The organism is Desulfosporosinus sp. BICA1-9 (assembly GCF_000802135.1).
Window position 1 is genome coordinate 1 of sequence record NZ_JUEE01000094.1, and the last position, 53,547, is coordinate 53,547.

The window sequence follows — 53,547 nt, forward strand, 5'->3', positions numbered from 1 at the left end:
CTTAATGATCTATTACTTAATGATCTATTACTTAATGATCTATTACTTAATGATCTATTACTTAATGATCTATTACTTAATGATCTATTACTTAATGATCTATTACTAAATCATTATTCATCTACTTGTGAACAAATTCACCATTAAGCCTCATTTATAAATACCGGTAAAAAACTTATCGATTATCCACCGCGACGATCATCAGTGAGGGATATTCTGCCAAATTATAATCAATGGGTAACGGCAGCGTTTTCTCATTTTCGTAAAAAACTCTCACAAAGGGACGATTCGGAAAAGCAGTATTTTGTTTTACAACATTCCCTCTTTGACCATTACTCAAGAGAATACCAGACCCAGAGGGATAAACGGAAATATGCTTTTTAAAGATTTCAATGATTCGCGGCTCAAAATGTGTATTCGCTTGAGAAACAATATATTCATAGGCCTCATTCGGCTCAATAGCCTTCCGATAAACTCGTTTGCTTGTTAGAGCTTCATACACATCTGCTACAGCCGCTAACCTGCCGTACTCATGGATTTTGCTTCCTTTGAGCCCCCTAGGATAACCATTCCCATCCCATTTTTCTTGGTGCTGAAAAGCAACATGAGCAGATAGTAAACTAAAGTCGTGGTTTTTACGAAGAATTTCAAATCCATTTGTCGTGTGCTTTTTGATTTCCTCAAATTCTTCTTCGGTTAGCGGCGTCTTCTTATTTAGAATTTGCGCTGGGATCATGATCTTGCCTATATCATGCATGAGAACACCCATACCCAGTTCTATCAACTTCTGTTCAGAATATCCAGAAGCAATTCCCAATACGAGTGAAATAATGGTAGTGTTGACTGAATGGTGAAACGTGTAATCGTCATATCCTTGAATCTCCGATAAGTTTCCCAGAATATCAGTGCTATACAATAGATCATTGATCATTTCTTGAACAGTCGAGCGAACGTTTGCCACAACGAAAGAACTTTGCAAACCACTTTCAATGTAATTGCTCACATTTTGAATTGTCTTATACGCTACCTCACGGGTTTGACCTGTAATTGCTAAATGAAATTCCACGTCATCCAGTCGATCGTCCTGAATAAATAAGACATCATAACCCATACTTATTAATCGGTCAATATATGAAGCAGTCACGCGTATTCCAGACTGTAATAAAATCCTACCAGAAGAGTTGATCACTGGTCGTGCAAGAATAGATCCTTCCTGAACATAACGAGTATTTACCAAACGCATTGATCTTTCACCCTACCCAAAATTCGTCTTATTTGCCTCTAAACGATTTAGTTCGGCAAAATTCCCTAAAAACCTTTAGGGATTAAGCTGTTTCAAAAATTTTTCCCTTTAGTCCTATAAGACACCTCGCAATCCTTGCATATGCACAGAAATCGACTTTTCTTAGCAATTGCTCTTAGTTTTTTTTAAAACAATTTAAAATTGAATAACTTTTAGACCCGCTAAAAGAACTAAAGTTATCCCGACTGGAACAATAAATCTGACTAAGAACAGAAATATCGAGGCTAATCCCATATTTTTAATTTGACCATTATTTGAGATTTCCTGATAAACTTTGTCCTGCCCCCACTGCCAGCCCACAAATAAGGCAATAAAGATGCCCCCTAGGGGAAGAAGTACATTAGACGTCGTGAAGTCATAGAAATCAAAGAAATTCATAGAAAAGACTGTGACATTAGCCAAGATGCTGTTAGAAAGAGTCGCCGTCGATCCTAGTAGACCTATGCCAAAAATAGTTAACAAAGTGGCATTTCGCCTTGACCAATGGTACTGCTCTGTTAGATAGGCAACCGGAACTTCCAGTAAAGATAACATGGCTCCGGTAGCAGCTATTGCCGTTAAGACAAAAAACAAGACCATAAAGACACTGCCAAAGGGCATGGAACTAAAGACCGTGGGAATGGTGATAAACAGCAACGGTGGTCCCGCATTCGGTTCAAACCCAAAAGCAAAGACAGCCGGGAAAATGGCAATACCCGCCATTAGAGAAACTAACGTATCCGCAAGAGCCACCTTAAGGGCCATCTTGGGAAGGTTTTCATTCTCACCCACATAACTACCGTAGGTGATCATGGCACCCATTCCAACACTCAGCTTGAAAAAAGCTAAGCCCAAGGCAGCTAAAACCACACTAACGGTTATCTTTGAAAAATCAGGTTTAAATAAGAAGGAGAGTCCCTCTGCCGCGCCTGGGAGGGTCAAAGATCGGATATCTATAACTATAAGCAGGATAAAGAGTAGTGGCATCAGAATTTTTGTTACCCGTTCAATTCCCTTGGTCACCCCAGCCATGATGATGGCTCCAGTCACAAGTAAGACAAACACTTGCCAAAACAAGGGTTCCCCTACTCCAGACACAAGTGTGTTAAAGACAAGAGATGTTTCTTCTGGCTTGGTGGAAAGGAGTGTCCCACCAGCCGCTTTAAAGATATAAGCATAAACCCATCCAGCAACACATGTGTAGAAGGCCATAATTAAGAAGGCGCTTAGCACTCCTGCACTTCCCACTAAGTACCAAGGTTTTCTTGGTTGCAAAGCTTTGAAAGCCCCAACTGCATTCGCTTTCGTGTGACGACCAATCAAATGTTCAGATAACATCACCGGCAAACCCATCACAGCGAGACACAATAAATAGACCAATATGAAAGCAGCGCCGCCATTTGCCCCTGTGACATAAGGGAATTTCCATATGTTACCCAATCCAACCGCGGAACCGAGTACAGCCGCGATGACACCAATACTACTTGAAAAACCTTCACGTTTTTTTGGAGTTTCTTGTTTCAAAAATAGCACCTTCATTTCTTATCAATTTCTCTAATTTCCTTAAGTATTTCTCCTTGTTGTTGATCTTCTTACTTGCATTTCTTAGTCACTTTTCTAGTTTACTTATATCCGACTACATTCGTTATTATATTACCTTCTTTTCAACTAAACTACACGTTTCGACGCGTCAACAACTTTTAAATCATACCTAAAAAGCCTTCTCCCGTCAAATTATTCTTTACCGAAGAAGGCTTTTCTATCATTATTTATAATCTTTAAACATGTTCTTCAGTAATCGATTTTACGATCGTAGCCGAAAGCCCCTGACTTCAGTCACGGGGATGATGGCGGCCTCATCGTTCAATAAAAAATCATTAAACAGAACACATCCAACAGTGCCTTGAAACCTACTCGAGATTCAAGACACTTCACGATAGAGAGATTGAACGACTAAAAACCTCAACGAACCGTAAACTAGTCAGCATGGGAATTTAACTAACCCCAAAAAAGCGTCATGATACGGGCGTCATACTACCGCTAATATGGTCAATGGACTGTTTGGTAGTAAAATCTTAGGGAAATCTCTGGATCACCCCGCGTGGTGACAGACCAGTCCTTATATGTTGTACCTTGCCGATGAAATACCATGCCAGTAAGCGAGAGTAGATCGGAAGTCTATGTACCTAAGAACCCGCCGACTTTAGTCGCGCGGAGTATCAGAAAACTGTCTCCGTCAGTCGAAATTGATCCACATCGACCAGACCTAAATCTGTTATCTTCAATTCTGGAATCACAGGCAGTGAGAGAAAGGCTAAAGTCATAAAAGGATCCACGTTCTTACTGATTCCTAGAGTTAGTGCTTGCTCGTGTAACTCATCTAGGATTTGGGCAACTACTTCGGCATCCTGGTCCGTCATGAGACCCGCAATCGGCAAGGAGATCTTCCCGATTACCTGATTCCCATGAACCAGACAAAGCCCTCCACCCATTTCTACGCAAGTCTGGATGGCTAGATTCATTTCTTCATCGCTCATACCTACGACCACTAGATTGTGAGAATCATGGGCTACAGTAGAAGCAATAGCTCCTTTATCCAAGCCTAGTCCTTCCACAAATCCGACACCCACATTTCCTGTTCCATGATGACGTTCGAGCACCGCAATTTTCGCTATTTTCTGAGTAGCATCTGTTTGAACAAATCCGTCTTTGACTGGAAGTTTCCGTACCAAGGCTGAAGTAACTAGGGAATGACCTTGGACCCCAATAACCTGGACCTGGGCGAAACTTGGATCTTTAACTTGATCTGTACCTGGATTTATACCTGGATCGGAATCTGGATCTAACTCAAGATCTAGATTCCGTTTCTCTGATACTCTAAGTTTTGCAGGAGACCAATTCCCAAGATGTACACTTTCCGTGAGTTCTGAAACACTAAAGTGTGGAAACCGTGGACGCTCCCCTCTAGTACTTTGTTTTACTCCGCGCCAATACACTTCCTCAATTTCAAAGCGATCTAGGTCTTTTAAAATGACAAAATCCGCTTGATACCCAGGAGCAACTGCACCCAAGCCACTAAGCCCAGTTGCCCGAGCTGCATTAATGGTCGCCATTTGAATGACTTGGATTGGGTTCATCCCTGCTTTAATTGCTAAACGTACCAGATGGTCAATGCTTCCTTCATGGATTAGATCAGTGGGATGACGATCATCCGTTACCAAAAGGCATTGTCCAGAGTTTTTACTCGTCACTGCCGGTAAGAGGTCCAAGAGGTTTTTAGCGGCGCTGCCCTCTCGGAGCATAACATGGAACCCGCGGCGTAAACGGTCTCTCATCTCTTCAACCGTTGAGCATTCATGTTCAGTATGTATTCCAGCCCGATAATAGGCGTTGAGATCCTGCGCTGATATTCCGGGGGCATGACCATCCTTAAAGGAAAGAGGTAGTTCTAACTTTTCCACCATGTCAGGTAGTGCTTCGATTACCCCATGAAAATCCATAACTTCCCCAAGACCTATTACTCTAGGATGTTCTAAAAACTCGGATAAATCCTTTGCTCCAAGTCTAGACCCAGATGTTTCTAAGCTTGTCGCAGGAACGCAAGAAGGTAGAGCAACATAGGCATTAAAGGGTAAGGTATCGAGACTATCGAGTATGTAACGAATTCCTTTGGTCCCCATAACATTGGCGATTTCGTGAGGGTCAACGACAGCCGTTGTTACACCGTGAGAAAGAAGGAGTGAACAGAATTCTTCAGGACTGAGCAGCGAGCTTTCGATATGAACATGTCCATCGATCAAGCCAGGAACAACATAATTCCCGTTCAAATCCAATTCCATTTCCGCATCATTAAACGTTCCAATTCCGACGAAGTATCCTTGATGAATACCGATTTCCGTTTCATGAATTTCACCCGAAAAAACATTGACTAACCTAGCCCTTCTCAGAACCAAGTCAATCTTTACCAGCCCCCGGGCCTCATCCATTCGCTGCCTAAAACTCGACATGCTTATCTACACTCCTATCATACTGACTTCCAAATACAAGTCAGGGACGGTTCTTAAACTTGCATTTAAGAATCATCCCTGCTTCCTTAGACGTTGCACATGGAAATGGACTTTGTGTGCCATACAAGTCCCTTACGCAAGTCCTACACGCTTCATGACACGGTTTAGACTCCGTGTCGAGCTCTCTTTAAGCCGAGGAACGTCGATCGTTAGAAGCTGTCGGTCTTTCATCACAATTTGTCCATCCACCATCGTAAGGCGCACATCGGATGACGTTACCTGATAGACAAGTTGTGAATAAACATCGACATGTTCGTTAGGCCAAGTGTGTAACCCCTGTAAGCTCACCACTGCCAAATCCGCTTTTTTCCCAACTTCCAAACTTCCCAAATCATGTTCATGACCTATAGCCCGTGCCCCGCCTAGTGTGGCTAATTCAAATACTTGATGGGCTGGCATGACGGTCGGTCCGTGAAGGGGTTTTTGGATCAAGGCTGCGTGACGCATCTCTCGGAATCCATCGAGATTATTATTGCAGGGTGCCCCATCTGCAGCTAAGGATACCTCTGCTCCGCGTTTGATAAGTTCTGGAATCGGCGCAATTCCTGATGCCAATTTCAAATTTGAAGAAGGGCAGTGGGAAACTCTCGTTTTTGTCCGGGTCAAAATTTCTTTTTCTGCTTCATCCAGCCAGATACAGTGTGCTAAGATCAACTTTAGACCGGTCAGCCCAACTTTGTCCAAATAAATAATATTACGCATCCCCCGTGTACTCTCCACAATCTGAATTTCCGAACGGTTTTCAGAGGCGTGGGTGTGCACAAAGGCGTTTTTCTCACGAGCAATTCGTGATACTTCATTTAATAATGTATCGGTACAGGAAATAACAAATCGAGGTGTAAACGCCACTTCGAGGCGGCCATTCCCTTGCCCGTGATATTTCTCATATAAGTTGACGCTTTCTTGTAAGGAATCTTCTGTCGATTCTTGCAAGGAACTTGGTATATCACCATTGCAATCATCCATCATAACCTTTCCACTGAGAGCTCTCAAACCACTGGAGAGGATAGCCTCAAAGGCATGTTCCGTATGATGCACAGTTTCCATGTCTACAATTGTCGTCGTTCCTCCAAGGAACAATTCACCAATTCCAAGTAATGCCGAATCAAATAAAGATTCTGGGTCATGTCCACCTTCTAGCGGCCAAATTTTTAGTTTCAGCCAGTCTAATAATTCTAAATCATCGGCCTGTCCTCGAAATAATGTCTGACATAGATGAATGTGAGTTTGAATCAAACCGGGAATTAACAGGTCACCACGAATGTCAATCACCTGATCGGCTGGCTGTTCAATGACTCCTCCAACTGCCACGATCCTTGATCCGTCGACAAGCAGATCACCCTGAATAATCTCACGATGTGCATTCATAGTCACAATATTTGCATTTTTAAAGAGAATACGCATCCTATTCCATCCTTCCCCTTTATACGAAAGCGACCGAAAGGCGCCAAGCGTTAGGTTTACCTAAGACTATATAAAAGTCCGAGATTAATAATACGAGCTGGGTTAAAGTTTATTTAGTAAGCCGCACGTCAATATAGCTCCTAAATTAGATTAACTATACTTCATATAGACCAAAAATTATACCAAAATTTTCTATATGGAGAGATGTGTTCCTGCCACATCTCTCCAAACTACTTTGCAAGTTAGATTAATGACCACCGATAATAAAGTGGATGATAAAGAGCACCGTGAAGACATACATAACCATATTGTTTTCCTTATGCCTGCCGCTCACTAATTTGATGAGGGTGTAAGACATAAATCCAAACGCGATACCTTGGGCTATCGAGAAGGTTAGAGGCATCATGACGATGGTCATGAAGGCAGGCAAAGCTTCTGTAAAGTCTTCAAAATTAATCTGGACAACTTCAGCCATCATCAAGACACCCACCAAAATTAGAACAGGTGCAGTTGCTTGTCCAGGGATCAATCCAACTAGAGGAGCAAAAATAAGGGAGACAAAGAATAGACCTGCTACGGTAACTGCAGTCAGTCCGCTTTTGCCGCCCTCAGCAACACCGGAGGCACTTTCAATATAAGACGTTACTGTAGGAGTTCCCACGGCAGCTCCGAACATCGTTCCCACTGAATCTGCCATCAAAGCTTTTCCAGCACGGGGCAAATTCCCGTTCTTGTCTAATAGACCGGCTTTACGGGATACTCCAAGCAAGGTACCGATATTATCAAACAAGTCTACAAGAGTAAAGGCAAAGAGAATTGAAATGAAACCATAACTAATAGCTCCTAAAATATCCAGCTCAAAGGCCACTGGTGCAATGGCTGCCAAAGGATTGGTCATTGAGATAAAACTGGATATTCCAGTTGGATACGGAGAAACGCTCATTATCATACTCAACAATGTCGTAGCTACGATACCGATCAACAAACCGCCTTTAACTTTCCTAGCGATCAACGCGCCCGTAAAGATCAGACCGAAGACAGTAACGATAACGCCCGCTGACTTCATATCGCCTAATTTTACAAACGTGGCCTGGTCAGCTACAATAAGCCCACCGTTTTTAAGTCCAATAAATGCAATAAACAAGCCTATTCCTACCCCGATAGAAATCCGTAAGACGGGAGGGACACCCTCAATAATCCACTCTCGAACTTTCGTGACCGTCATGAGAAAGAAGACAACACCTGAAATGAAAACTGCACCAAGTGCTGTTTGCCAACTAAGCCCCATGCCAAGAACAACAGTGTACGTAAAGAAGGCGTTAAGACCCATTCCCGGTGCTAAGGCAATCGGATAGTTGGCATACAAGCCCATAATCAGGGTACCAAATGCTGCAGCGATGGCTGTGGCGGCAAAGGTGGCACTAATCGGCATCCCGGCGTCCTTTAAAATTATCGGGTTAACAAACAAAATGTAGGCCATGGTAACAAATGTGGTTACCCCCGCCAAAACTTCTGTTCGTACATTAGAGCCTAATTCGTTAAGGTGAAAGAACCTTTCTAAAAAGCCTTCTGGTTTGTCTGACGGCGGATTCTTCTTATTTGTAACGGTTGACATGAACAGCCCTCCCATTAAAATAGGATTTTTTATCATTTTCTTCATTTCTACTTGGGTAGTTTAAGCTAAACCTACTAGTTTTATTAAACTAAGTGTGGCGTCTTGCTGCGGATGGATTTTACGGTTCTCCCATACCCTCCTTCTTCTCTGCAAGTGCTAGCAGAATTTTTTCTGGCGTCGCTGGTAATGATGTGATCCTCACTCCCACAGCGTCATCAATAGCATTGATGACCGCCGCAACCGTCGGAAGCATTGCGGGTTCTCCAAGTCCCTTGGCGCCGAAGGGACCCGTGCATTCTGCTTCTTCTACAAAAAAGGCTTCTATATTAGGCACATCTAAGGCCGTGGGAATCAAATAACTCGATAAGGCTGGGTTCTTGATTTTCCCCTCCTGTAACTCCAGCTCCTCAAGCAATGCATAGCCAATTCCTTGAGCTATACCGCCAGCAATTTGTCCTTCGACTTGTGTAGGGTTGAGGGCTTTTCCTACATCATGAACAGCGACGACCTTAAGGACATGAACCATCCCTGTTTCAGTATCTACCTCCACCTCAGCTACCTGACAGCCAAACGCATAAGGCCAGTACGGTGCTCCCTGCCCGGTTTCAGGATCTACCGGAGTTGAACGCGCTGTCGAACTTTCTGCACTAATAAAGCGCTCACCTTGCAAACGCGCCTGAAAGACCATTTCCTCGAGAGGCATTCGACGGGATGGATCTCCTTTGACTCCTATAAAGCCCTCTTTCAGCTCGATCCCCTCAGCCGTTGGACAAGAAAACTTGTGAGCAGCATAATCCAGTAAACTAACTTTTGCTTGACGAACTGCTCTTAAAACAGCATTCCCCGTATTGTAGGTTTGTCGAGTCGCGGCGGTTGTCCCCGAATCCGGTGTAGCATCCGTGTCAGCAGAATAGACACAGATATCCTGAGCTTGAAGTCCAAGTTCTTCGGCAACGATTTGAGCATAAATCGAATTACTTCCCTGACCCACGTCGACCGCCCCTGTCAGGACCGTCGCTGAGCCATCATCATGAATTTCCACATAGGCACTCGAGACGTCTGGGAAGCCATTCCCATAACCTGTCCCATACCAGGCACAGCCTAGACCGATTCCCCGCTTTTTCATAACCTGTCCTCCCCCTTTTGGAGATAGGGTGCGATTTTTGCCAGACACTGATCAAGTGGGATGCTACCTGTTAAAACTTGCCCAGTGGCTGTTGTACTTCCCATTTTAAAATGATTGAGTAAGCGAATTTCGAGGGGAGTAATCCCCAACGCCTTGGCCAAGAGATCCATTTGACTCTCATAGGCTAGGACTGTTTGAGCCGCTCCAAAACCACGCATTGCTCCTGAATAGGGGTTGTTGGTGAAGACAGCATAACTATCAATGGACACGTTCGGAATGACATAGGGTCCGGTAGCATGTACGGCAGACTTACGCAAAACATTGATACTCCAGGATGCATAAGCACCAGAGTCTCCAATGATTTTTGCTTCCATGGCCACTAGTTTGCCTTCCTTAGTTGCCCCAGTCTTATAATGCATCCGCATCGGATGGCGTTTCGAATGAGAATAAAACGACTCGTGCCGAAGATTTTCCATTTTTACAGGTCGGAGCGTTGTCCAAGCTACTAAAGCGGCAATAATCTGGAGCGAAATGTCTTCACGTCCTCCAAAAGCCCCGCCAACTGCTAAGGTTTTGACTTGGACTTGGCTAAAGCGGAGTCCTAATGCATGGGCTATTTCGCCTCTGTCATAGTGGGCGTATTGGGTTGCAGTCTGTACTACCATGTGTCCTCGTTCATCTACATAGGCGAGCACTGCCTCAGGCTGCAAAAAGGCATGGTCGACATGTTGGGTATTATAGTCGTTCTCTATCACCACATCTGCCAAAGCCCAACCTTCTTCCATCGTTCCGCGGCGGATTGGCATATGGTAGAGGACATTAGTTGGCTTGATCTCGGGATGAAGAGGGAGCGCCTCTGGCAACATAGCCTGCTCTGGTTCGAAAACCGCAGGTAGCACTTCGTAATCAACTTCAACGAGTTTAGCAGCAGCTCTGGCAATTTCAAGAGTTTCAGCACCTACCACGGCGACTGGGTCTCCGACCATGCGTATATACTCCGCTAAGACCGGATGATCACGGAAAAGCACACCATGGGAATTATGCGGAACATCCTTTGCCGTTAAGACTGTGACCACACCCTCTAACTCCATCGCCTTATCGGTCAGGATTTTGCGAACCCGAGCGTGGGGATAGGGGCTTCGTAGGATGACTCCATAGAGTTGATCCGGCAAATTCACATCCGCTGGGAATCTGGTCTGTCCGAAAACTTTCCCCCACGCATCTTCTCGGATAACACGGGAACCCACTACGTTCGTGTTCATTGTTTTCCCTCCTGAGAAGCTATTTTAACGGCACGCAGGATTTTATCATACCCTGTACAACGACAAAGATTTCCCGACATGGCCACAGATATTTCATCATCACTAGGCTGCGAATTCTTATCGAGGAGGTTTTTAGCAGAAAGCACCATCCCCGGCGTACAAAAACCACATTGTACCGCACCAACTTCGACGAACGCTTTTTGAACCGTATGAGGCTTGTGCCGATTCCCTACTCCTTCAATCGTGGTAATTTCACTTCCATTCGCTTGAGCAGCGAGAACTAGGCAGGAGTTGACGGTTTTCCCATCGATGATAACGGTACAGGCACCACATTCTCCTTCGCCACATCCCTCTTTTGTTCCCATCAGACCTAAGCGATTGCGCAACACATCGATTAAACGTTCCTTGGGATCGATGTTTAAGGTATAGGGCTTGTTATTGACAACTAGTTTCATGTCCATCATGCCTTTAAACCCCCTTCTGGAATGAATGAAGCAAGTGCCTCTCTAAAGACCCCGGCTACCGCTACCCGTTTATACGGAGCTGACGCTCGAGCCCCTAAAGCTTCCCGAACAATCCTTTGTACTTGTTCGACCCCTTTTTCGATCCAAGCCTCATTTATTTCCTGACCGCTCAATTCTTGAGCGAGAGATTCACTTAAGAACGCCCGTCTGCCCACTGCGCCCAAAGCGACTCGGACATCGGTAGCCAGATCACCCTCTATTTCGATTGCCACTGCGACACTGAGACGAGCAATGGCTAAAGCACGTCGTCGACCTAGCTTTGCAAACCCACTTTGTAAACCTTTTAAAGGAATCCTGAATCCCCGGATGAGAGTATCCTGGGTAAGAAGTGGCGTACGACTTAATAATCGTTCTAAAGAAACTACCTCGTCCCCGTTCCCTGAAATTAGCTCAACCTCTGCACCCAATGCTAGCAGCGGTGGTAGACCGTCAGCGGCAGGCGAACAGTTGCCCAAATTCCCACCAAGAGTCGCTTGATTACGAATTTGAGGAGAGCCCATCGTTTGGCAAGCGAGCCAGAGAGCATGGGCATGCTTATCAATAAGTTCGTTTTGTCCCAGTTCAGCAAACGTGGCCATACTGCCAATCTCTAAATACTCTGGCGTTTTCCGAATTAATTTCAGCTCAGAAATTTTGCCGAGATCAATGAGGGCGATCGGCTGAATTTTACCTGTTTGCATATGAAGTACTAGATCGGTTCCCCCAGCCAAAAAGTCAGCCTCGGATGTCCGGGCAATTTCCACAGCTTCTCTCACGCTCTGCGGTTGAAAATACTTCATTTTTTCCCCACCCCCTCAATATTTGAACACAACAAAAAACGACCGCATATAAAACTCTATAAACCATCTGTTGGCTCATAGAGAAGCAATTACGGTCGCCTCGTAGAAACCCCTGACCCTATTATCAGGGATATATGAGAAATAATTTTTATTAAATTCACATTACACTATACAAATTCGCGATGAAATTGAATTATCCTCCCGAGAATAAAAAAAAATAGGATTTTTATAATTACAATTTATCAATATTTTGGAAGCAGGCAATTAAGTTAGGCATCTATAGGTTCTCTTTCAAGCTAAGAGGTTCGAGTAAGTGGCTTGACAGAATACTTAGTAATACGGCACTCCCAATTGCTCGGGCTTTCTCAGAAATTGTCCAACAGTATTCCTCACGCCCCCGAGGATCAATATCTCCAACTTTCACAAACGCTTCAACCGGAGTATCTGTTCGCAATAATCCTCTTAAAACGCCCTTTATCGATGAGAAAATTTTCTCCTTAGCCATTCCATCTTCAATCTCGCCTAAGCAATCCCCAGCCATGATCTGTTCTCCAATGTTTCTTTGCGCTTTGAAGACTCCGGCTTGTGAAGAATAGACGACTCGTTCTTTGGAAAAACCCTCTATAACCCCCGGAATTCCCGTATTTGCCTGAGCAGTTCCAGAATAGATCAATTGGCCTAAGAAATGACCGCGATTCGTCTCAACGACCACATCGACATCGATTTCCGCCGTGAAACCCGGCCCCAATCCAATTGTCAGCTGAGCCATATCTCGCTTGGTCCCTAGGTTTCGTTTGGCCAGGATCGCATCGATCAATATAGAAGGTTTAAGTTCTGGCAACTTCTCTAAATTAGGGTCAACTAAAATAGGTATTTCCCCAGCTTGCCAGGCAACTTCACACTCTTTAGGATGCTCCACTCGGCAAGCGCTAATTCCTTCCACCTGGCATCTACCTTCAGCTACCGCAGTCCCAAAACAGACTGGCCAACGAACCATGAGTGGCTTGGCCACCTCAGTCATTACGACTCTAAACCCTGCTCTAGCCAAAGTCCAAGCTACTCCAGAGGCTTGTTCTCCAGCTCCACGCACCAATACGACCGGTCCATTCATAACGAGATTCTTTGTCATCGGCTCGTTTCTCCTTACTAGTATCCTTTAGCAAATCCTTTACCCAAATCCGCAAACAGTATCTTTCTAGTGAACACAACACAAAAACCTTCTGTTTCAATACTTCCTGCTTAGGTCTAATGCACCGTTCAACTCACTCCTACGCTAAAGGAGCTCAAGAATGGATGGAAATGTCTAGCGATTAAGATTAAGTTTAAGTAAGGCTCGGTATTCTTCGGGTGTGTCAACATCTTGAAATATGTGTTCCTCCACTGGAAACTTGCTCCATCGTTCTGGGTAGCGATATAAGACTTCCCTGCCGCCTTGTTCCCCCTTAAGCTCCAAAAGTTCAGATAGATAACGCCGGTGGAAAAATACTGGAGATCCAGCCTTCTCTCCCGCCATCGGTACTAGAAAGTCTGGTTGAGTAGCGAAGACTGCCTGTAGGCAGGCGGACAGACATTGAACCGATATGCCCACTTGGTCACCAGGTAAAAATCCGACCTCTTGCACCTCTGGGTTTAAGTCTTGCAAGCCCATACGGATTGTCTCCGCTAGAGGTTGCGGGCCCGGTGCCTGGTACCATATTCCACCGAAGGACTTAAATCTAGCTATACCCTTTGGCGGAATATATCTCTCAATCGGCTGTCTAGCTACAACAAAAACCTCAGCCTTCGTGTGCTGTAGTTCAATTCCCTCTAGGACAGTCTGTAGAACATAAGCGAGCACCGTGGCTTCTTTCCATGGTAGTGCCAGCTTATCTTGCCCCATTCGGGTGGCTAGCCCCGCAGCCATTACCACAAATCGCACCACTGAATTACTCCCTCCTTGGCATTCCCTACTGCAAGTCGCAAATGAATTGGTTTCTGTTTAAGATGATTAGCTTCCGCTTTAAGTTCAGCCCATTTGTGAGAAAGATCTCTTAAAAGATCGATATCTCTTACTAATTCATGATTGTCAGTCAGATCTGGCGTTTCTGCTAATCCTCTGGGACTGTTCAAGAAAATGACCCACGAAAGATTCTCATATTGGGGAGCAAAAACAGGAGATCTCAAGAAATAGCGCCAGGCGCTCTCAGCGTTCAAAACACGCCCAATAAGGTCCGCGCACCTTTTAGATCGGTGAACTTGATCTGGCTGTAGGACGTTTCCCCATAAACCCCGATCCAAGACTAGCACCGCACAATCTGATCGCAAAGGAATCTGGGGCTCATGGGACTCCCAGCACTTCAAACGAAGCCCCCGAGCCCCATCTCCCTCAATCACCCAAAACCGTTTATGCAAGTTAGGGACGATTCTTAAACTAACACTTAAACTTACACTTGCACCTGGACTTGCATGGCACCCCAAAGAAAGACGATCCGCGTCGATGGCTGCATCGACCGCTTCAACTGATGGACCGATCCATTTTCCGCTTTTATCCTCTACCGTGACATACCAAAAACAAGCACCATCTTGTTCCTCTGGCGGATCAGCACTTTTCCAAATGTTCATGTGTTGCTCTGGAAAAACTTTTGTCGTCGTCGTAGCAATCACCTGCTGTCCAGCCGACTTAAGTTCCTGAGTGATCGAGCGCAAACAGGTTGTTTTCCCTCCAGCTCCTATAAACGTTACAACCTGTACACGTCTAATCATATCCCACAAACTACCAGATATGCAACCATTTCTTGACCAAATGTCTGAACTAGTCACTTTCTTCTCCTAACCTAGAGGCAATTCACTCAATTTACCCTCTACCTATAAATTCTACTCTGTTGTAGAGGCAATTCATGAATTGCTCCTACTTCTTATAAGGGGTTCCCTGTAAGGGAAGGGAACATCTAAGCTTGCCATCAAACTTATAATAGGCTGAAGCAACCGCTGGTGCCGTTGGAATAGAGGCAATCTCACCTACTCCTTTGGCGCCATAAGCCAGTGGAGAGGAATTCTTTTCAATAATCACCGATTCAACTTCGGGCATTTCAGTCGAACGCAGGAGTCCTAACTTGGCATACTTAGTGGTTGGTACACCATTTAGAAGGGGGAAATCCTCACGCAAAGCATATCCTAATCCCATACATACCCCGCCTTCGATCTGCCCTTCTATCGCTTTCGGATTGATGGCCCTTCCCACATCGTGGGCAGCGACAACTTTTTCTACCAATCCCTGCTCATTTAATAATACCACATGAGTTGCGTAACTATAAGCCACGTGACTAATCGGGTTTGGCTTATCCGAATCCATAGGGTCAGTTTCCCCCAAGTATTCTCCATCAAATTCGTATCCATCTAAATCCTCAAACGAGGAATTATGCATGGCTTGTTGTAATTTAAGGGCAGCTTGACGCACTGCCTCACCACTAAACATAGTCTGGCGCGAAGCGGTTGTCGTACCAGAATTAGGCGTCATACAGGTATCCGGGGCTCCCACTTCAATCAGTTCTATCGATAACCCGGTAGCTTCATGGACGATCTGAGTTGCGATCGTAGCAAAACCCTGTCCAATGCAAGCAGCGCTTGTCAGCACCAGTGCTTTGCCATTCATGATTTTTATTTTTACCCGCCCAGTATCAGGTAGACCCACTCCAATTCCCGTATTTTTCATGGCACAAGCAATTCCGGCAGCATGAGGGTGGGATTCATACACTTCACGAACTGCACGTAGAGTTTCCTTGATTGCTGTTCCTTCGTCCGTGATCTGACCTGTGGAATTTACCATTCCTGGTTCTAAAGCATTGAGGTATCGAATTTCCCAAGGCGAAATCCCAACCTTTTCAGCTAAGAGGTCCATATTTGTCTCAGCGGCAAAAGAGGACTGCGGGACACCGAAACCTCTAAAGGCGCCTGCCGGGGGATTATTGGTATAAACACATTGCCCTACAATATCGACATTCGCTAATTGATAAGGACCGCTAGCATGGGTACAAGCCCTTTGCAGAACCGCTGTACCTAAGGAAGCATAGGCCCCTGTATCTGCCACAATTTTGGCGACCATGGCCGTGAGTCTACCTTCTGCATCACAACCAGTTGTAACTTCCATTTCCATGGCGTGCCGCTTAGGATGAACTAAGATGCTTTCTTGGCGAGTAAACGTGAGCTTGACAGGTTTCTTCGTTTTAATCGCTAACAAAGCAGCGTGATGCTGGACGCTCAAATCTTCTTTACCGCCAAACCCGCCGCCAACCAGCTTGCTTATCACACGTACTTTTTCTGCGGGAAGGCCGAGCATTGCCATAATCCCATGTTGATCGTCATAAACGCTTTGATCTCCAACATAAACCGTAACGCCCCCATCTTTCTGAGGGATAGCTAAAGCACTTTCCGGTTCCATAAAAGCGTGTTCAGTAGGTGGAGTTGTATAGCGATTCGTAACGACATGAGCGGATTTAGCTAACGCTTCCTCAGTATTCCCTCGTTTAACCTTGGTCGTGCTCAGCAGATTCCCTTTCTGGTGAAGACGTGGAGCTTGATCTGCTAGGGCTTCAGTCGGACTGAGAATAGGTTTGAGCTCTTCATAGTCCACTTTAATCAAGTCCAAGGCTTCTCTGGCTTGTTTTTTCGTTTGAGCTGCTACTATGGCAATAGCATCACCGATATACCGTGTTTCTTCTCCAATCGAAACCATGGTCGGCCAATCATGAAAAATATGACCGTGAGAGCGGTCTGCCGGAATGTCCTCTGCGGTTAAGGCAGCTTCCACACCTGGATAAGCGCGTGCTGCAGAGACATCAATGTTTTTGACAAGAGCCCGAGGGTATTTGGTCCTTAGAACCGCTGCGTAAAGCATATTATCGACATGCATATCATCAACATATTCACCCGTTCCCATAGCCTTTTCACGAGCATCCACACGTTGAACACTTGTACCAATTCTAGCCCCAGGTTGTAAAGACTTAGGGTATATTTCCCCTCGTAATACTTGAGCAGCTAAGAAAATACCTTGCTCAATCTTTATATACCCTGTGCAACGACAAATATTGCCACGAATACTCTGTTTAATTTCCTGGGATGTGGGGTTATCATTCTTATCAAGTAAGGCTTTGGCGCTGATGATCATACCAGGTATACAAAACCCGCATTGAACTGCGCCGGCTTCGGCAAATGCCCAGGTATAAGCTTCCTTTTCACGTTCAGATAGTCCTTCTACCGTGAGGAGTTTTTTTCCGGATGCTTTGGCGACTGTTAATATGCAGGCTCGCATCGCTTTGCCATCAACCAGCAACATGCAAGCACCACAAGCGCCTTCTCCACACCCGTTCTTCAAGGAAGTAACCTGAACTTCGTCGCGTAAATAATCTATTAGGTTCATATCCTCTTGCACAGAGTAAACTGTGTTATTAATATCAATGTTATACATTTTCCTCAACCTTTCTCTTAAGGAATGGCTTACGGGGTAAATAGTTTCCCATGGGTTTTTCTTCAATAAGACGCCCGTTTTGAACAACTTGCTTACCGCGTAAAAACACCTGAGTCGCTTGACCGGTCTGTTTAAACCCTTCGAAAGGAGTATAATCGACGTTTTGATGCAGTGAATCAACCGTAATTACGGATGAGATGCGCGGATCCCAGACCACCAGGTCTGCATCGCTTCCAGGAGCAATGGTTCCTTTACGAGGAAACAGTCCAAATAATTTTGCCGCATTCGTTGAAGTTAGGGCCACGAATTCATGAATTGATAATTTTCCAGTCATTACCCCATAAGTGTAGAGCAAACCCATCCTAGTTTCCACTCCGGGCGCTCCATTGGGGATTTTACTAAAATCGTTAACACCTAACTCTTTTTGTCCTTGATAGTTAAACGCACAATGATCCGTCGCCACAATATCCAAAATCCCCGTTTGCAGACCTGACCATAACTCTTGCTGATGGTCAATGGGGCGTAAGGGTGGAGAAATCACATACTTAGCACTATTAAACCCTTCTAAGTTGTAATAGCTGTCGTCTAGCAAAAGGTATTGTGGGCAGGTTTCAGCATAAACCTCGATTCCTTTCAGCTTAGCCTTCGTCACTGCTTGGAGCGCACCCTTGCAGGTGAGATGGACTATATAGAGAGGAGCTTTTGCAATTTGGGCAAGGGCAATAACCCTGGCAGTCGCTTCCTCTTCTGCTTCCGGAGGTCTAGTTAAGGGGTGATATTTCGGCGAAGTTTTTCCTTGAGCGACAGCCTCGTGGACTAAATCATAAATGACATCCCCATTTTCACAATGAACACAAACAAGTGCGCCACTCTCTCCAGCATGGCGTAAAGCTTGTAATAAAGCACCGTCATCCACTTGCAAGATATTTTTATAGGCCATATAGAGTTTAAAGGATGGCACACCTTCCACTTGAACTAAATCCGTAATTTCTCGCGCTATTTGTTCATTCCAATCTGTGATGGCCATATGAAATCCATAGTCCACATAACACTTACCCTCGGCCTTGGCATGCCAATTTCCCAAAGCTGCCTTCAGGGTTTCTCCTTTAAACTGAGTGGCAAAATCAAGGATGGTCGTTGTCCCACCCAGTACTGCTGCTTTCGACCCCGTGAAAAAATCATCCGCTGTAGAAAACGTTCCCATCGGCAGGTCAAAGTGGGTATGCGGATCAATCCCCCCCGGAAATAAAAAGCAGCCATCCACATCTATCGCCTGATCTCCAGGTTGCTTGATCTCGTAGCCTATGGCCACAATTCTCTCGCCTTCAATGCGGACGTCTGCTTGATACATATCTGCAGCCGTAACTATCGTTCCACCGTTTAACACTATACCCATATATATTTCTCCTTTAAGCCAATCTGGAAACTCAATTTAGTTGGGTTCTATACTTAATTGAGTTCTGTTTAACTTATTCAAAGATCGCAACTACGCTGCTCAATTTCGAACCACGAACCTCGAACTTCGAAAATAGGCGCAGAGTGCTTCCCTTATGGGAACATCTCTGCGCTCTTTTTTTCAGCTCAGAATCAATTTTTAACATTAGTTTACTTATTTCTTAATAACTGTACCAGTCTTGCCGTTAATTCCGTCCTTTGCTTTTTCAAGAAGCGTAATGAGAGCTGTGCGATTGTCTCCTGAAGCTGCAAATTCAACTGCTGCCTGAACCTTTGGCAACATAGATCCAGGTGCAAAATGCCCTTGGTTCATGTATTCTTTTGCTTCGTCTGTTGTAATGCTCTCAAGCCATTTTTCGCCAGGTTTTCCGAAATTAATTGCCACTTTTTCTACGGCAGTCAAGATGATCAGGTAATCAGCATTAACTTCCTGCGCCAAGACACTGCAGGCAAAATCCTTGTCAATGACAGCGCTTACGCCTTTTAGATGGTGCCCTTGTCTGATAACAGGGATACCTCCACCTCCGCAGGTAATGACGATCTCACCAGAATTCAATAAATTCTTTATGGTTTTAATTTCAATGATCTCTTTAGGAAGAGGAGAAGCTACAACCCTGCGGTAACCTCTTCCCGAATCTTCGATGACTTGAAAGCCTTTTTCCTTGGCAAACTTAAGTTCTTCTTCGTTCATGAAATGGCCAATCGGTTTTGTAGGATTTAGAAACTTAGGATCATCCTCATCCACCCGAACCTGAGTGATGACTGTGGTAATAGATTTTTCTATGCCGCGGTCCAGCAGTTCTTCCTTCAAAGCATTCTGCAAATCATAGCCTATATAGGCCTGGCTCATTGCGACACAGACTGACAGGGGAGTGAAGGTTGGATGCATTGGATTTGAACGCCCATAGACATCCATAGCCTCATGAATCATTCCAACCTGTGGCCCGTTCCCGTGGGAAATCACTACGTCGTATCCTTCTTCTATCAAATCAGCAATAGCTTTGGAAGTATTTTTGACTGCGATCATCTGCTCAGGCAGATTGTTACCAAGTGCATTTCCGCCTAAGGCAATAACAACTCTTTTTTTCATTATGCTAGTTCAGTCCTTTTAATTAGTCTTAGGCACATTCAAGAAAATATCCAAGGTATCTTTGACTAGTTATTTTCTTTCATACGTCTTAGTCAAACTTTCTTTGCTTTGCAGCTTTCTCCAAGGTGCTTAAAGTAGCCTGTGGATTTTTAAATTTGCTTAAGAATATCATAGCAGCAATAACATAAGGCTTGTAGCTTGCTTCCTTGTATAGCGGAATACGATATCGATCAAATACGCTTGCATCGACTTCGCCTTCTTTACAGCTTACACCAGTGATATCCGCAGGCAGACAATGCATATAGGTGGCTTTGCCAGCCTTTGTCAACTTCATCATTTCTTCTGTGCAAGCCCAATCTTTATGCTCTGCGTTCTGGGCCAGTAATTCCTTTTCAAGGGCCTTGATCCCATCCGAATCACCGTTCCCATATAATTCAGTGCGTTTTTCCATCGCTACAAATGGAGCCCAGCTCTTTGAATAAACGATGTCGGCATCTCTGAAGGCTTCTTCCATGCTGTTTGTTTTTGTGAAGGATCCTCCTGATTTTGCAGCATTTGCCTTGGCCACTTCTTCTACGTCTGACATGATCTCATATCCTTCAGGATGTGCAAGGACTACATCCATGCCCATACGAGTCATTAAACCGACGATACCTTGAGGCACAGAAAGCGGCTTTCCGTAGGAAGGTGAGTAAGCCCATGACATGGCAATTTTCTTTCCTTTCAGGTTCTCAATACCACCAAATTCATGAATGATATGCAGCATGTCGGCCATTGACTGAGTAGGGTGATCTATATCGCACTGTAGGTTTACTAGGGTAGGTCTTTGCTCCAAAATTCCATCCTTATTTCCTTGCTGTACAGCCTCGGAAACTTCACGCATGTAAGCATTTCCCTTGCCGATATACATATCATCACGAATACCAATAATATCTGCCATAAAGGAGATCATATTTGCAGTTTCACGAACTGTTTCGCCATGAGCTATTTGGGATTTCCCTTCATCCAAGTCCTGAACCTCTAGTCCAAGAAGATTACATGCCGACGTGAAGCTGAAACGGGTACGGGTAGAGTTGTCACGGAATAAAGAAACCCCAAGTCCGCTTTCAAAAACCTTAGTAGAGATATTGTTTTCTCTCATAAAGCGAAGAGCGTCAGCAATAGTAAATACAGCTTCTAACTCATCATCTGATTTTTCCCAAGTCAGCAAAAAGTCATTGTTGTACATTTCTTTAAAATTCAACTTGTTTAATTTTTCAACGTAATCATTCAACGTTTTCATAAAAAATCTCCTTCATTATTTAATATTTTTGATAGTTGGCAGGATGCAACAGCTCGTGTGGTTCATTAGGTTTTTTTTGAAACGTGCGCGAACGAGTAATCACGCCTCACCCAATCTTAACTAAGTTCTCCGTATCCTTTGGCATCTTATCAGCATAGTCTTGAACATAAAGAGTAGGGATAGCTGCATACATAGCTGCACAATCCACCAGTTCTTTTTTCCAGGTCCGCTCATTGGGAGCATGTGCTTGGTCCTCGTGTCCTGGTCCAAAACCGATGCAAGGAATTCCATAGCGTCCCATGATGGAAACACCGTTCGTAGAGAATGTCCACTTGTCTACCACTGGATCTTTACCGAATAATCCTTTGTAAGCATCTTCAAGAGTACTGGTTACTGGATGTCCCTCTTCGATAAGCCAGGTTGGGAAATAGCATTCTGTTGGATAAACTAGGTTAGTATAGGAAGGTCGATCATACATGTACATGGTAACTTCTGCACCAGCGGCTTTAACTGAAGGAAGGTTTTTAATTTGTTGAACTGCATATTCCCATGATTCTCCAGCAGTTAAGCGACGATCGACAGAAATCCAACAACTATCTGCAACTGCACAGCGCGAAGGTGAAGTATGGAAGATTTCCGAAACTGTCAAGCTCCCTTTGCCAAGGAACGGATGGTCCATAAGATTTTCATGTAAGCTGCGTAGTTCTTGGAGAATCGGAGCCATTTTGTAAATTGCATTGTCGCCACGCTCTGGAGCCGAGCCATGACAACTAACACCTTTTGTCAATACCTTAATTTCCATCCGACCACGATGTCCGCGATAAATCTTCCCATCAGTTGGTTCGGTAATGACAACAAATTCAGGTACAACTTTGTCTTCTTTAATAATGTACTGCCAGCATAATCCATCACAATCTTCTTCCTGTACGGAACCGACAACAACCAGGGTGTAATCATCTTCTAAGCCGAGATCTTTGATAATCTTTCCAGCATAAACCATCGATGCCATTCCACCGATTTGGTCAGAGGCACCTCGTCCGATAATAATTTCATCATCTTCAAACCCTTTATAAGGGTCATACTGCCAATTCTCCAGGCTTCCTACGCCCACTGTGTCAATATGGGCGTCCATAGCAATTAGGTGTTTACCATGACCGATATAGCCTAGAACGTTACCTTGCGGGTCAATTTCAACTTTATCAAAGCCGACTTTTTCCATCTCTTCCTTGATGCGGAGTACTGTCCCTTTTTCATCACAGCTTTCTCCCGGGATGGCGATAAGGTCTCTTAAAAAGCGACTCATCTCGGGTTCATATTTCTTGGCTAGTTCAAGAACTTTTGCAAAATCCATTTTCAAAATAAATTCCCCTTTCAGTACTGTTGGATTAATGGTAGTTCAGTTCACCCATAAGCTAACCTGTATGGTCGACATGCTTTAATATGTTGCAAAAACCATGCCAAGCTATCTTAAAAATTAAATTTATTCATTTTAGCGTGATTAGTCGTATCTTCCCCTAGAATTAATTTATTATCACGCCATCCCAATTCTCAATTTGAGACACCTTATAAAGCGGATTGAAACCATAAAAAGTCTGGAATAGCTGTCAATTCGACAATCTTCCCCGCGAGTCTCATTTTGATACAAACGTCTATCTTTGAAACGCCGATTCTTGGAAGAATGGAGATTCGAAGTCAATATACCTACTAAGAAAAAGTTCTATTCTCACCAATTTGGTATTCCTTAATCTTACGATAGAGAGATGCCCTGCTAATTCCTAATAATTTTGCTGCATCTTCCTTATGCCCCTCAGTATCAACCAAAGTTAACGCCTTCATAATCGCTTCCCGTTCTAGCACTTTTAGGTTTATCGGTGAATGTTTGATTTCTGGTTTATCGTCTGTTTTGATCCTTTGTGGCAAAGTATCAGCAGTAATCATCCCTCCAGCCACCATTGTGACGCAGTATTCAACGACATTGCCTAGTTCTCGGACATTTCCAGGCCAAGTGAAGCGGGATAGGATTTCAATAGCTTCCGGAGTAATTCCACTAACCTTTCGATCGGTTACGGTAGCATAATAATCTAAATAGAAGTGGACTAGTGTTGGGACATCCTCTAAACGTTCACGTAGTGGAGGAATCGTTAAGGGAATAACATTTAAACGATAATAGAGATCTTCCCGAAACTCTCCCGTTTTTACCATGTTATCCAAATCTCTGTGAGTGGCGGCAATCACACGTACGTCCACTGGAATTGAACGTGTACTACCTATACGCTCGACTCTTCGTTCTTGTAATACTCTTAATATTTTTACCTGGAGGTGAAGTGGCATGTCCCCAATCTCGTCCAAAAAAAGCGTCCCATTGTGAGCGAGCTCAAATTTCCCGAGTTTTCCGCCTCGCTTAGCACCTGTGAACGATCCTTCTTCATATCCGAACAATTCACTTTCCAGGAGATTCTCAGGAATGGCCCCACAGTTTATGGCAATAAACGTATGCCCTTTGCGTTTACTGCTCTGATGTATCGCCCGGGCAAAGAGTTCTTTTCCTGTTCCACTTTCTCCTTGAATCAAGAGGGTTGCCTTACTGGGAGCTACATGTAAGGCCATGGCCTTTATATCTTTCATCTTTCTAGATTCTCCGATAATCTGCGAAAAATGGGTTTCAATATCACTGACGGTGGCCGCTTTGACCAACTTTTTAATTTGTTGAATATCCCTAAGAGTAATGACCGCCCCCTCAATCTTTCCTTCCTTTTTAATCGGCACAACATCACAGTAAAGTTGAGTAGCCACCCTCTTTCCTTGGATGTTTCCAGAAAACGTCTCGCCACGTTCAACGGCCTGCCATAGTTTTTTGTCATCCAACAAGTGATATAAAGCCTGTTCTTCTTGCTCATCAATATCTAACAATTTACCAGCCAAAGTGTTGTAATGAGTCACTTGTTGCTGATCGTTGACCAACAAAATCCCATCATGCAATAGATTTAGTACTGTGATTAATTGGCTGGTTATAAGGTCTCGATCGTGATTCTGTTGAATTTCTGCTGCCTTCCCAACCAGGAGTTCCGCCATCTTTTCCAGAAAGAGCAGGAGGGATTGTTTATTGTCCATCAGCCGCTTTGTTTGCTCCTCATCAAAGCTCACTAACCCAATAACCCCTATGATTTGATCATCAATGCGGATAGGTATAGCTACTTCCGCATATTCAAGACAGTTTCCCCTGCAGGGACAGGGCTGGCAGAGTTCGTTGAAGCCAGGATTGTCAATGATTACTGGCTCCCCTGTTTTGATCACATGCCGATAAACAAAACCATCGTCCATTGGGCCGCCACATTTGCTTTTATACTTCCCGGTTCCAGCAACCCGTATTAGATCGATATCGGCAATTTCAACTTCAATTTTCAGGGCTGCAGCAATAGCGTCTGCAGTTTGTTGGACCGTACTCTTAATACTGCGCAGGTGATACAACATGCTTTACACCTCATATTATTTGCTTTAGCTTACATTATATACAACTTCTCGCCGCTTCGCATTTTAATCCAACTCAAATAATTCCTCAAGAATTCAACTATATTAAAAAAGAAAAGGAAGCACCTTATCTTAACGACTGTGTGCTTCCTTCAATTAGGTATTTTCCATAGAGAAACCAGATTAACGTCCCCCTGACGGCAATTCTCCATCCCAGACAATACTGCGATATTTATAAGGATCTGTATTTCCTTCAGTGTTAAAGATCAGGATTTGGGATTTTTCATCCAGCTGGAGTGCTTCCCGAGCGCCTTTGAAGGCATCGTCTAGCAAAATTGAGCTAAGCAACCCAGCAGTCACTGCGCCGGATTCGCCCGAAATTACCTTTGGATCCCCAAGCAAAGGATTAGCCAGCACGCGCATTCCTTTCGCTGCTACCCAGTCAGGGCAAGAAACAAACAAGTCACTGTAATCCCGCAAGATATTCCACCCAATTAAGTTAGGCTCTCCACAAGCGAGTCCTGCCATAACAGTGGCCATGTCTCCGCCGACCACCCGTGGTTTACCATCCCCTGCCAGGGCTGATTTATATAAACAATCCGCTTGATCTGCTTCGACGATCACGGTTTTGGGGCAATCCTCTTTAAACAAGGAAGCAAAATAACCTTGTACAGACCCAGCCAGGGCACCGACTCCTGCCTGAACAAAAACATGAGTTGGTTTCTCGATGCCGATGTTATTGAGCTGTTCCAAAGCCTCAGCTGACATTGTACCATAGCCTTGCATAATCCAGGTCGGAATCTCCTCATACCCTTCCCAGGACGTATCTTGCACAACGACCCAACCGTGTTTTTCGGCCTCTACGGCAGTCATGCGTACAGCATCATCGTAATTCAGATCCGTGATCTCAGCCTCTGCACCTTCGGATCTAATTCTTTCAAGGCGATATTCAGAAGATCCCTTAGGCATATAGACTACGGACTTTTGACGCAATTGACGGGCTGTCCAGGCAATTCCTCGGCCATGATTCCCGTCAGTGGTGGTGGCAAATGTGATATTGCCTAATTGCTCCTTAATCTCCGGGGAAGTAAGAACTTGGAACGGTAGTTCGCTAATATCTCTGTTGAGGTGCTGCGCTAGGTATCTCCCGATGGCATATGAACCACCTAGGGCCTTAAACGCATTTAAACCAAACCGATAAGACTCATCTTTAACATAAATCCCACCGACGCCTAAGTTATTAGCCAGTCTGTCGAGTTGACGAAGCGGGGTTGGTTGATAATCAGGGAAGGTTCTGTGAAAATTTATGGCCTTATTTATTTCCTTTTTACTGAAAAGTTCCGTTGATACACCAGTCCCACTTTTCTTTACCATATTATTTTGAATCCATTTGATTTTGTCATTCATTTCAAATAACGCTCCTCTTTTTAATATTTTGTAATGAAACTAGTGATTTAATACGGTATTTAAAAAACAATTTCTTGTTTTGTCTATTGACCTTCTATCTCCCCCTATATCGAATTCATTGATCATGGACCATTTGACTTTCGCTAATTATATATGCAATTAATGTGCCAACTTTTCTGGTTAAATTTTTATTTTGTTTCTAATTGATAAGCCTACGAAACAAAAAGAACCCAAGTGCTTTCGACAGCTTAGGTTCCATTTGGACGTTTTCGAAGTTCTAGTTATATGGACATTTTACAATAAGTTGATTCTTAATATTCTCAATCTCCATATCATAGGGACACATACTAACCACTATCCTTTAATTAGTTATTTGGAATACCGTCAAACACTAGTTTCAAATCAACTGTAAAATCCGGGAAAACAGTTACATACACTTTGTCTTCCTCAGTATACGCTTCGGGACGCCCATATCGTTTGTTTTCCTGTAATGTGAATACGTTAATATATTTACCGTCAGGTTCTACGATCCAATATTCTTTAACACCTGCCTTTTCGTACCTGTTGAATTTCACTACCCGGTCCTGTATTGCAGTGGATGGTGAAGATATTTCAATGATTAGAATGGGCACTCCGAAATATCCGGTTTTCCTAAGTTTAGTTTCGTCACACACTACTACAATATCCGGTTGTACAACATTTGAAATGTCGTCATCATTTTCATTATCTTCTACGAGACATAAGTCGAAAGGTGAGGCAAACACTCTACATGGTTTATCAAGCAAGTAGTTAGATATTTGCCTGTGTAGCTCACTTGATATGCTTTGATGTTCCCATTTAGGAGCTGACTGCATAAACGGCAGACCATCGATTATTTCCCACCGTTCGTGTTCCGGCCAAGTTAAGTAATCGGTGTAGGTATATTTTTTATCTTCCTTTGGTAATGACATAGCTCGAACCGCCCCTTTTGGCTTTTCTATATATTACCATAATAATAGGTATAGTTAAAGAAATGATCCTCAATAATTTCATGCCACCTCTTGCAATATCTTCAATTAAGTGGTTATTATAGGAAGAGTGAAGTGTTACTAAGGAGCGATTCAAGATGGAAACGATGGAATGGGTAAAAATCCAGACCCTCTATGACTCCGAGAAGCAAGCCTTAAAAACTGCCAATATTGTTGCCACAACCGAAGCTAGGTTAGCCAATCAACAACGTGGACCCCAGTATGAAGTAGAGACCCGTGTTGATCAAATAAACGAAAAATGGCAAATATCATGGCGCAAAGTTTTTATCGGCAATAAAACGGGCTGTGGTGGAGGGTGCGAATCTTGCGGCGACAGCGCACCAACACCTAAGAAAAGTACGGCTAAGGTGATACCTTTTAGAAAACCTTCTGTTTAAGTAGAACAAAACCCACTGGATGCCACTTTGGTTTCCAGTGGGTTTTTTGCCTAAACAGCCTGACTGAGTGGACAAGTTGTTTGCAAGTTGCAGAAGTCACACATGAGAAATTTATAAATGACTATAAGCTACGACGGTTTCAAATTTGATATGTAAACAACGAGTGGACCCGCAATTTATGCGGGATCGTGTTTGGTATTGATAATTTAGTACTTCGGAGGGTTTTTCCGACCCGAGGGCGGGCCAGTTCTTGTAATCTTTGTTGCTCAGGATTTAGCGACTTGTCCGTCAGTATCTCAGCACCCTTCGTTTTTGCTTCAATCGTATGTTTGAGTTTTCCCCACACCGGTTGAAAGATCGCGCTGGGCATAGTTTTTAAATCAGGTGAAATCCTCGGTTTGAAATCCATCTGTGCCAATATGTCCTTTTCCAAATCTATACCAGGTGCAATCTCAATAAGAGTCATCTGCCCTTCTTCCAAGGTAAACACTGCTCGTTCGGTAATATATAGAACCTGTTGCTTAATCTGCTGGGCATACTTACCACTGAAGGTAATTTGTTCGACTTGATCAAGAAACTTTTTACCCTTACCCTCTTGAACTATCGATAATTGACCGTCTTTAACGTCAACTACTAATCCATTCGCAGTGAAAGCGCCGGTGAAGATGACTTTTTTAGAATTTTGAGAAATATTGATAAATCCACCACAGCCAACAAACCGTCCTTTGAATTTACTGACATTGACATTTCCATCTTTATCCGTTTGAGCTAGCCCTAAAAAGGCTACATCAATTCCGCCTCCATCATAAAAGTCAAACTGGGCATGATGTTCAACATATGCCTCTGCGTTAAAGGAATGCCCAAAATGAGGTCTACCTGCTGGAATGCCCCCAATACCTCCACATTCCGTCGTTAGAGTCATCAGATCGCTCGCGTGTTCTTCAGCAGCTACGGAAGCGATATCGGATGGCATACCAATCCCTAGATTGACAATTGCGTCAAGTTCCAGTTCCATCGCGGCACGGCGAGCAATAATTTTCCGTTCACCCAAAGGGAGTTGGGGAATTGAGCCTAGCGGTACCTTTAAATCTCCTGCAAATTCCGGACAATAATACAAACCCTCGGTCTGAAAATGATTTTCTGGATTTGTCGAAACAACGATATAATCAACTAGAATACCCGGAACCTTAATCTGTTTTGGATGTAAAGAATGTGCTTTAGAGATATGCTCTACTTGAGCAATGACAATACCGCCACTGTTTTTTGTTGCTTGGGCCAACGGTAGGGCTTCAACTAGAATACCCTCTCGGTCCATGGTTAGATTACCGTTTTCATCGGCTACGCTTCCCCGAATGAGTGCAACATTGACAGGGAATGTTTTATAAAAAAGCCATTCTTCGTCTTCGAAGTTAACCACTTTAACAATCTCTTCAGTGGTCATAGCATTCATTTTTGCCCCTTCAACGCGAGGGTCAACAAAGGTCCCAAGACCTACCTTGGTCAAAAGGCCAGGTCTCTTTGCGGCTATTTCGCGCCAAAGTTGAACAGACACGCCTTGCGGCAGATTATATCCCTCAATCTTGTTTTCCACGATTAACTTAGCCATTTTTGGTGACGAGCCGATAAAAGCTCCCACCCATCGTTTGACAAAACCTACATGTCCAAAACGGGTAGTTCCTTTTTCTTTCCAGTCCCCTGCTATAGAACCCTGGACGCAGGTTATATTGCAGGGATGTCCCACTTCAAGGAATCGTTTCTCCATGGACTGCGCAACTTCTTCCGGCCATCCTGCTAGTCCAAAAGCACATACCCCAACTGTTGAACCATCTTCAATCAACGCTGCAACTTCATCAGCAGTTCTAATTTTAGACATACTATTGCTCCCTTCACGAGGTTTTTTTGTCAGTGTATTACTCTATAAGCAATAATAATGCCATATTGTCAAAATATTATAAAAATTCCTCAAGAAGCCCCTGTTACAAGGCATTTTAGGATGAACCGCTAATACAAAGTACTAATGTACTTCTCTTGTGATAGTCAAAATTGGTTGTTTTTGTTGTAAAACCTCCTGAAATATGTACCCAATTCGGTTCATGTTTCATATTATTTCTCAAGCACTCCCTCAATTAACAAATATGTACCTAAAAAGGTACATAAATAACGAAAATTGGAAAAATCACAGCTGAATTGCGGTCATATAATTAGCAATAAAAAAGGCTAGTTGTGTTTTAATTACACACCTAGCCTCTGTTGCGATAGGTCGTTCCAATGTAGCACAATTGCATTGCCAATTGACATATTGTAGTGTCACTACTCATTCTTTACTTTCATATGATTTTAGTTTTCGATACAAAACAGTGCGATATATACCAAGCTTTTTGGCAGTCTCGCCGATTTTTCCATTACACTCCGCTAATATTTTCCTAACAAATTTTTCTTCTGACGCTCTCATAAATTCTTTAAGTGTCGAATTACCAACTGTACTACAGCAATCCATTATATCCGTCGATGAGATCATCTTGTTCTGGATCTGATGGTTGTCTATAGTACGTTCAAAATTTTCGTGATTCGTTACAACTGCTCTCTCAATAAAGTTTCTTAACTCTCTGACATTTCCTGGCCAATGATGTTTAAGTAGATGCTGAACCTCAGTCGAGCTTAATTTATGTCGTCTCCGATACTTCTTATTAAATTCCATTAGAAATTTATCGACCAGAGCAATTAAATCTTCAGGACGATTGCGTAATGGTGGTATCTTAATAGGTATGACATTAATTCGATAATATAAATCTTCGCGGAACTCTCCACTTTCGACCATTTCTGCTAAATCTCTGTTTGTCGCACAAACCAAACGAAAATCAACTTTATGACTGACGGTCCCCCCTACTCGGCGAACTTCATTATTATCTAAAACTCTTAATAATTTTGCTTGTAGCGACAATGGCATTTCTGAAATCTCATCTAGAAACAAGGTCCCTTCGTGAGCTATTTCTAAAACTCCTACTTTCCCACTAGTATTAGCCCCAGTAAACGACCCCTTCTCATATCCAAACAGCTCCGATTCGAACAGTGTTTCAGGAATAGCAGCACAGTTCACTATAATAAAAGGTCCTTTCTCTCGATTGCTATTTAGATGAATATATTTAGACAAAACTTCCTTTCCTGTTCCCGTTTCTCCTAAGAGCAAGATTGAACTATCCGTTTTAGCAATGTCGTAACATGTTTTAAATATTTTCCTCATCTCAATACTCTCAGCCACTACCTGCTCGTTACTGATTTTTTGAAGTCTCAAATATTCTATTTCTCTCTTCAACCTTTTCACTTTATCTTTCTTTTCTTGGGTATTTAAATTATCGATTATCTCTTGAGGTCGACCGCCGGTCACCACAAAGGTTATTTCACCCGAATCATCTATAATAGGAGTACTTGTCGAAACCATTTTAAAACCAGCTTTTGTCGTCAAAACCCCCGTGATCTTCTTTTTTTCTTTCATTGCTTGTAAGGCATACGACCTATTATAATAACCTCTCTCAACTAAGTCTTTTAAATTTGATTTTAAGAGTTCTTCTAGAGAAAGCCCAAGTGTCATTGCAGTAAACGAAGTTGAAATAACGACATTCCCTTCCTTATCTGTAACAAATACAGTCGTTGGAAGACTTTCTAAAATATTTCTAATATTCTCCCTGTCAAAAATATCAACTCTTTCGCTCGTTACATTTTCCATGGAGTTGTCATAGGATTTACTTTTTCCCTTCATATCCTACACTCCTTCTTCTTATCAAAGCAAGTTTTTCATCTCTGCTTGACTTATTGCTCTCGCAGCCAAGCTTCTTATACGTCCCATAATAAGTTATCCCAAACTCCATGGACTCGTTAGGTATTTCCTTACTGTCGCAAAATTTCCACTTTTCTAATATTGTATATGTCCAAGTGCAAAAAGTCTATTATTAAAACCTTTTTCAATGCTGGTTGACATTTTAAAAACTCCCGATGCCTGAAATCGTTTAATTGTTTTTTGACCACCATTTGATTGACGACATAGCGCTTGTCGTATAAAATTAACTTATTCTCAGTTTGAATATTAAAAATGTTCTAACTATAAATGATTACATAGCTTTTCCCGAGATCATTGCTATGTACTCATTTATAGTAGATGCAAAACTCGCAAACCTGAGTCGCGGAGTTAGCATTTCAGGCTTAAATATATATCTATAGAAATGCAAGGAGATGCAGTAATGAACATAGAAACTTGTGTTGCGATTGCCCCCTACTTAAAAGACTGGTACGAACAAGAGGTTTCAGTTATAATAATTGACCTAGAAAAAGTCTTATATGTTCATAAAACTAAAGAAACGGAAAAAATGCCTCTTACCGTCGGACTGCCCCTCGAACAAATCGAGAAAACGATCTCAGTTAGAGCTTTACGGGCGGGTAAGCGTATGGTGGCCCGGCAGGACAAAAACGCTTTTGGTATTCCATATATTGCGGCAGCCAATCCAGTTTTTGATAAGGGTGAAATCGTGGGTGTTATAACTATTGTTATATCGACACAGAAAAATGATTTATTGATCAATACGGGTGAGGAGATCCTAGCATCGATTGAGGAAATTTCGGCAAGTTTAGAAAGCTTGTCTAGAGGTGGTCAACAATTGGCGGCAACCTCTCGCCTAATGGAGACGGATGCCACTCAAGCTAATAAAGATTTAGATCGGATTACTGGAATTACCAAGACCATTAAGCAAATTTCAGTTCAGAGCAACATTCTTGGTATTAATGCTTCCATCGAGGCAGCCCGGGCTGGAGAATTGGGAAGTGGCTTTGCTGTGGTGGCTGGCGAAGTGCGAAAGCTAGCTGAAGGAACAAAGGATTCTGTAGTGAACATTGAAGCTAGCGTGCATGCGATCTTGGCTTCGGTGGGCACAATGTTGGAAGCAGTAGTACAGTTAGCTGAAGTTACTGAAACACAAGCTAATGGACTAGGCCAAATGCAAGGGGCTATAAGACAGGTTGCACAGGCGGCAGACAAGCTTGTGCAAATTGGTAAGGCTTTATAGGTTATATGTTCAATATAGAACTCAGTTGATTCATCTAATAAATAACAAACGTAAGCCACCGCGCTCAAGCGGTGGCTTTTTAATCCTGTACCGACGTAATCATTAATGATTAATGGTCTTCTAAACAAACTCTTTAGGCATTGAAGTTCTGTTAACTGCCCATGCGCTGTATATTCACCGCAATACCCTCGTTCACAGGGTTAATAAGATTGAGAAGATTATCTCGGCAGACTTGGATGACCCCGAGACACGTTTGCATATCCTTATATCTTATAAGCTTTTAGAAGGATGATTTAATTACCCTACTACCTCTTCAACCCCCGCTCCTTCTGTACGATTTCACACGCCACTTGATGAGCTTTTTTGCGAATCTCCTCTGTATCCTGGGTAAGAAGTTGTCCCTTTCGGACAACCACCTTCCCGTTGACGATTGTGGTATCCACTAAGCTCTGGTTCCCGCAGCAGACTATCGAAACCAGGGGATCGTGGGAGCCTGCGTAGGCTACATCTTGTAAATCCATTAAAATGATATCCGCCGCTTTGCCTGCTTCCAGACGCCCAGTATCAGGACGACCTAGGACATCCGCCCCTCCACGCGTCGCACACTTCAAAGTCTCATAAGCTGAAAGACCTTCCTCTTTATAGCGCAGATGGTTTAATAGATAAGCCCTGCGAACTTCTTCCCACATATTAGAGCCGTCATTACTAGCACTACCATCTACGGCAATTCCTAGTTTGGCACCTGCTTTAACCAAATCTGAGGTTGGGCAAATTCCGCTTCCGAGTTTCATATTCGAACTCGGACAATGGGCAACCCCGGATCCACTCTGGGCCAGAAGAGCAATTTCTCGCTCATTAAGATGAATCCCATGGGCAAACCAAACATCCGGTCCTATCCAACCTACGTCTTCCATCAATTCAACTGGACGCCGTCCATAGCGTTCTAAACAAAACTTCTCTTCATCGAGGGTTTCTGCTAAATGAGTATGTAACATGACCCCTTTTTCTCTGGCCAAAATTTGGGACTGCCGCATCAAATCTAGGCTTACTGAGAACGGGGAACAAGGTGCCAACGCCAAGCGAGTCATCGCCAAAGGATTGGGATCATGATAAGCCTCAATCAGACGTTGTGAATCCTTGAGTATGGTCTCTGGGTCTTGAACCACCTCATCAGGGGGTAAACCTCCTTCACTTTTTCCCAAGGACATGGAACCACGGGTAGCGTGAAAGCGAATTCCGATCTCGCGAGCCGCTGTGATTTGGGTATCGATGAAGGTGCTGGCTTGTCCTTTCGGAAAAACATAATGATGGTCCGTTGTTAAAGTACATCCTGTACGCAGAAGCTCGCTAAAACCTACCATTGCCCCATAATATACAGCGTCTGGGATGATATGACGCCAAAACTCGTAAAGATTAATAAGCCAGTAGAAGAGAGGCATTCCTTGGACCTCCGGAAGTCCGCGAAATAAGGTTTGATAGAGGTGGTGATGAGTATTTACTAACCCCGGAAGCACCACCATTCCCTGAGCATCAATAATTTGAGGTTTTTCTGAAGAGGTTAACTTTAGATTTAAATCTTGCCCTACTGCGATAATTTCCTTCCCATCTATGAGCAGATCTGCATTCTCTAGTATTTCGTCACGATCATTAAAGGTTATTAGGTGTAAAGCATTTTCTATTAAAATTGACATTTAAGTATCCCCTTTCATATTTTTGAAAAAGAGGCAGTAGTTCCTGTGCAAGAACCGCTGCCTCTGTAGTATTTATTACCTATTTTATTGGAAATCCCCTTAATGCATATACTATCTATAGGTAGTGATATATTTAAATGCTTATTTTGCAATACCAGTTTTTTCATTGAACTGTTCAATCAGTTTATCGAGTTCTGGACCCATTTGATGCAACCTGCCCCAGTATTCGTCATAGTCATACCATTGGGCATTTAGATCTTCCACATCATACTCTTGTTGTTCGATCCAAGTGTAGTACTTGAGGTTATGAATACGCTTTTTAGTTTGATAGGTTAACTCTTCCATGCTGTCTGTTCTTACACCCATAACACTTTTGTGATGATCAATGGCAGCATCTGTCGAACTATAGACTTTGCCTCTTTCGGCTTCCATTTCTTGCAATCTCGACTGATACATTTCTGCAGAGTCTGTTAGCACCGTCATAACAATATCATTTTCAGTTAACTCGTAGTATTTCGCGAATTTTATACAAGATAGAATATTTGCAGCACCTGAAATTCCAACCCAAGAAAGCTTCGAGATGACCTCTTCAGAAATCCCTTGTTCTCTCAGATAGTCCTGTCCTGCTGGCTCATTAAAGAGACGGAACATACCCAAACTATCATTGTCATCAATGGCGATTACCATATCCGTATTTCTAACATTATGAACCCAAGGGATATGTTTATCCCCGATCCCTTCAATTCTATGTTCACCAAAACCATTGTTCAATAAGGTTGGGCACTGTAAGGCTTCACCAACGGCAAGTTTAGCATGAGGATACTGATCTTTTATGAAGTCTCCACTTCCAAGTGTGCCAGCAGAACCAGATGTTAAGCATACCCCTGCTACTTTACCCTTTGCCCCAATTTCCGCTTTAATAATATCATTCATAGCATTACCTGTGACTTCATAGTGCCAGAGATTATTACCCAGTTCTCCGAACTGATTGAAGATCACAACATTATCTCGGGTTCTCCGAAGTTCCCAGGTTTTGTCGTAAATTTCCTTGACATTACTTTCGCTGCCGGGTGTAGCAATAACTTCGCCAGCAACTTGTTTCAGCCATTCAAAACGCTCTTTACTCATATTCTCTGGTAAGATAGCAATGGACTTACAACCTAATAAGGCAGAATTATAGGCTCCACCGCGGCAGTAGTTCCCTGTTGAAGGCCAAACTGCCTCATGAAATTTTGGATCAAATTGTCCCGTCACTAAACGGGGAACTAAACAAGCAAAACTTGCTCCAACCTTATGAGCTCCGGTTGGAAAATACTTTCCTGACATTGCGATAATTCTAGCTTTAACCCCTGAAATTTCGAAAGGAATTTCCACATAGTTCGGTAAGGGATTAAATAAGCCGCCCTCTTTAATGGGTTGATTCTTCCAGGATATTCTGAACAAGTTAATGGGGTCAACGTCCCATAACCCAGTTTTCTTTAACTTCTCTTTGACTGATGCAGGTATCTTATTCGGATCTTTCATCTGTGCTAGGGTCGGGATAACAACATTTTTTTCCTTGACACTCTGCACTGTCTTTTTAAGCTGCTCTTCATTAATGGTTAAATCAATCAAGTTTCTCATATTGGACCTCCCTTTATTCGTGGTTCGTGGTTCGATGTTCGTGGTTCGAAATTACGTGTTCATAGTTCATAGTTCATAGTTCATGGTTCGTGGTTCGTGGTTCGAATATCGCATCCCCTTATATCATAACCGACTTTCGCCTCTACATCGTTCTTCACTTCTCGTTCGAACCTCGAACATCGAATATCGAATCACGATTAGCGCCTTCCAACTTGACTAACAGTTCTTTCAGCGAAGGCTCGACTTTGATGGGCTCACCCACAGCTTTAATGGCATTCTGAACATCCTTTAACCCATTACCGGTTACAATAGAAACTACTTTTTCGTCGGCCCCAATGACCCCTTTTTCCACCAGAACCTTAAGCCCGGCGGTTCCAGTCACACCCGCCGGTTCTCCGAAAATACCGCTGGTTCTACCCAGTTCGCGCATGGCATCCAAGATCGCTTCATCGGAGACTGCAACCATCGTGCCACCTGATTCGCGAACAGCATTTAAGGCTTTATCCGGATTGCGCGGCACGCCGACTGCAATACTATCGGCGATTGTATTCTCTTCCTTAGGTTGCCAGGGGCGATTTTCCACGAAGGCATCGACGAGTGGGCAACACCCAGTGGACTGTACTCCGGCAATTTTAGGTAAGCGGTCGATCCACCCAGCACTGTATAGATCCTTAAAGCCTTTCCAGACCCCTGCTATGGTGCAGCCGTCCCCAACGGACAGGATCACCCAGTCAGGCACTTCCCAGTTTAATTGCTCGGCAATCTCTAAGGCGACGGTCTTCTTACCCTCGACAAGATACGGATTAATGGCCGCATTTCGATTATACCAACCAAAGCGATCAATGGCCTCTGCAGAAAGTCTAAAGGTATCTTCATAAGACCCTTGGACACTAATCACCGTGGCTCCAAAGATCAGCAATTGAGCGATCTTCCCTTGGGGTGCTCGGCTCGGCACAAAAATAACGGATTTAATCCCCATGGCCGCAGCACTACCCGCTAAGGATGAAGCGGCATTGCCAGTTGAAGAAGCGGCGACCGTCGGCGCCTTTTCCTCGACTGCTTTAATAACGGCAATGATCGAAGCCCGGTCCTTTAGGGAAGCGGTGGGATTCTGTCCGTCGTCTTTAATATAAAGGTTACTCATCCCTAGACTTTTGCCCAGTCCCTGCGGTTTATAAAGCGGGCTCCAGCCCACTCTCAGATGGGGGCGAGCTGAATCTGGATGAATGGGCAGAAAAGGAAGGTAGCGAAAAATCGAATAATCTTTGGACTGGCTTAGTTGCTCACGTGACGTCAACCGATTAATCTCTTGGTAATCGTAGAGGACATCCATAATGCCACCTTTTTTGCCACAAGTAGGACAAGTATAGGTCCCAGCTTCGGCGGGGACTTCCTTTCCACAATCAATACAGCGGAGTCCTAACACATTCTTCATCAAGATCACCTCAAATTCTATTCCAAACTTCCTGGGCCAATTCCCTGGACCGAGCACCGATAGCTTCTTCATCAATGTCGATCAGCTTTCGGTCAAGCATGCGCACGCGCCCATTGATGACCGTTGTTTCGACAGCCCGTCCTGAGACTCCAAACAGAAGATGTCCGGTCCAATTGTTAGGTCCGATGGGAGTCGGAGGCGTGTAATCGACAACGATAACATCAGCCCATGCTCCTTCTGTCAATTCGCCGAACTTACCGCCAAACAATTCGGAGGCGATTTTAGGATTATTACCATAAAGCATTTGAGGAATTTCACCCCAGGCGACACTGGGATCCGCCGCGGCATGCTTATGAAGTACATTCCCTACTTTGGCGCTTTCAAACATGTCACAAGTATAACCATCCGTTCCAAGTCCCACCTTGACCCCTTGGCTGAGCATTTTAAGAACGGGTGTTACTCCAACAGCATTTCCCATATTGGATTCCGGATTATGAACAACTTGGGTTTGAGAATTATTAAGAATTTCGATCTCGTGATCATCAATATGTACACAGTGTACTGCAATAGTCTTGGGTCCCAAAATCTTGAACTTATCTAAGCGCTCGACCACCCGCATTCCGTATTTGGCAAGACTGTCTTCTAAGTCCTCAATTCCTTCGGCAACATGTACGTGAAATCCTGCACCCAGACGATTGGCTTCTTCACTGCACTGAGTCAGGGTTTGATCGGATAAGGTCAAAGAAGCGTGAAGTCCGAACATACCTGCTACCATTTCATCCGGTTGAGCCTGACAAGCTTTGATGAAGTCAACGTTCTCTTGGATTCCTTCTTGGGCAATTTTTTCCCCATCCCGATCTGAGACCTCATAACAAAAGGCCGCCCGAACCCCCATCTCTTTGGCTGCCTTAGCAAGCGTGGATAAGCTCCCCGTAATAGCCATGGGGCTGGCATGGTGATCAATAATTGTGGTCGTTCCTGTTTTGATACACTCGATCAAAGGAGTCAGACCACTGTAATAGACATCATCAAGGGTCAGTAATTTATCGAGTTTCCACCAAAGTCCTTCAAGGATATCTCCAAAGCTTTTTGGAGCTTTACTCTTGGAATCCATGCCACGCGCAAACGTACTGTAAAGATGCATATGGGTATTGACCATCCCTGGCATGATCAGCTTTCCATGAGCATCAATAAACTCTACATCCGGGTACCGGGCCTTTAAATCTTGGGTTGACCCAATTTCCAGGATCTTTTTGTCTTGAATTAGCACACCACCCTTGGGAATAACTTGATTCCGCTCGCCCAAAGTTAAGACCGTACCATTACCGATTAACAGCAATACAATCACCCTCTCTTAATTATTTTTCCCAAGACCCTCACTCTACCCAGATCGTTGTCTCCACCTAAAGAATAATGGGTCTGACTAACGAAATTGCCTTTGAAGAACACATCGCTCGACATAGTCCACACCCTATACACTTACTTATTTCAACCTGTGGACGACCCTTGATCAGAACTATAGCATCATGTCCACCTGTTCGACAAGCTGTATAGCAGACTCCGCAACCATCACAGACCTCGGACTGAATGCGGGAGACTACTTGAATGCCCCTCGGGAGTTGGGAATGCTCCACTAAATAAGGCAAAGACCTTCCAATCAGGTCGGTTAAACTTTGAAAACCCTTTTCCTCCATAAAACCTTCTAAACCACGCAATAAATCACCGATGATCCCTACGCCAAAACGCAATACCGCGGTGCATATTTGCAAGGTGCTAGCCCCAAGAAGGAGGAATTCTGCGCCATCTTGCCAAGTAGTTATTCCACCACTCGCTGTAATATCAATATCCACTTGTTGGGCAATTTCCGCCGTACAACGCAAGGCAATGGGTTTCAAGGCCGATCCAGAAAGCCCTCCATAGGTCGATAAGCCAGCTACATTTGGATAAGGAATCAGGGTATCTAAGTTGACACCAGTAATACATTTTATCGTATTTATTGCACTAACTCCATCTGCACCACCACGTCTAACCGCCTTAGCCGTAGCAATAATATCGGAATCTTGTGCAGATAATTTAATGACTACAGGAACATTTCCCACGACTTCTTTCACCCAGCGAGCGATCGGTTCCGTCCCCTCAGGCTCTTGAACTTTCGTACATAGCCCCCACTCAGTTCCATGAGGGTGCCAAATACTACACTCAATTATGTCTGCTCCAGCGTCTACAAACCGCCTAGCCAACGATTGCCAGTCTTCTTTCGTGGAGGCCATAATACTGGGAATGACGATTTTATTCGGGAAACGTGTTTTTAAAGTACGCACATTTTGTTCAATCACTTCGACGGAATGTTCAGAAACGAGGTCGATGTTTTGCAGACCTATAAATTCGCCTGCTTGCTCAAGGCGAGTAACCAATGGAAAAACTCGACTTACAATTCTAGAATCGACTGCAACGGTCTTTAAGACTGCTCCAGCCCAGCCGGCTTCAAAAGCCTGTATTAAGAGACCGAGGTGATCTGTACTAGGTGAAGGAGCCAAAATAAAGGGGTTTTCAAATCTGATTCCGCAAAAATCAACGGATAAATCGACTGTCACTTCCTATAACCCCTTTTAAAATACTGATTTTAAAACTAAATTACGATGCTTGGTGACTGAGTGGGGGTCTTATCCTCCTCACTCCATTAAATCGGCCAAATTCATCTCCCACCTTCGAGTGAAAGATGAATTATGGCTCTTGATTAACCTATGGAGAAGGTGGGAAAGAAATCTCTCCCACCGCCGATTAATTACTCTCGAATTCCGGCATGAGCCTTTAGTTCATCTAAATCTCCTGCGCCTTTGCTTCCATTAAAGAAAGCATTAAGGACAATCGCCGTGATTGAACCTAAGGTAATTCCACTATGCATAATGGTTTGACTCCAAGATGGGAAATGTTGAAAGAAGTTCGGAGTTACTACTGGAATAACACCAATTCCGATACTAATAGCAACAATGAAAATGTTATTAACGTTCTTCTCGAAGTCCACTTTCGCAAGAGTCTTAATCCCGCTGGCAGCGACGATTCCGAACATTGCTATTCCAGCTCCCCCAAGGACTGGGGTAGGCAGGGAGGCAATAATGGTAGCCATCTTAGGAAATAAGCCTAATATAACTAAGATGACACCGGATGTTGCGACGACGAAACGACTCTTGACTCCAGTTAAACCGACCAAGCCGACGTTCTGCGCAAAGGCCGTGTACGGGAAGGCATTGAAGATACCACCAAGGGCAGTGGCTAAGCCATCTGCTCTTAAACCAGCAGTAAGTTCTTCTTCACCGATCTTTTTCCCGACCATTTCACCAATAGCCAGAAAGTCTCCCGTTGACTCAACCATGACAACCAACATTACCAGAATCATAGCGATAATCGAACCGATCTCAAACTTTGGAACTCCGAAGAAAAAGGGCGTTGTAATGCCAATCCAAGGAGCTGTAGCCACTCCCGAGAAGTTTACAAGTCCTAAGGGGATGGCAACAACTAGGCCGACCAGTAAACCCAGCAAAACGGCAATATGGGAAACAAAGCCTTTGAAAAGTTTATTAATCAAGAGAATTGCCACCAGCACAATTGTTGCCACCAGAATAAAGGTTAAAGAGCCATAATTCTTGTTTCCAACTCCGCCTGCAGCCCAGTTAATACCGACTGGCAGGAGAGAAACCCCGATAATTGTAATAATTGTACCCGTGACGATTGGGGGGAAGAAACGAATCAACTTACTAAAATATGGAGCAACTAAAAACGTAAATAGACCAGCCACTATGACAGAGCCAAAGATCAACGTCATACCGCCACTTTTGGCCATAATGACCATAGGCGTAACAGCAGCAAAAGTAACCCCTTGAATGACAGGAATCTTAATTCCGATTTTCCAAATCCCTAAGGTTTGGAGTAGTGTAGCAATACCACAAGTAAATAAGTCAGCGTTAATCAAAAAAGCCGTTTGTGCTTGAGTTAAGCCAGCTGCTCCAGCAATAATCAACGGAACGGCAACCGCTCCGGCATACATCGCCAGTACGTGTTGTAACCCGTATAGAAAAAGTTTCCCAGCAGGCAGCATCTCGTCGACCGGTGCCACTCCATGTTTGGTATTAGCCATTATTTGCTTTCACTCCTTTATTTTTGATGCGGGCCAAAGATCTCATTAAGCCTAAATCACCTCCTTCAAATTTCGTCCTTGAATTTAGTCCCGCAACTTTATCAAGGTGTCTATTTCAACCGACCTTTTATAGTAACCCGTAATGGTCGGGGGACAATAAGATTATGACGAAACAATTAAGACACAATTTTCTTCTTATTCAAGAAGTATGTAGCAAGATTCGTGCCAACTCGACACTTACTGCAAATCCAGCCTAAAATACACCTTTGGGGAATATTTACCGTAACGAAATTATCAAAATGGTAATCTCTTAGGATTCTAAAGGGTATCTTCACAAATTTCCGCCCTAAATATACATTGATGCTGGATTTGAGGGAGGACTTTATTGATTATCATTTTGATATGCATAGTTATCAGAATGAGTCAGAATGCTCAATCTTTCCGTGTGGCTTCACCTGCCAAAGATAAAATTCTTTCTACCGAAAAAGAAATAGCCACGTCGAATCCGATTTAACATGGTTCGTTCCATCCCTTTTTGAGCAATCCATTGTTGCATTTGATCGGCAGAGAGACTTAATTCATTCGTTATTATTCGGTAATACGACCCGTTCTTGCATGATTCGACATTAATAACAAGTGAAATTTAGAGAGGCCCGCTATAATACTTCGACCTCTCTAAATATGCGCATTTTTTTAAAGTTTATACAAATAACCGTATTCTTTATAAACTGTCCAAATAAAGGCTGCAACCTTGTCATCCATCGGCAAACTTGGTTTACCGGCTTCATCAAACTTCACCTTGTGGATTTTCTCCTCTAGGCGAAGCATGAATTCCCCATTGCGACCACCATCTAAGAAATAGAAGCCGATATTAGGACTATCCATGAAATCTTTCTCAGTCCAGAAGAGAGTTAGCTTTACCTTGTACGGCTCACTGGAATACGGGCAGAAGGTCCCGCAGTTTCCGCAGACATTACACATTCCATCCATATGCAGAATCTGATTCATATTCGTTAAACCTTGGCCCTTGACCGGAATCATAAGGTTGGCGCGGTTTGGGCAGACCTCAGCACAGATATTACAGACTTTATTGCACTCTAAACATCTGTCGGATTCCAGCTTGTGATCGGCAACAGGTTTCATTACGCCTTTCTTTTCAGCAATCTCTAATAACTGCTTTTCATTATTAAAGGAGATCTTAGACGTAAACTCTTGTTTGAATTCCAGCTGTTCCTTTTCTAGAATGGCTTTAGCCACAATTGTTCCGTGCTTAGCAGCACCGACCACTGTCCAAGGTCCAACCAGGGCATCTCCACCGATAAAGACATTTTCCACACTAGTTTCCAGGGTTTCTTGGTTGACGCGAATGATCCCTTTCTCCCCTACTTCAATACCGTTGCTCTTTAAGAGGTCATAATCGATCAGTTCCCCAATCGCTGACAAGACGGTATCGATGGGCAGTTCTTCAAAGGCACCCGCCTTGGCCACTGGTTTCCTTCGCCCAGAGGCATCCGCTTGACCCAGCTCCATGGTCTGACATTTCAAGACGCCCTTAGTCAAGGAGACTGGCGCAAGAAGCTCCTTGAAGATAACCCCATCTTCCTGAGCATAGTGAAGCTCTTCTTTGTCAGCAGGCATGTAGTCTTTTGTTCTACGATAGACAATATAGACATTCTCCACGCCTTTCACTCTCAGGGCAGCCCGAGCAGCATCCATCGCAGAATTACCGCCCCCGACAACTGCCACGTTCTTACCCAGCTTTAGGGCCTCTTTGTCAGCGTTAAAGGCTTCCAGGAAGGGTATCGCTCCCATCACCCGTTCCCTATCCCCTTGGATCTCCAGATCATTGGTCTTTCCTGCACCGATTGCTAGATAGACATACTGGAACCCTTTCGCTTTGTAATCAGCTACGGAAACCTTGGGATCAATCCCAAATTGGAACTTAACGCCCATTTTTTCGATCAGTTTAATGTCTTTAGTGATCGCTTCTCTTGAGATTCTGAAATCCGGGATAACGTATTCGACGGTACCGCCGGCTTTCTGACGTTTATCAAAAACAGTAACCTCCATGCCCCCTTTGGCAAGGAAATAAGCGGCCGCCAGGCCAGATGGACCTGCTCCAATGACGGCTACTTTGGCAGATGACTCAGGTTTCAGGGTAGGAAGCTTCTGCATATAGGCATCAAACCCTTTTTCTGCAGCCACCAATTTTTGTCCCCGGATATGCACTGACTCATCATAATATAAACGGGTACACTTGGTCATACAGTTGTGGGTACAAATCGTCCCCGTAATAAAGGGGAATGGGTTTTTGGAGACTATGACATCAAACGCTTCCTCATAGCGTTCCTCGCCTACCAAGCGAAGGTACTCAGGGACATCTTGTTCAATGGGACATCCAACAGTACATGGGGCCATGAAACAATCAAGCACAGGGAGCTTAAGCTCTGTTTTACGATTGACCAGGTCTCTCTTTTCCTTGAGATGGTTAGCATCGTCCAAGGAACTTTCAGCTAGGGCTTTTAGTTTTTTCATATCCAGCTTATCGGAGTCTTGCTTACCCATGAGTGGATCTAAGAGATCTGCCATTTGCTTAAAGCGCGTATAGGCTCCGGGTTTTAACAGAGTTGTTGCCACGGTGATTGGCTGGATTCCCGTCTCAAAGATTCGATCAATATTAAAGGCATCCGCTCCACCTGAATAGGAGATCTTGAGATCCCCTCCGAACTCCGCAGCTAACTTATACGCCAGATTAATCGTTAAGGGATAAAGTGCTCGACCGGACACGTACATTTCCTCGCCCGGCAATTCCGATTTCATGATCCTTACAGGCAACGTATTAGACATCTTGATGCCAAAATCTTTTTGCTTCTCCAGGGCGAAAACTTTGAGACGTTTTAACATCTCAACGCCATCTTTAAATTGAAGGTCATGGGTAAAGGATTCTTCCTTCAACTCAATATATTTGTAACCCATTTTATCGAAGGTGTTCCTCACATACTCATATCCTAAAAGCGTCGGATTCATCTTCACAAAGGTATGCAATTTCTTTTCACTGATTAAGTATTTAATGATAGCTTCGATTTCTGCCGGTGGGCAGCCATGCATGGTCGATAAGGTAATCGACGTGCAAATATTAGGTGAAATCTGTTCAATAAAAGCTCGATCAATCGTTTTAAACTGATCAACATTTTCCAGTAAAGAAGCAAGACACTCCTTAAAAATCAACCTTTCTGAAGCGTCTTTAAGCCCTTCGATGAATTGATCAACTTTAGGAGATTGAATCCCTTTCAAGTCATACCCTACGCTCATATTGAACATAAATCGTCGATCACTTTGGTTAAAGAACTCCTTTTGTAAGACGTGGAGAGCAAACCAGGCTTTTACATACTCGTCAAAGGCACCCATAATCGGAAGCTCCGTAGACCACTCCGTGTTATAGCATTCGTCCTCCGCCAGGATACAGGGCTTAGGAATCTCTAACTCATCCATGATTTGAACAGATTTCAACTCGAAGAAACGACTCCCGCTCAGGTAAGAAGCGATAATGTTTTGTGCGAGTTGAGTATGCGGACCAGCCGCCGGACCAACTGGAGTATCCATGGTTTCACCAAAAAGTCCAATCTGGTGGTCATTCTTCTTTTGGAAAAATTTAACCTCAGATACGCCGAAAATAGTCTGAGTGCGCTTATATTCTTCGAACATCCAGTTAACCAAGTTCTTGAAGGGAATTTGAATCATTTTATCACTCATCATTCGTTATCATTCCTCAATTCTTTATTGATTTGATCTGCTGCTCAGCGCCAATCATTGCCACATTTTCATAATGGTAATAAGTTTCGCCGAGCCCTAGCTAAGCTTAAGTAAATTTCGTTTATTTTCCTTTATAATGAGGGCTGTCAACACACGTGCAAATATGCCCTTCTAAGGACTTTTCAGCAGCTTTTAAGATACTCTGGTAACCTGTACACCGACATAAATGACCTGAGAGTTCTCGTTTAATCTCCTCACGAGTGTAATCTTTGCCACTCTCCACCATAGCCGTAGTGGTCAGAACGAGGCCAGGGGTACAGAAGCCACACTGCACAGCCCCTTCTTCGACGTAGGTTTTCTGAACATCAGAAAGTTCCCCATTTTTTGCCGCCAAACCCTCTATCGTCCTAATCTCCTTACCGTCCGCCCAAACGGCTAAGTATATGCAGGTATCATAAGGCGTACCATCAATCAGTACGCTGCAGGCGCCACATTCGCCAACCCCACAGCCTTGTTTAGCACCCGTAAAACCCAATTGACTTCTCAAAACATCCAGCAACGATTCGCGTACATCCACCTCAAAATTATAGGCTCTTCCATTCACCGTAAAGGCAATTCGCTTAAACAACTTCCGCACCTCCTGCGTTGACAACAGCTATTTTCAGGGCTCTTTGCGTGAGTTCTTCGACAAGATGTTCCCTATACTCTTTAGAAGCCCGCCAAGAGGTTCGTGCCTTGGCTGATTTAACCGCCAGCTTGCCAATCTCCGTCAACGTAGCGGATGAAACTTTCTTCCCCTTGGCGTACTCTTCTGCTTCAAGGCACCTTAAGGGAGTTGGACCTGCAACCCCTAGTCCAATTCTTACGTCTGCAAAGTATCCGCTCTGCAGTTTGCAGACAACGGCCACTCCCAGGGTGGCAATATCCATCGCTTCACGCATGGCAAACTTAATATATTGCCCGCCAAAGCCTTGATAATCTTCCGGCGCAATCAGAATCTCGGTAAGAATTTCCCCTGGCTTCAAAGCAACTTTACCAGGCCCAAGATAAAATTCACGGATGGTCACGACACGTTCCCCATTTGCATCCTGTAATTTCAGCTGGGCATTCAGCGCAAACAAGGAAGAGGCGCTGTCTGCAGACGTTGCTCCATTACAAACGTTTCCTCCGATAGTGGCGATATTTCTGATTTGCGGCCCCCCCATGGAGATCGCCGCTTCGGTGAGAATTGGGATTGCCTCCCGAAGAATCGGATTGTGGAAAATCATCGAAAAGGTAGCCATTGCTCCGATCACGATCGTCCCATTTTCTGATATTTGAATACTCTCCAAGGATTTAATCTTGCGAAGGCTCAAGAGCTCTGCATCTTCAAGTTGCCCTCCGTGCATTTTGATGAGCACGTCTGTCCCACCGGCAATAATTCTCAGATTGGGGTTTTGTGAAAGGAGCGCAGTCGCTTCACTAACGGTCTCGGCATCGTAATATCCTTTAATATCGTACATCGTTTCACCGCCTTACTAGATTAATCCAACTTCTTTAAACTTTTCGAAAACACGTTGCGGATTCATCGGGATCCGATTGAAAGCCACGTCCGTCGCATCCAATACAGCATTGCGAATTGCCGGAGCCGGAGAAACAATCGGAGGCTCTCCCAAGGATTTGACGCCAAAGGGCCCTGTTGGATCATCTTGTTCCACGAAAGCTGCGCCAATATCAGGTGTATCCATCATGGTCGGAAGTTTATAATCCAGCAAATTATTGTTAAGAGGTTTACCCGTCACCTCATCAAAGAGCAACTGTTCGGAGAGGGCATAGCCAATGGCCATACTCACCCCGCCATGCACTTGCCCCTCTGCCAAGAGTGGATTGATGATCTTACCAGAATCATGGACATTGAAGATTTCCGATATCTTAATTTTCCCAGTCTTGATGTCGACTTCCACTTCTACAAAGGTTACCCCAAAAGGTATGGCATTAAGGCGAGCATTATTTGAAACATCACTGGTAATAGGTTGGGCATGAACTCTGTCATAATAGGACTGCATCGCAACCACTTCCAGGGCTAGGATTTGTTCGCCAGACTCTTTAAAGACAATGAATTGATCTTGAAGATCTAAGAGATGGGCAGGGATATCTGTCATCCTCTGGGCAAAACCAAGCACTTTTGCCTTAACTTCCAGGGCAGCCTTTTCCACAGCCATCCCTGTTACATAGGTTTGCCTCGAAGCATAAGACCCCGTATCAAAGGGGGTAATATCTGTATCTTGGGTGGAGACGACATGGACCATATACATGGGAAGACCGAGGACCTCAGCCACCATTTGAGCGAAGACTGTGTCACTCCCTTGGCCGATTTCTGTTGCACCGAGTTGAACTTGCACTGAACCATCTTGGTTCATGACAATACGCACTCCAGCAAGTTCTAAGGCTACCGGATAGGTTCCCGAAGCATAGCTAAAGCAGGCCATGCCTAACCCTCGACGCAGATCTCCGCTCTGCTCCTTGTACAAGGCTTTCTTGACGTCCCACTTGATTAACTCTCGACCCTTATCGATGCATTCCCGGATAGCACAGCTCATGATCTTATTTTTACTCAACGGTTCTACAAACCCAACTTCAACTAGGTTTTTCTTCCGAATCTCGATGGGGTCCAGGTTGAGTTTCTTGGCAATATCTTCGATATGAGATTCAAAGGCAAAGAATATCTGGGGAGTACCATACCCCCGCATCGCTCCAGCAACCGGCAAATTGGTATAAACCGTTATAGGATCATATTTCAAGGCCTTGGTTGGATATAGATAGCGGAATTTACCGCCCCCGCTTGAAGCAATAGAATGACCATGTGACGCGTAGGCGCCAGTGTTGGAAACGGCAGAAATATGTATTCCGTTAATTTTTCCATCCTGATTGATTCCAGTCTTGATTTTAAACTTGAAAGCATGACGGGTTCGGGTGTCAATCATGGCTTCCTCTCGCGAAAGTTCCAGTTTGACAGGTCTCCCACCCACAGCCAAACTCATAGCAGCATTCAAAGGTTCAATAGTCACATCCTGCTTATTACCGAACCCACCCCCAACGTAAGGCTTGATCACTCGTACCCGACCCCAAGAAACACCTAAGGATTGAGCAACGATCCTGCGCACAATGTGGGGGATCTGAGTTGAGGTCATGATCACGATTCGTCGATCTGCATCGACATAGGCATGGGATACTTGATTTTCCATATGACAATGCTGAACTATACTTGTGTGGTACTCACCTTCTATGACATGATCGGATTCAGCAAAAGCTGCTTCCATATCCCCTATTGCATAACCACCTAAAGCCAGTATGTTTCGTTCACAGTCATCATGAATCAAAGGGGCACCATCTTTAAGGGCAGCATCTGTGCTGGTTAACGCTTCCAACACTTCATATTCAACCTCAATCAGCTTCAAAGCCTTGGAGGCGATAAGAGCATCCGTGGCAACCACAGCTGCAATATTATCTCCCACAAATCGAGCCTTCTGCGTCAAAATATGGCGATCCTCTTTATCCCGATGGCTTTCATCGAGGGAAAAAGGATGCCCCGCGGTTCCATATTTAAGCTGCGCAACATCCACTTCATCCGTTGCGATAGCCTCTATAACTCCCGGCATAGCCGTAGCGAATCGAATATTCGGCAAATCATGGTACGTTAAAACAGCCTCGACTCCAGGTAAAGCTTTGGCTTTACTGACATCGATTGATTTAACAAGGGCATGAGCATAAGGACTATGTAGAATTTTCCCAATCAACATATCCCGTTCAGAAAAATCATCCGTATACTTGGCCTTCCCTGTTACTTTGGCGACAGCATCGACTCTTCTGACGCTTTTCCCTACCACCGTATAAGCCATTTCATTTCCTCCCGTCCTTAAAACTTATTAAGACCTCTCTGTCGATTAGAATTCCATCTTCAGAGAATGAAATACCAGCAATCCAAAATTATAACAATGCAATATTCATGCCAATGAGCTCAGATGTCGAAAAGAGGCTGAATCTGTGATTTGTTGTAATACTCGGAGGACAGGCCTTATCATAATGATAACGTCTGTCCTCGATTTCACTTATAATTCATTTATATCATTTGAGTCTATGACTAAATATCATTTTGATATTTTCTTATCATATTGAACTGCCTTTTATCAATTTGATAAGAAAAGAGTAAAGAAAAGCCCAGTCAAGATCTAAGCAACTTGTATTTCAATTAATCAATGTTATAACGTGCTAATTTGCGATATAAGGTTGCTACTCCAATTCCTAAGGCCTTGGCCACTTTCTCTTTTCCTCGAACACCAGCTTCCGCGGCTTGGTAACAGCGGAGAATTGTTTCCCGTTCAACATTTTCCAGATTAAACCCATTGAGTTCAGTATGATTTTGAGGAGCTGTTTTCAATCTCGGAGATAAATGTTCCTCAGTCAAAGTCGAACCTTCGGCTAAATTCATAGCATATTCAATCACGTTCTGAAGTTCTCGGACATTGCCTGGCCAAGAATAGTCTTGTAATCTCTGCCGAAATCCATCCGTTAAAAACTGAACGTTTTTATTCAGCTGTGGATTGTAACTCTTGATAAAATGCTGACTCAAAATATCCAAGTCTTCTTTTCTATCTCGCAGAGAGATAATCTCAATGGGAATCACATTAATCCTGTAATATAAATCTTCACGAAACTCACCTTTCGCCATCATTTGCTCAAGGTTACGATGGGTTGCAGCGATGACTCGGACATCTACAGGGATAGGAGTTATGCCCCCAATTCGTTCAATTTGACGTTCTTGGAGCACCCTAAGAATTTTGGCCTGTAAAAATAAGGGCATATCTCCAATTTCATCGAGGAATAGGGTTCCTTTGTTTGCCAATTCAAACTTGCCGATCTTGCCCCCTTTGCGAGCACCTGTAAAGGCCCCATCTTCGTATCCGAAGAGCTCACTTTCCAGCAACATTTCCGGAATCGCCGTACAATTAATCGCCATAAACATCCCTTGTTGTCTGGGACTGAGATTATGAATGGAGCGAGCTAACATTTCTTTACCTGTTCCACTCTCCCCCCGAATCAAGACCGTTGATTTCGTGTTAGCTACGACCTTTGCCCGCTCTCGGATTTGGCTTATACTCTGACTATTTCCCAAAATATCCTCGATGGTATAGCCTGCATCTTGAAGTGAGAGTCGGTTAACGATTCGACCGATTTCATCAAGCGGTCGCAAGGTGATAGCGATACTCTGCACCCTGTCTTCACTAGCAATGGGTAGAGCACGCAAAACCATCTGCACTCGGTTCTTCTTGGTTTCGACATGAACTTCACGTTCCACGACTTCGTCCATGTTTTTCCCGGCTTTTAGAATGTCCGCAACAATTTGTGGTGTGAATAAGGATTTTAATTGACTCCGTGGGGTAAGCAGATTAGCACTAAACAAGCGTTTAGCTGCTTGGTTATAGTGAAGGACATTTCCATCAAGATCCACCGTCAGCAGTCCCTCTTCCAAGCAGTCAATAATGGAGTTGAGATAATGATTGGACGATACCAGACCAGCTAAAAACTCCTGTTCCTTTAACTTTAAAGCAATAGTTTCAGCCATTTTCGTTAAAAAGATGAGATAGGATTGCTGATTTTCTTGGATGAGTTTCGCTTGGGCATCACTAAAGCAGATCAGTCCGATCACACCCACAGCTTTACCATCCACATTGATCGGGGATACCACTTCATATTTTTCGGAGCAATTTCCTCGAGCTTTACATGGGGCGCAAAGCGGATGGGTTCCCGGCGTTTCGATCACAAACTGATGTCCTGTCCGCAGTACTTCCTGATACACGTATCCCTGCCGATCCATGGATAGACCTACCCCTTTGTGATACCTTCCGGTTCCAGCAATACGCACCAAATTATGATCCGCTATCTCAATATCGATTTTCACAACAGTGGCAATCGCTTCAGCAATTTGTTGAGCATAATCTCTAACGGCCATAAGTTCAACCATCAAGTTACCCCCATAACTATTATTCTCATTAAAATCTTATAATATGACAATATTCCTTTTGATTGGCCTATTTTTTAATTCGTTAAGAATTCACTTTATCCTTTAACCTAGTTTCATTTTGCTAATGTTTGCAGATAAACGTACCCTAACATTAAAAAATTCACAAAGATCATAATAGGAGCACCTATAACGAATTTCTTGTGCTGGGTCTTATGACGAAAGAACTTCATCCCAGCAAAAAGTCCGATTCCTCCCAGTACAAATCCCATGAGGAGAAGATTTAACTCTTGTATCCTCCACTGTCCTAACTTAGCCAGGCGTTTATCTCTGCCCATTGCAATAAAAACGTAAATATTCCAAATCAAGTAGGCCCCCAAAAAAACTTCAATCCTCATCGCTCTAGTCCTCCTTACTGTTTTATACTCCGTTCCAGCGCCTAAAGAGTGTATTTTCTATCCCGAACTGATCTAAGGTTTTCCCAACGACATGATTCACTAAATCTTGTATCTCTTTCGGTTGGTGGTAAAACCCTGGCGAAGCCGGCATTATCGTTGCACCAGCCCGCGCCAGCCGTAGCATATTCTCTAAGTGAATAATATTATAAGGCATTTCGCGCGGAACCACGACAAGAGGGCAGCGCTCCTTCAACGTCACTTGAGCCGCTCGTGCCAAAAGATGGTCCCCCGTCCCCGTGGCCATTAAGCCCAAAGTGTTCATTGAACAGGGAATCACGACCATCCCAGCCGTACGATAAGAGCCGCTGGCCAGCGCTGAAAATAGATTATCATTCTCATGGATACGAACATTCTCCGGGAAGGCAGACCGTTCAATTCCGGTTTCATAGGCCAGTACCTTTTCCCCCGTTAAGGTCATGATCAATTCAACCTGCCAATCCATCGACGCCAGAACATTCATGAGTGTGGTCGCATAGATCGAACCACTTGCTCCTGTAACCCCAATAATTAATCGTTTTTGCACAGGGCACCTCCAACATAAATATTAAGTGAGGAATTCGCTTTTCGTTACTATAAATTACAACGTCCCTTACTCCAGAAAAGCCTTTTTCGTAGTCATTAGTTTCCCTCTTTCTCCCTGACCCATACAAAAGACCCCTAGCAGCAGTTTTGAAGGTAGGAGTCTCTTCGCTATCTCGTATAATTAATTATTGTATCATAGAAAAATCCCTCAGAGAACACAAAAAGCTTAGTGAGGTTTCACGGCCTACCGAGCATCATCCATGAAAAGGAATTAATTAACGATTGACAAACTATCTATCTTCTCATATAATAACCTATGTTACGCGGTCATGGCGGAACTGGCAGACGCGCTAGATTCAGGTTCTAGTGCTCGCAAGGGCATGGAGGTTCAAGTCCTCTTGACCGCACCAAATAAACAAGATATAACAAGGGTTTCAGCCATTAGGTTGAAACCCTTGTTTTTATTTTGATGTGTTTCGGAACATTTTCTAACATGAGTTTATTTTAACTGTCTTTGATACCCGCTATAATTTTATACTGTCAAATTAGCAGCCTTAAACTGGCGTTTGCCAGTTTGTTGTACTAAACCGCTGCGCGGTGGCTTTTTGAAGCCCTAATTTAATTGATTTCATGATAAATCGCCTACATTTTTGTAGTTGACATCTTGCGGCATTCATCTGCACATGACGGCATATATCAGCACAATTCTGACAGTGTGTATCCTGGAATTTGGCACACTCAGCAGCACAAGCATCGCAAATTGTGGCACACAGGTTACAGAATTGCTGACTAAATTCACTGTTTCTTGTTTCTTGACATGTATTGGGAAGCCATAGAACAGATATCTGCACAATCTCTTAGTACCTGGATGCAGTGTATTCTTGCCTGTACATCAGGTTGGCGGATCGTAGAGATCGTTGGTGGTCATATCGATCACCCTGATATCTCGTATCGCAGCCAGTTCGCCGCTGGGACTGTTAATAATATTCTTGGCTATAACCGTTTCCATCACAGTCTGGGCCTCAGACAGCGTCAGGTTCTCCCTCGGCTGTGGGACGGAAATAACGAAGGATTTGCCGCCGGTGGTAAGAAAAGTTAGCTTTAACACCTTGCTTGTAATAATCGCCATTTTAATCACCTCCTAAAGATTTACTTTGACTTTTCATAGCTGGTCTTTCAGGCAGATTTTCCCGCTGCTTATTCATTAATAAGCCCCCAGTTTTTGCCGAGCACAACATTCAGCAGCGGATACTGGCTCAGACTTGATAG

At 43.8% G+C, this 53,547-nt stretch carries 40 protein-coding genes, 1 tRNA gene and 1 riboswitch; of the genes, 4 read left to right on the forward strand and 37 right to left on the reverse strand.

Translation table 11 applies throughout. The features are described 5' to 3' along the window. Positions 1-175: 175 nt before the first annotated feature. The 20 genes from JL57_RS12510 to JL57_RS12605 form a co-directional block, all read right to left on the reverse strand. Entirely contained in the window at positions 176-1,243 is a 1,068-nt protein-coding gene (locus JL57_RS12510; RefSeq protein ID WP_034142387.1) for an HD-GYP domain-containing protein, read from the reverse strand. 195 nt (positions 1,244-1,438) lie between these two features. Then, the gene (locus tag JL57_RS12515) at positions 1,439-2,821 is read right to left on the reverse strand and encodes a sodium-dependent transporter (RefSeq protein ID WP_034142388.1); all 1,383 of its coding nucleotides are present in this window, start codon (positions 2,819-2,821) and stop codon (positions 1,439-1,441) included. 680 nt (positions 2,822-3,501) lie between these two features. Next, positions 3,502-5,289, reverse strand: coding sequence for an adenine deaminase (locus JL57_RS12520; RefSeq protein WP_034142389.1), 1,788 nt, complete (start codon positions 5,287-5,289; stop codon positions 3,502-3,504). Between the two features lie 132 nt (positions 5,290-5,421). After that, a complete protein-coding gene (locus JL57_RS12525) occupies positions 5,422-6,753 on the reverse strand; it encodes a 5'-deoxyadenosine deaminase (RefSeq protein WP_034142390.1) in 1,332 nt (443 codons plus the stop codon). A 247-nt stretch (positions 6,754-7,000) separates the two neighbouring features. Further along, positions 7,001-8,368, reverse strand: a complete 1,368-nt coding sequence (locus tag JL57_RS12530; protein ID WP_034142391.1) for an NCS2 family permease — start codon at positions 8,366-8,368, stop codon at positions 7,001-7,003. Positions 8,369-8,486: 118 nt separating this feature from the next. Further along, positions 8,487-9,494, reverse strand: coding sequence for a xanthine dehydrogenase family protein molybdopterin-binding subunit (locus JL57_RS12535; protein WP_034142392.1), 1,008 nt, complete (start codon positions 9,492-9,494; stop codon positions 8,487-8,489). Then, positions 9,491-10,756 carry a xanthine dehydrogenase family protein molybdopterin-binding subunit gene (locus JL57_RS12540; protein WP_034142393.1) on the reverse strand — a complete coding sequence of 422 codons (1,266 nt, stop codon included), beginning with the start codon at positions 10,754-10,756 and terminating at the stop codon, positions 9,491-9,493. Before JL57_RS12540 ends, JL57_RS12535 begins: the two co-directional genes overlap by 4 nt. Beyond that, on the reverse strand, positions 10,753-11,220 hold the full coding sequence (locus tag JL57_RS12545) for a (2Fe-2S)-binding protein (RefSeq protein ID WP_034142394.1): 468 nt from the start codon (positions 11,218-11,220) through the stop codon (positions 10,753-10,755). Before JL57_RS12545 ends, JL57_RS12540 begins: the two co-directional genes overlap by 4 nt. Then, the gene (locus tag JL57_RS12550; RefSeq protein WP_034142395.1) at positions 11,217-12,059 is read right to left on the reverse strand and encodes a xanthine dehydrogenase family protein subunit M; all 843 of its coding nucleotides are present in this window, start codon (positions 12,057-12,059) and stop codon (positions 11,217-11,219) included. The genes JL57_RS12545 and JL57_RS12550 overlap by 4 nt, the downstream gene beginning before the upstream one ends. Positions 12,060-12,117: 58 nt before the next feature. Beyond that, a riboswitch (purine riboswitch) is annotated at positions 12,118-12,217 on the reverse strand. Between the two features lie 119 nt (positions 12,218-12,336). Continuing rightward, a complete protein-coding gene (yqeB, locus tag JL57_RS12555) occupies positions 12,337-13,188 on the reverse strand; it encodes a selenium-dependent molybdenum cofactor biosynthesis protein YqeB (RefSeq protein WP_034142396.1) in 852 nt (283 codons plus the stop codon). 174 nt (positions 13,189-13,362) lie between these two features. Further along, a complete protein-coding gene (locus tag JL57_RS12560) occupies positions 13,363-13,980 on the reverse strand; it encodes an NTP transferase domain-containing protein (RefSeq protein WP_034142397.1) in 618 nt (205 codons plus the stop codon). Continuing rightward, positions 13,962-14,858 carry a putative selenium-dependent hydroxylase accessory protein YqeC gene (locus JL57_RS12565; RefSeq protein WP_034142398.1) on the reverse strand — a complete coding sequence of 299 codons (897 nt, stop codon included), beginning with the start codon at positions 14,856-14,858 and terminating at the stop codon, positions 13,962-13,964. The genes JL57_RS12560 and JL57_RS12565 overlap by 19 nt, the downstream gene beginning before the upstream one ends. An 88-nt stretch (positions 14,859-14,946) precedes the next feature. Beyond that, positions 14,947-17,502, reverse strand: coding sequence for a selenium-dependent xanthine dehydrogenase (gene xdh, locus JL57_RS12570; protein ID WP_034142399.1), 2,556 nt, complete (start codon positions 17,500-17,502; stop codon positions 14,947-14,949). Further along, positions 17,495-18,898 carry a dihydropyrimidinase gene (gene hydA / locus JL57_RS12575; protein WP_034142400.1) on the reverse strand — a complete coding sequence of 468 codons (1,404 nt, stop codon included), beginning with the start codon at positions 18,896-18,898 and terminating at the stop codon, positions 17,495-17,497. Before hydA ends, xdh begins: the two co-directional genes overlap by 8 nt. Positions 18,899-19,111: 213 nt before the next feature. Continuing rightward, positions 19,112-20,047, reverse strand: a complete 936-nt coding sequence (arcC, locus tag JL57_RS12580; protein WP_034142401.1) for a carbamate kinase — start codon at positions 20,045-20,047, stop codon at positions 19,112-19,114. An 88-nt stretch (positions 20,048-20,135) separates the two neighbouring features. After that, a complete protein-coding gene (gene ygeW / locus JL57_RS12585) occupies positions 20,136-21,329 on the reverse strand; it encodes a knotted carbamoyltransferase YgeW (protein ID WP_034142402.1) in 1,194 nt (397 codons plus the stop codon). A 106-nt stretch (positions 21,330-21,435) separates the two neighbouring features. After that, a complete protein-coding gene (locus tag JL57_RS12590) occupies positions 21,436-22,680 on the reverse strand; it encodes a YgeY family selenium metabolism-linked hydrolase (RefSeq protein WP_034142420.1) in 1,245 nt (414 codons plus the stop codon). Positions 22,681-23,033: 353 nt separating this feature from the next. Continuing rightward, positions 23,034-24,800: a sigma 54-interacting transcriptional regulator gene (locus JL57_RS12595; RefSeq protein WP_034142403.1), complete on the reverse strand. Its 1,767-nt coding sequence runs from the start codon at positions 24,798-24,800 to the stop codon at positions 23,034-23,036. Positions 24,801-24,980: 180 nt separating this feature from the next. Beyond that, positions 24,981-26,204: a diaminopropionate ammonia-lyase gene (gene dpaL / locus JL57_RS12600; RefSeq protein ID WP_034142404.1), complete on the reverse strand. Its 1,224-nt coding sequence runs from the start codon at positions 26,202-26,204 to the stop codon at positions 24,981-24,983. A 365-nt stretch (positions 26,205-26,569) separates the two neighbouring features. After that, positions 26,570-27,154 carry a Uma2 family endonuclease gene (locus tag JL57_RS12605; protein WP_034142405.1) on the reverse strand — a complete coding sequence of 195 codons (585 nt, stop codon included), beginning with the start codon at positions 27,152-27,154 and terminating at the stop codon, positions 26,570-26,572. A gap of 155 nt (positions 27,155-27,309) precedes the next feature. Between JL57_RS12605 and JL57_RS12610 the strand changes: the two genes are divergently transcribed. Further along, positions 27,310-27,609 carry a hypothetical protein gene (locus JL57_RS12610; RefSeq protein WP_291300023.1) on the forward strand — a complete coding sequence of 100 codons (300 nt, stop codon included), beginning with the start codon at positions 27,310-27,312 and terminating at the stop codon, positions 27,607-27,609. Between the two features lie 139 nt (positions 27,610-27,748). Here JL57_RS12610 and JL57_RS12615 read toward each other — a convergent pair whose 3' ends face one another. After that, positions 27,749-29,482 carry an acyl CoA:acetate/3-ketoacid CoA transferase gene (locus tag JL57_RS12615; protein ID WP_291300024.1) on the reverse strand — a complete coding sequence of 578 codons (1,734 nt, stop codon included), beginning with the start codon at positions 29,480-29,482 and terminating at the stop codon, positions 27,749-27,751. Positions 29,483-29,923: 441 nt separating this feature from the next. Continuing rightward, positions 29,924-31,366, reverse strand: coding sequence for a sigma-54-dependent Fis family transcriptional regulator (locus JL57_RS12620; protein ID WP_291300025.1), 1,443 nt, complete (start codon positions 31,364-31,366; stop codon positions 29,924-29,926). Positions 31,367-31,844: 478 nt separating this feature from the next. On the opposite strand from JL57_RS12620, the gene JL57_RS12625 reads away from it, so the two are divergent. Together JL57_RS12625 and JL57_RS36385 are read left to right on the forward strand one after the other, a co-directional pair. Then, a complete protein-coding gene (locus tag JL57_RS12625; protein ID WP_034142406.1) occupies positions 31,845-32,663 on the forward strand; it encodes a methyl-accepting chemotaxis protein in 819 nt (272 codons plus the stop codon). A 166-nt stretch (positions 32,664-32,829) separates the two neighbouring features. Continuing rightward, positions 32,830-32,955, forward strand: a complete 126-nt coding sequence (locus JL57_RS36385; RefSeq protein ID WP_366557019.1) for a helix-turn-helix domain-containing protein — start codon at positions 32,830-32,832, stop codon at positions 32,953-32,955. A 13-nt stretch (positions 32,956-32,968) separates the two neighbouring features. Here the strand turns inward: JL57_RS36385 and JL57_RS12630 are convergent, their stop codons facing one another. The 13 genes from JL57_RS12630 to JL57_RS12690 all read right to left on the reverse strand — a co-directional run bounded on the left by JL57_RS12630 (position 32,969) and on the right by JL57_RS12690 (position 52,279). After that, positions 32,969-34,354 carry an 8-oxoguanine deaminase gene (locus JL57_RS12630; RefSeq protein ID WP_034142407.1) on the reverse strand — a complete coding sequence of 462 codons (1,386 nt, stop codon included), beginning with the start codon at positions 34,352-34,354 and terminating at the stop codon, positions 32,969-32,971. Positions 34,355-34,495: 141 nt separating this feature from the next. Beyond that, positions 34,496-35,977 carry a pyridoxal-phosphate dependent enzyme gene (locus JL57_RS12635; protein WP_034142408.1) on the reverse strand — a complete coding sequence of 494 codons (1,482 nt, stop codon included), beginning with the start codon at positions 35,975-35,977 and terminating at the stop codon, positions 34,496-34,498. A gap of 154 nt (positions 35,978-36,131) precedes the next feature. Further along, positions 36,132-37,412, reverse strand: a complete 1,281-nt coding sequence (gene thrC, locus JL57_RS12640) for a threonine synthase (RefSeq protein WP_034142409.1) — start codon at positions 37,410-37,412, stop codon at positions 36,132-36,134. Between the two features lie 10 nt (positions 37,413-37,422). After that, positions 37,423-38,751, reverse strand: a complete 1,329-nt coding sequence (gene ssnA / locus JL57_RS12645) for a putative aminohydrolase SsnA (RefSeq protein WP_034142410.1) — start codon at positions 38,749-38,751, stop codon at positions 37,423-37,425. Between the two features lie 64 nt (positions 38,752-38,815). After that, positions 38,816-40,006, reverse strand: coding sequence for an NAD-dependent dihydropyrimidine dehydrogenase subunit PreA (gene preA, locus JL57_RS12650; RefSeq protein ID WP_034142411.1), 1,191 nt, complete (start codon positions 40,004-40,006; stop codon positions 38,816-38,818). Positions 40,007-40,197: 191 nt separating this feature from the next. Beyond that, positions 40,198-41,547, reverse strand: a complete 1,350-nt coding sequence (locus tag JL57_RS12655) for a nucleobase:cation symporter-2 family protein (protein WP_034142412.1) — start codon at positions 41,545-41,547, stop codon at positions 40,198-40,200. Positions 41,548-42,240: 693 nt separating this feature from the next. After that, positions 42,241-45,303, reverse strand: a complete 3,063-nt coding sequence (ygfK, locus tag JL57_RS12660; protein WP_034142413.1) for a putative selenate reductase subunit YgfK — start codon at positions 45,301-45,303, stop codon at positions 42,241-42,243. A 118-nt stretch (positions 45,304-45,421) separates the two neighbouring features. Continuing rightward, positions 45,422-45,928, reverse strand: coding sequence for a xanthine dehydrogenase subunit XdhC (xdhC, locus tag JL57_RS12665; RefSeq protein ID WP_034142414.1), 507 nt, complete (start codon positions 45,926-45,928; stop codon positions 45,422-45,424). Then, positions 45,921-46,802, reverse strand: a complete 882-nt coding sequence (gene xdhB, locus JL57_RS12670; protein ID WP_034142415.1) for a xanthine dehydrogenase FAD-binding subunit XdhB — start codon at positions 46,800-46,802, stop codon at positions 45,921-45,923. Before xdhB ends, xdhC begins: the two co-directional genes overlap by 8 nt. 15 nt (positions 46,803-46,817) lie before the next feature. Next, positions 46,818-49,178, reverse strand: a complete 2,361-nt coding sequence (gene xdhA, locus JL57_RS12675) for a xanthine dehydrogenase molybdenum-binding subunit XdhA (protein ID WP_034142416.1) — start codon at positions 49,176-49,178, stop codon at positions 46,818-46,820. Positions 49,179-49,528: 350 nt separating this feature from the next. After that, the gene (locus JL57_RS12680; RefSeq protein ID WP_034142417.1) at positions 49,529-51,301 is read right to left on the reverse strand and encodes a sigma-54-dependent Fis family transcriptional regulator; all 1,773 of its coding nucleotides are present in this window, start codon (positions 51,299-51,301) and stop codon (positions 49,529-49,531) included. Positions 51,302-51,414: 113 nt separating this feature from the next. Further along, a complete protein-coding gene (locus tag JL57_RS12685; RefSeq protein ID WP_034142418.1) occupies positions 51,415-51,696 on the reverse strand; it encodes a DUF1294 domain-containing protein in 282 nt (93 codons plus the stop codon). A 22-nt stretch (positions 51,697-51,718) separates the two neighbouring features. After that, positions 51,719-52,279, reverse strand: a complete 561-nt coding sequence (locus JL57_RS12690) for a UbiX family flavin prenyltransferase (protein ID WP_291300026.1) — start codon at positions 52,277-52,279, stop codon at positions 51,719-51,721. Between the two features lie 322 nt (positions 52,280-52,601). On the opposite strand from JL57_RS12690, the gene JL57_RS12695 reads away from it, so the two are divergent. Further along, positions 52,602-52,688, forward strand: a tRNA-Leu gene (locus JL57_RS12695). A gap of 144 nt (positions 52,689-52,832) precedes the next feature. On the opposite strand, the gene JL57_RS36390 is transcribed toward JL57_RS12695, so the two are convergent. After that, complete coding sequence (locus tag JL57_RS36390; protein WP_366557018.1) at positions 52,833-53,129, reverse strand: four-helix bundle copper-binding protein; 297 nt, start codon at positions 53,127-53,129, stop codon at positions 52,833-52,835. Positions 53,130-53,170: 41 nt separating this feature from the next. Then, a complete protein-coding gene (locus JL57_RS12700) occupies positions 53,171-53,407 on the reverse strand; it encodes a DUF2922 domain-containing protein (protein ID WP_034142419.1) in 237 nt (78 codons plus the stop codon). Positions 53,408-53,547: the final 140 nt, after the last annotated feature.

Bases quoted from the DNA above. Each gene is read 5' to 3' on its own strand.
- hydA (WP_034142400.1), bottom strand. From the start codon at position 18,898: ATGGGTATAGTGTTAAACGGTGGAACGATAGTTACGGCTGCAGATATG.
- JL57_RS12610 (WP_291300023.1), top strand. From the start codon at position 27,310: ATGGAAACGATGGAATGGGTAAAAATCCAGACCCTCTATGACTCCGAG.
- xdhB (WP_034142415.1), bottom strand. From the start codon at position 46,802: ATGTACGATATTAAAGGATATTACGATGCCGAGACCGTTAGTGAAGCG.
- JL57_RS12625 (WP_034142406.1), top strand. From the start codon at position 31,845: ATGAACATAGAAACTTGTGTTGCGATTGCCCCCTACTTAAAAGACTGG.
- JL57_RS12520 (WP_034142389.1), bottom strand. From the start codon at position 5,289: ATGTCGAGTTTTAGGCAGCGAATGGATGAGGCCCGGGGGCTGGTAAAG.
- arcC (WP_034142401.1), bottom strand. From the start codon at position 20,047: ATGAAAAAAAGAGTTGTTATTGCCTTAGGCGGAAATGCACTTGGTAAC.
- JL57_RS12685 (WP_034142418.1), bottom strand. From the start codon at position 51,696: ATGAGGATTGAAGTTTTTTTGGGGGCCTACTTGATTTGGAATATTTAC.
- dpaL (WP_034142404.1), bottom strand. From the start codon at position 26,204: ATGAATGACAAAATCAAATGGATTCAAAATAATATGGTAAAGAAAAGT.
- JL57_RS12545 (WP_034142394.1), bottom strand. From the start codon at position 11,220: ATGATGGACATGAAACTAGTTGTCAATAACAAGCCCTATACCTTAAAC.
- JL57_RS12595 (WP_034142403.1), bottom strand. From the start codon at position 24,800: ATGTTGTATCACCTGCGCAGTATTAAGAGTACGGTCCAACAAACTGCA.
- JL57_RS12620 (WP_291300025.1), bottom strand. From the start codon at position 31,366: ATGAAGGGAAAAAGTAAATCCTATGACAACTCCATGGAAAATGTAACG.
- JL57_RS12635 (WP_034142408.1), bottom strand. From the start codon at position 35,977: ATGAGAAACTTGATTGATTTAACCATTAATGAAGAGCAGCTTAAAAAG.
- JL57_RS12535 (WP_034142392.1), bottom strand. From the start codon at position 9,494: ATGAAAAAGCGGGGAATCGGTCTAGGCTGTGCCTGGTATGGGACAGGT.
- JL57_RS12540 (WP_034142393.1), bottom strand. From the start codon at position 10,756: ATGAACACGAACGTAGTGGGTTCCCGTGTTATCCGAGAAGATGCGTGG.
- JL57_RS12680 (WP_034142417.1), bottom strand. From the start codon at position 51,301: ATGGTTGAACTTATGGCCGTTAGAGATTATGCTCAACAAATTGCTGAA.
- JL57_RS12550 (WP_034142395.1), bottom strand. From the start codon at position 12,059: ATGAAGTATTTTCAACCGCAGAGCGTGAGAGAAGCTGTGGAAATTGCC.
- JL57_RS12655 (WP_034142412.1), bottom strand. From the start codon at position 41,547: ATGGCTAATACCAAACATGGAGTGGCACCGGTCGACGAGATGCTGCCT.
- JL57_RS12615 (WP_291300024.1), bottom strand. From the start codon at position 29,482: ATGTCTAAAATTAGAACTGCTGATGAAGTTGCAGCGTTGATTGAAGAT.
- ygeW (WP_034142402.1), bottom strand. From the start codon at position 21,329: ATGAAAACGTTGAATGATTACGTTGAAAAATTAAACAAGTTGAATTTT.
- JL57_RS12590 (WP_034142420.1), bottom strand. From the start codon at position 22,680: ATGGATTTTGCAAAAGTTCTTGAACTAGCCAAGAAATATGAACCCGAG.
- JL57_RS12605 (WP_034142405.1), bottom strand. From the start codon at position 27,154: ATGTCATTACCAAAGGAAGATAAAAAATATACCTACACCGATTACTTA.
- JL57_RS12525 (WP_034142390.1), bottom strand. From the start codon at position 6,753: ATGCGTATTCTCTTTAAAAATGCAAATATTGTGACTATGAATGCACAT.
- ygfK (WP_034142413.1), bottom strand. From the start codon at position 45,303: ATGATGAGTGATAAAATGATTCAAATTCCCTTCAAGAACTTGGTTAAC.
- JL57_RS12630 (WP_034142407.1), bottom strand. From the start codon at position 34,354: ATGTCAATTTTAATAGAAAATGCTTTACACCTAATAACCTTTAATGAT.
- JL57_RS12530 (WP_034142391.1), bottom strand. From the start codon at position 8,368: ATGTCAACCGTTACAAATAAGAAGAATCCGCCGTCAGACAAACCAGAA.
- JL57_RS12700 (WP_034142419.1), bottom strand. From the start codon at position 53,407: ATGGCGATTATTACAAGCAAGGTGTTAAAGCTAACTTTTCTTACCACC.
- JL57_RS12510 (WP_034142387.1), bottom strand. From the start codon at position 1,243: ATGCGTTTGGTAAATACTCGTTATGTTCAGGAAGGATCTATTCTTGCA.
- thrC (WP_034142409.1), bottom strand. From the start codon at position 37,412: ATGAAGAATGTGTTAGGACTCCGCTGTATTGATTGTGGAAAGGAAGTC.
- yqeB (WP_034142396.1), bottom strand. From the start codon at position 13,188: ATGACAAAGAATCTCGTTATGAATGGACCGGTCGTATTGGTGCGTGGA.
- xdh (WP_034142399.1), bottom strand. From the start codon at position 17,502: ATGTATAACATTGATATTAATAACACAGTTTACTCTGTGCAAGAGGAT.
- JL57_RS12515 (WP_034142388.1), bottom strand. From the start codon at position 2,821: ATGAAGGTGCTATTTTTGAAACAAGAAACTCCAAAAAAACGTGAAGGT.
- xdhA (WP_034142416.1), bottom strand. From the start codon at position 49,178: ATGGCTTATACGGTGGTAGGGAAAAGCGTCAGAAGAGTCGATGCTGTC.